This window comes from Dyella jiangningensis (assembly GCF_003264855.1).
GTDB classification, from domain to species: Bacteria; Pseudomonadota; Gammaproteobacteria; order Xanthomonadales; family Rhodanobacteraceae; genus Dyella; species Dyella jiangningensis_C.
In genome coordinates, this window is sequence record NZ_NFZS01000007.1 from 56,603 (window position 1) to 114,273 (window position 57,671).

A 57,671-nucleotide genomic window follows, 5' to 3' on the forward strand; every position below is an offset into this window, starting at 1 on the left:
TCGATGAACCCGCCATGCGCCGCATGAATGCGCAGGCGAAGCTCGAGGGCCAGCCCGAGGGGGACATCGCCGCACGTTTTCTGGGTGTGCCGGCAGGCGGCCGCGAGGACGGCTTCTGGCAGCGGCTGCTGCATCGCACCGCCGAACACGTCAGCCTCGCCGCGGCATCGCTCGCACTCGCGGTGCTGTTCGCCATTCCGCTCGGCATCGTGGCGGCGCGCTGGCGCAGGCTGGGGCAATGGGTGATCGGGCTTACCGGCATCCTGCAGACGGTGCCGTCGCTGGCGATGTTCGTGTTCATGATCCCGCTGTTCGGCATCGGTGCGTGGCCGGCGTTGGCGGCGCTGTTCCTCTACAGCCTGCTTCCCATCGTGCGCAATACGCATGCAGGCCTGCTCGATATCCCGCTGGAGCTGCGCGAATCGGCGGCCGCGCTCGGCCTGCCATGGCGCACGCGGCTCGCGAGGGTGGAACTGCCGCTGGCGACGCGATCGATCCTCGCCGGCATCAAGACCGCGTCGGTGATCAACGTCGGCACGGCCACGCTCGCCGCGCTGATCGGCGCGGGCGGCTACGGGCAACCCATCCTCACCGGCATCCGCCTCAACGATATCGGCCTGATCCTCGAAGGGGCTGTGCCCGCCGCGGTATTGGCGATGCTCGTGCAGTGGCTGTTCGAAGGCATCGAGCGATGGCTCACGCCGCGCGGCCTGCGTATCGCGGCGCGCGAGTGACGAGGTCGCAGCGCTGAGGTCATTGGACTTGCGGCGAACGCAACGTTGATCGCCGATAGGCCTTCGCAAGCACGTTGGTCGGTTCCCTTCGCGGCCTGGTGTCCGCCTCTGTCGCGAAACTGTCGTTGGGGGAGCTGCATCCTCCTTCCCCTCAACCGCGCGAACACCGGCTAAAATGCCGCTCGTTCGGGTGTCCCGGCTCGGCCGGGATGAAACGGGAAGCCGGTTGAAGTCCGGCACTGCCCCCGCAACGGTAAGCGAGTGAAACCAAGGGCGAGACGCCACTGGGCCAAGGCCCGGGAAGGCGCCCGCGGTTGCATGCGGCACGCATGGCGCTCGCGAGTCCGGAGACCGGCCCGATCAGACGGACCCGCCACCACGGCGGGTTTCAGCGCGCGGCTCGCGGTGGGCGAGGCCGGACGTCTGCATGGCCGCCTGGCCTGCCGCCGTTCCTGACTCCACCCGTGTCGTGCACCCCACAGTCGGGACGCGCGTGTGGGCGCGTCCGCAAGGAACATGCATGAAGAAGACCCTGCTGGCAGCCTCGCTGCTCTCCGCCACGATGGCCGCCCATGCGGCTGATGCGGACCAGGCGACGTCGCTGTCGTCCGTGATCGTCACCGCCACGCGCACATCCATCACCACCGACGAGGCGCTCTCCTCGGTAAGCGTGATCACCCGCGCCGATATCGAGCGGCTGCAGCCGGCGTCGGTGCGCGACTTGCTGGTGGGCCTGCCGGGCGTGGCGTTCACGCAGGCCGGCGGACAGGGCCAGTTGAGCACGCTGTTCCTGCGCGGCACCAACTCCACGCACGTGCTGGTATTGATCGATGGCGTTCGCATCGGTGCGGTGGGCGCCGGCCTGCCGGCGTTCGAACAGATTCCGGTGGACCAGATCGAGCGCATCGAGCTCGTGCGCGGTCCGCGCTCCAGCCTGTACGGCGCCGACGCGATGGGCGGCGTGATCCAGATCTTCACCCGCCACGGCGCGCAGGACGGCAAGCTCGATCCTTCGCTCAGCGTGTCTACCGGCAGCCGCAGCTATTTGGATGGCCATGCGGGCCTTTCCGGTGGCGACTCGCATGCGTGGTTCAACGCCGGCCTTGGCGGCCAGTACACCGCGGGCATCAATGCCTGCCGCGTCGGTGCGGCCGAACTGGGCGTGGCCTGCTTCGCCGACCAGCCCGACCACGACGCTTACCGCAACTGGAACGGCATGGCCAACGGCGGCTATCACTGGGACAACGGCACCGAACTCGCCGCCACCTGGCTGCGCAGCAAGAATTTCGTGGAATACGACGGCAGCCCGTATGGCGGCAACCAGGCGGTGAACCAGCAGCAGGTGGCCGGCGCGCGCCTGAGCTTCGCGCCGCTGGACGCGTGGAAGGTCACGCTCAACGCGGGCCAGAGCCGCGACGACAACGCCACCTATTTCCAGGGCGACTACAGCGACCTGTTCACCCCGCTCACGTACTACCCGCGCACGCCGGTGGGCCACACCTATTCGCGCCGCAACCAGGCGTCGTGGCAGAACGACATCACGCTCGATGCGAACCAGCTGCTCACCGCCGGCGTCGATTACCAGCAGGAACACATCGACAGCGACACCGGCTACCTCAGGAGCACGCGCGAGGACACCGGCGTGTACGCGCAGTACATGGGCACGTTCGGGCGCAACGAGGTGCAGCTGTCCGCGCGCCACGACCACAACGGCCAGTTCGGCAACCACAACACCGGTTCGGCGGCGTGGGGCTACGCGTTCGACCACGGCCTGCGCCTGTCGGCGAGCTACGGCACCGCGTTCCACGCGCCCACGTTCAACGACATCTACTATCCGTTCGGCCTGGGCAACCCCGACCTCAAGCCGGAGAAATCGCGTTCGGGCGAACTCGGCCTCAGCCAGGCGCAGGGTACGTGGAACTGGGCGGTGAACGTCTACCAGACCACCATCACCGACCTGATCACGCTGGACGAGAACTTCGTGCCGCAGAACATCAGCCAGGCGCGCATCCGCGGGCTGGAAGGCCAGTTCGGCATCAACCTGGATGGCTGGCAGGTGCAGAGCTATCTCACCCTGATGCAGCCGAAGAACCGCGAAGGCGCCTATGACGGCAACCTGCTGCCGCGCCGCCCGGAACAGACGGCGCGCGTGGATGTGGATCGCAGCTTTGGCGCCTTCGGTGTCGGCGCGACGTTCTTCGCCTCCGGCAAGGCATATGACGACCAGGCCAACCTGCATCGTCTTGGCGGCTACGCCACCACCGATCTGCGTGCGAGCTACGCGTTCCTGCCGGGCTGGCGCATCGAGGCCAAGTTGGCCAATGCCTTCGATCGGAACTATGAGACCGCGTACTACTTCAACCAGCCGGGCCGCACCTGGTTCCTCACGTTGCGGTACAGCCCGGCGGCGCGCTGAGGCTCGATCGACGAAATCTTCACCGCCGTCCCGGCGCGCGCTGGGACGACGGTGACGAGCGATCGCGTTGCGAGGCGGACTAACGGCACATCCGCGGCAACACGTTTGCAGGCATAAAGGCGCCTGAGGTCAGCCGTCCTGGTCGCGCCTCGTACCGAGGCGCGACGGGGATGCGCCGCCATCGACGGTTCTTGGAGCCCGTGAACCTTTTCGCGCCACTGATACGCCGCCCGATCGGCACTTCCGTGCTGGCGATCGGCCTCGCGCTTGCCGGCATCTGGGCTTACCTGTTGCTGGGCGTGGCCGCGCTGCCGCAGCTCGAATTTCCCGGCATGGTGGTGTACGTGGAGATGCCCGGCGCGAACGCGCAGACCATGGCATCCACCGTGGCCGCGCCGCTGGAGCGCCACCTCGGGCGCATCCCCGGCATCAAGGAGATGCACTCGGAGAGCAACGAAGGTTCCACGTCAGTTCGCATCATCTTCAATTTCGGCAACAACACCGACAAGCTGGCGCGCGACGTGCAGGCGGCGATCAACGCGAGCACCGCCGACCTGCCGATCGCGAGCATGCCGTCGCTGCCGCGCTACTTCAAATTCAACACCGCCAACATACCGGTACTGCTACTCTCGCTGACGTCGCAGACGCTGCCGCCGGACAAGCTCTACGACCTCGCCGACACGCTGATCAATCCCGCCATCGCGCAGATTCCCGGCGTGGCGCAGGTGCGCGTGATCGGCGGACGCCCGCGCGCGGTGCGCGTGGAGCTCAATACCGCCGCGCTCGCCAGCAAGGGGCTCACGGCCAACGACGTCGCCAACGCGCTGCGTGCGGCCAATGTCACCTCGCCGCAGGGCGTGCTCACCGACGGGCGCACCCAGATGACGGTGTCGGCGACCGATGCCCTGCATGATCCGGACGAGTTCGCCAGGCTGCTGATCGCCACGCGCAACGGCGCGCCCGTGCGCCTGTCGGACGTGGCGCGCGTCACCAGCGGCCAGCAGGACGAGTATCAGGCCGCCTGGTTCAACGACCAGCGCGCGGTGGCGCTGCGCATCAGCAAGCGTCCCGAGGCCAATGCGGTGGCTACCGCCGACGCAGTGCGCGCCAAGCTGCCGCAGATGCGCGCGTGGATGCCGGCGGACATCAGGATCACGCCGATCTTCGACCTTACCCAGACCACCAAGTCCGCACTGCATGAAGTGCAAGTCGCGCTGCTGCTCAGCGTGGTGATGGTGGCGGCGGTGATGCTGGTGTTCCTGCGGCGCATCGGCCCGACGCTGATCGCGATGCTGAGCGTGCCGCTGTCGCTGGCGGGCGCCTTCGTGGTGATGTGGTCGCTGGGCTATACGCTCAACACGCTGTCGCTGGTGGCGCTGGTGTTGTGCATCGGCTTCGTGGTGGACGATGCCATCGTGGTGATCGAGAACATCGTCCGCCACATGGAGCACGGTTCGCCACCGCTCGTGGCAGCGATGGATGGCGTGAAGGAGATCGGCTTCACCGTCGTCTCCATCACGCTCTCGCTGATCGCCGTGTTCGCGCCGCTGCTGTTCGGCAACAACCAGTTCACCCTGTTGCTGCGCGAATTCTCGGTAACGCTGACCGCGGCGGTGGTGATCTCGGCGTTGATCTCGCTCTCGCTTACGCCCGCGCTGTGCGGGCGCTATCTTTCCCTGGCGAATGCCGGCGGACGCGAGCCCAACCGCATGGAGCGCGCGCTCGAACGCTTCGATCGTGCGTTGCATCGCGTCTATGAGAGAGCGCTCGACTGGGCCATGCATCATCGCCGGCTGATGCGGTGGCAGCCGCTCATCCTGCTCGGCCTCACCATCGGCATGGCGATGCTGGTGGTGAAGCTGTTTGGCTTCAATTTCATGCCGCAGGAAGACATCGGCATGATCCAGGGCGACATCCGCGCCGACGCGAACATTTCGCCCACGCTGATGGCCCAGCGCGCGCAGCGCGCCGCGGCGATCATGCGCGAAGACCCCGCGGTGCTGGATGTGACCACCTTCCTTGGAAGCGACCGCGCTGGCGGCGCGGTGGGCAACCAGGCCACGATGTTCGTGGACCTGAAGCCACGCGGGCATGGCCCGGGCCAGCGGCCAGACGCGCTCAAGGACGTGATCACGCGTCTCAACAAAGCCTACGCGAAGCTGCCCGAGCTGCGCGTCTCGCTCAATGCCATCGGCTTCTTCAACGACAACAACGACAGCGACCGCGGCAGCCAGAGTTTCGAACTGGTGAGCAGCAACATGGGCGTCGACCTGCAGCCGCTCGCGCTGCAGGTGACCAAGCTGATGCGCAAGCACAAGGAATTCCACGACGTCAGCAGCGACTACGACGACATCGACAAGCAGCAGATGCTCACCGTGGACCGCGCCGCGGCAGGGCGGTTGCACCTCAACATGGGGCAGGTGGATTCGGCGCTGTACAACGCGTTTGGTCAGCGCCAGGTGTCGATCATCTATTCGAACATCAACCAGTACTGGGTGGTGCTGACGTCATCGGCGGAACGTTCGCTGAGCCCCGATACGCTGCTCAACACCTACGTGCGCGGCGACAACGGCAACATGGTGCCGCTCTCGGCGGTGGCGCACATCCAGCCGCAGGTGACGCCGTCGTTCGTGATCCACACCAACCAGCTGGAGGCGGCCAAGATCTACTACAACATCGACCCCGGCTTTCCGCAGAACAAGGCGATGGACCTGATCAACCAGATCGTCGCCGATGCGCGCCTGCCGGCCGGCGTGCAGGTCGGCTATTCCGGCAGCGCACAGAACCTGGAAGAGACGCGTTCCAACGCCAACGTGCTGTTGATCGGCTCGATCCTGGCGATGTACATCGTGCTGGGCATTCTCTATGAGAGCCTCGGCCATCCGCTGACCATCCTCTCCACGCTGCCCGCGGCCGGCGCTGGTGCCTTCCTCGCCATGCTCGCCACCGGCACGCCGATGTCGCTGATGGCGATCATCGCTATTTTGATGTTGATCGGCATCGTGAAGAAGAACGCGATCTTGATGGTGGACTTCGCCCTGGTCGCGCAGCGGGAGCGCGGCATGTCACCGCCGGATGCGATTCGCGAAGCGGCGCTGGTACGTTTCCGTCCGATCACCATGACGACGCTGGTGGCGATGGGCGCGGCGCTGCCGTTGGCGATCGGCTTCGGTGTCGGTTCGGAGATGCGTCAGCCGCTGGGTGTGGCCATCGTCGGCGGTTTGCTGGTGTCGCAGTTGCTGACGTTGCTGAGTACGCCGGCGATTTATCTGTGGAACCACGATCGCAAGATCCGCAAGGAAGCCCGTCGCGCGAAGCGTGCGGCGAAGCGGGCGTTGAAGGCGCAGACGGCGGCGGGGTGAGTCTCCTATCTCTGTAGGAGCGCACCCAGTGCGCGACCGCCTTTCGCGCCGGTCTACATGATCGTCGCCCCGGCGCAGGCCGGGGCCCAGAGCCTCGGTCTTCGGTTGTCGCCATACGGCAACCGGGCTCGCCTGCGACCGAAGGGAGTCCCTGTGGGGCGGCGGGCTTCCGAGCCACTACCGCGGCCCGGGTCACTTCTCTTTGGGTGGCCAAAGAGAAGTGACCAAGAGAAAGGCCACCCCGGTGTGGCGCTGCCTGGGCTTCGCCCAGCCAGTCCGTGAGGGGCGGCCGGGCTTTTCGACCGGGCTCCTGCCCGGACGAAAAGTGCCCGACGTCCTGTCGGGCACCCCTGCGGGGCCTGATCGTCCACCCCTCACCGCCACACAGGGGTTGGGTGACGGCTCGTGCCGCTGCACGGCACATCGCAGTGAGAAGAGCGTGGCGGTTCCGTTGTAGGAGCGCACCCAGTGCGCGACCGCGGACTGGCATGGTTGCCTCAGTGGATAGTTGTCGCGATGACGTAGGGCGAGGTACATCGCCATGCGGCGGTCGCGCACTGGGTGCGCTCCTACAGAGGTGGATAGGTGATTCCATCGCGAGCACCCGCCCCTCACCCCAACCCTCTCCCCGGAGGGGAGAGGGAGAAGGTACGCAGCCTGATGGATTCCCTCGCGAAACAACGAAGTTGCCTTAAGTCCTCTTCGCTACGGCGCGTTGCGGTGTAGCCGCTCCGTTCGAGGTAGTAACGAGCGTGCCAAGGCTGACCTCGGTCATCCAACGCTTCTATCCCACGTACTGCTAAGAGCCTTGGCTCTAAAAGGCCGTTTTCTTTGGGTTACTTTTGACGCGAAGCTAATCCCGTGGGACTTTGACTCCGGGCTGACGCCCTCCGCCCTTCCTCGCTCCTCAGAGCCGGCGCCATCCATGGCGCCTCCCCGCGTGCGGGCCGGCTTCGCCGTTCGCACGCAAAGAGCGCGTGCGTGGGCCAGCAAATGAAAAGTGACTCGAGCTTCCCACGGGACTAGCTGCGCGTCGCCCCACAGGGACTAGCTTCGCGTCGCCGGCAGGAGATCGAAACGCCCGCTGCGTCCCACAGGGACTCCCTTCGGTCGTAAGCGGCATCCTCGCCGCAGCGCAGCAACCGAAGGCAAGGGTCAAACCATTCCTCAAATGGGACATCACGCGAAAACCGCAACCTCTCCCCAGCCCTCTCCCGCAGGGAGAGGGAGCTAACGCTCGCACTGCCCAAGAGATCGACGAGCTGTCGCGCACAAGGCGCGCTCCTACAAGGATGGTCACCAAAGGGTGCACAGCACTGCGCAAAAGCGTCCAGCGACGCCAAAACCAAGCCAAGCCACACCCCCATGCCTTTCGGCACGGACCGACTTCAGGCACATTCTTCCTTCCCTCCCCCGCAGTCCAATACGAAAGCATGACGGCCCCTTGCGCCCGCCTTGCGCGGAACGTATGCCTTGGCTGCTGGTCTGCCGGGGTGGCGGGTGAGCGCGGCCCCTTACCGGTACGGAAACCTCAGTGAATATCTTCGCTCCATTGATCAAACGCCCCGTGGGCACCTCGCTGCTGGCGCTCGGATTGCTGCTGGCTGGTGTTTTTGCCTACCGGCTGCTGGGTGTGGCGGCGTTGCCGTCGCTGGAATTCCCGGGCGTTTATATCGTGGCGCAGATGCCGGGCGCGAGCGCACAGACCATGGCGTCCACCGTGCTGGCGCCGTTGGAGCGACACATCGGTCGCATTCCCGGCATCGACGACATGTACGGCAATGCCACCGAGGGCAGCGCGGCGATCCAGGTGCGTTTCACCTTCGACCGTACCGCCGACAAGGCGGCGCGTGACGTGCAGGCGGCGATCAATGCCGCGCAGGCCGACTTGCCGGTGATGCCGAGCCCGCCGCAGTACTTCAAGTTCGACACCTCGCAATTCCCGATCCTGCTGGTATCGCTGACTTCCACCGGTCTTCCGCAGGACAAGCTCTACGATCTCACCGACACGCTGCTGAAACCCGCCGTGGCACAGATCCCCGGCGTCGCGCAGGTGCAGGTGTTCGGCGGCACGCCGCATGCCGTGCGCGTGGAGCTGGATATCAACGCGCTCGCCGCGAAGGGCCTCACCGCGAACGACGTGCGCAACGCGTTGATCGCGGCCAATGTCACCTCGCCGCAGGGCATTCTCACCGACGGCCAGACGCAGATGACCGTCACGGCCAATGATGGCCTCACGGAAGCGTCCGACTTCGCCAACCTGCTTGTCGCCACCAGGAATGGCGCGCCGGTGCGCCTGTCCGATGTGGCCAAGGTCGTCAGCGGCCAACAAGACATCTACCAGGGCGCCTGGTTCAACAGCCAGAGCACGGTGGCGATGCAGATCAGCAAGCGCCCCGAGGCGAACGCGGTCGAGACGGTGGATGAAATCCGCAGGCGTCTGCCCGAACTGCGCGCGTGGATGCCGGCCGACGTGCAGATCACGCCGATCTTCGACCTCACGCAGACCACCAAGTCGGCGCTGCATGAGGTCCAGGTCGCACTGCTGATCAGTATCGTGATGGTGGTGATGGTGATGCTGGTGTTCCTGCGCCGCCTCCGCCCCACCCTGATCGCCTCGCTGAGCGTGCCACTGTCGCTGGCCGGCGCCTTCGTGGTGATGCTGGCGTTGGGCTACACGCTCAACACGCTGTCGCTGGTGGCGCTGGTGCTGTGCATTGGCTTCGTGGTCGACGACGCCATCGTGGTGATCGAAAACATCGTGCGCCACATGGAGAAGGGCGAGCCGCCGCTGCAGGCCGCGCTGATCGGCGTGCGCGAGATCGGCTTCACCGTGGTATCGATCACGCTGTCGCTGGTGGCGGTGTTCGCGCCGCTGCTGTTCGGCAACAACATGCTGATCATGCTGCTGCGCGAGTTCTCGGTGACGCTTGCGGTCGCCGTGGTGATTTCGGCCATCGTCTCGCTCACGCTCACGCCTGCGCTATGCGGCCGGCTCCTCAAGCATGAGGAGCCCGGCGAGCACGTGCCTGGGCGCATCGAGGCAGCTCTGGAACGCTTCGACCGTGGCTTCCATCGCGCCTATGAGCGTGCACTGGATTGGGCCATGCATCACCGTCGGCTGATGCGCTGGCAGCCGTTGCTGCTGTTGTTCCTCACGTTCGCGCTCGGCTGGGGCGTGGTCGCCACGGCCGGCGGCAACTTCATGCCCGAGGAAGACATCGGCATGATCGAGGGCGACATCCGCGCGGATGCGAACATTTCGCCCACCATGATGGCCACGCAGGTGCAGAGCGTCGCCAAGATCATGGAGCACGACCCGGCGGTGTTGGATGTGCTCACCATTCTCGGCGGCAACGACGGCAACGGCGCCGTGGGCAACATGGGCACCATGTTCGTCGACCTGAAGCCGCGTGGCAGTGGCCCGAACGATCGCCACGATCCGGTGAAGGTGGTGGTCGATCGGCTGTCCAAGCAGTACAACGCCATGCCCGGCGTGCGCGTTTCGCTGAGCCCCATGCAGTTCCTCGGTGGCGGCGGCAGCGGCGACAAGGGTGCGCAGTACGAGTTCCAGCTGATCGGCACCAACGGTGAAGACCTGCAGCCGTGGACGCTGAAGATGGTGCAGCAGCTGCGCAAGACGAAGGAAATGCGCGACGTCGGCAGCAACTTCGACCTGGTCGGCAAGCAGCAGATGCTGAAGGTGGACCGCGAGTCCGCCAGTCGCCTGCTGGTGAGCATGGGCGATGTCGATACCGCGCTGCTCAACTCCTTCGGCCAGCGCCAGGTGTCGATCATCTATTCGGACATCAACCAGTACTGGGTGGTGCTGACGTCCAGCTCGGCCACCTCGCTGAGCCCGGATGCGCTGCTCAACATCCGCGTGCGCAACGCGAAGGGCGAAATGATCCCGCTGTCCGCACTGGCGCACATCGAGCCGAACATGAGCCCGATGCGCATCCGCCACCATAACCAGCTGGAAGCCTCCACCATTACCTACAACCTGGCGAAGGACGTCACCCAGGATATCGGCGTCAAGCTCGTGGAGAACGCAGGCATCGCGGTCGGCCTGCCCGAAGGCGTACGCATCGAATTTACCGGCCAGAACCAGCGTCTGCAGCAGGCCAAGTCGAACGGCATGGTGCTGCTGATCGGCGCGATCGTGGCGATGTACATCGTGCTGGGCATCCTCTACGAAAGCCTCGGCCATCCGCTGACGATCCTCTCCACGCTGCCGGCCGCAGGCATGGGCGCGTTCCTCGCCATGCTGGTGACGCAGACGCAGCTCACGCTGATGGCGATCATCGCGATCTTGATGTTGATCGGCATCGTGAAGAAGAACGCGATCTTGATGGTGGATTTTGCGCTGGTGGCGCAACGCGAACGCGGGTTGTCGCCACCGGATGCGATTCGCGAGGCGGCGCTGGTTCGCTTCCGCCCGATCACCATGACCACGCTTGTAGCGATGGGTGCCGCCTTGCCGCTGGCGATCGGCTTCGGCGTCGGTTCGGAGATGCGTCAGCCGCTGGGTGTGGCCATCGTCGGTGGGTTGCTGGTCTCCCAGTTGCTGACGTTGCTGAGTACGCCGGCGATTTATCTGTGGAACCACGATCGCAAGATCCGCAAGGAAGCCCGTCGCGCGAAGCGTGCGGCGAAGCGGGCGTTGAAGGCGCAGACGGCAACGGGGTGATGCCTCAGCCCCTCCTGTAGGAGCGCACCCAGTGCGCGACCGCGGGCTGACATGACTGTCTCAGTCTGCGGTGGTCGCGACTGCGCGAGCTGAGGTCACGCAGCAACGCGGCGGTCGCGCACTGGGTGCGCTCCTACAGAGGTAGGCTGTTCTATCGCGAGCACCCGCCCCTCACCCCAGCCCTCTCCCCAGAGGGGAGAGGGAGAAAGTACGCGGCATCCATGCTTCCTCGCTGCGAAACGAAGCTGCTTTAAGTCCTCTTCGCATCGGCGCGTTGCGGTGTAGCCGCTCCGTTCGAGATAGTAACGAGCGCTTCCCGACTGACCTCGGTCGTCAGGCGCTATTCGTCATATCGCTACGAGCCGTGGCTCTAAAGGCCGTTTTCTTTGGGTTACTTTTCTTTTTGACTCCGGGCTAGCGCCCTCCGCCCTTCGGGCCGGCTTCGCCGTTCGCACGCCAAGAGCGCGTGCGTGGGCCAGCAAAAGAAAAGTTACTCGAGCGTCGGCAGACGATCGAAACGCCCGCTGCGTCCCACAGGGACTAGCTTTGCGTCGTAAGCGGCATCCTCGCCACAGCACAGCAACCGAAGGCAAAGGTCAAACCATTCCTCAAATGGGACATCACGCGAAAACCGCACCCTCTCCCCAGCCCTCTCCCGCAGGGAGAGGGAGCTAACGCTCGCACCACCTACTACCGCGCGCACTATCTAAAAGCTCGATGAGCTGTCACGCACAACGTGCGCCGCCCACAACCGCGCGCGCGACAAACCCCCTAATCCTTCGGACTCGTGCACGCCGCATACCTTCTTCCTTCCACCTGCACCACCTGCCGCCCCGCCACGCTCACACTCGCCGTGTAATGTTCCGGCGAATCGAAATCGACGCGCCCGCGCGCACCCGGCGCCGCCAGTCCGGCGCAGCTCGCAGTCCAGGAGAGTGCCGTGCTGCTGCGATGCTGGCTGCTGCGTTCGCATTGGGTATGACCCGGCACCGGAAGAGCAGCGAATTCCGCCCACGGGTCCGGCCCTTCATCCACGCAATGCCAGCGTTCCCGCGGCGCCCCAAGATGGCCGTGCTCCATCACGCGCGTCACGATCTTCCATAAACCAGTCATGGCCTGGAAATCGCCCGGATCGGCGTGGCCAGGCTCGCCTATCAGCGCGGCCACGACGAGCACCAGCAGCGCGATGGCGCGCGCCACGGCGTGACCGCGTGAGCCTGGCTGGCGAAACGGATGCATGATGGCGACGCTCCCGACGACGAAAGACCCCGCCTGCCCGTGTAGGCGGGGTCCGGACTATTCCATCAGTCCTGTGTTTCAGTCGTTGCTACGTAGCCGTGACCATGACGGTCGAAGTCGAACATGTTCATCAGGTTGCCGATGGCCGGTGCGTTGAGCGGCACATACGGGTTGTTCGGTTGCGAGACCGGATTGGGGAGGTTGTCGCGGCTGCGGTTGGAGATGGTTTCGTGCAGGCCCCAGTTCGCTTCGACGAATTTGTCGAAGGAGACGTGGTCGTAGTACGTGTGCACCACGCGGCCGCCTTCGGAGAAGCGCGACACCACCAGCAGCGGGATGCGCGTGCCGTCGCCGAAGAAGTCGACCGGCTGGATGTAACCGGAGTCGTAGTAGCCGCCGCCCTCATCGAAGGTGACCATGATGACGGTGTCGTCCCACACCTTCGGGTTGGCCTTGGCCATCTCCACGATCTTCTTCACGTAGCCTTCGAACAGGTCCAGCTTGGACGAAGCCGGATGGCCATCCAGGATGCCGTCCGGCTTGGCGATGGAAACGGCCGGCAGCGTGTCGTTCTGGATGTCGTTGTAGAGGTCGTTGATGTCCTGGTTGTTCGCGCGCAGTTTCGGATCGGTCATCACCTGCGTGGAATACAGGAACGGGTTGCAGATGTTGCAGAACGTACCGGCTTCGCCGTTCTCCTTGCCGCCCGCCCAGCCTTCGCCGTAGTACTTCCAGGTGACGTGGTGGCGCGTGAGCAGCAACGCGAGGTTGTCCTGGCGTGTCGGCGGCATGGTGAACTGGTCCGCGCCCAGCGGTGCAGGCGTACCGTCACCGAGGTAACCCGGGTTGTAGTTGTTCACCAGGTAGTACGCGTTGCGCTTGCAGTCCGTGCCGTGGAAGGTGCGATACGGCAGCGACTTCAGGTAATCCTTCACGGCGCCCACGCCCGGCTGTGAATCGTCGGCGCAGTTCACGTAGGAACCGCCGCTGTAGCCGTCCTGCACGTACCAGTTGTTGGTGCCGGCCTGCGCATCCGGGTTTTCGATCTGGTTGCTCGGCGGCGTCGCCGGATTGCCGTTGGCGTCGGCGTAGTAAACGAGATCGCCGAAGCCCAGCATGATGTGGTTGGCGCCCGTGCCGCCCATCACCGACTGGTGGAAGTTGTCGCTGAGCGTATAGGTGCGCGCCAGCTCGGCGAAGTAGGGTGCATCGCCCTGTGCCATGTTGAGGAACTGCATCGCGGTGGAGCCTTCACCGGTGGTCTGCTCGGTGAAGTTCGCCGGCTGCGGCTTGCCGTTGGTGCCCGCGCCGACGGTGGTTTCCACCCAGGGGAACAGGTCGTTGCGACAACCGCTGGGGTTCTTCGACGTGGCGGCGTGCACGTCGCAGTCCAGCTGCTGCCACATCTGGAAGAAGCGATGCACCGGGCTGTTGGCGTAGTCGTCGTAGTTGAGCGAGGCATGCATGTCGACCGGAGCATTCGCGAGGTGCGCGGGGAAGCGCGTATCAAGCACTTCGTTCGGCAATCCGGTGCCGCCGTTGGCGAGTTCGCTGTAAGCCTCGTCGGGAAGCGCCGGCTCGACCGCCTGAGCCTGTGCCGCGGAGGAGAACGGCGCCTGGGTCGGCGCGCCGCCGGTGTTCATCGCCGGCAACGTCGTATACGCCGTGGTGTGCTTGGGCGCGAGGGCAAACTTGCCCGTGCTGCTCGCCTGCCACTGCTGCGCGGCGGCGACATTCGGACCCGGCGTGCCGTCGGCGTTGACGATGCCTTCGGAAAGCAGGTTGTGCACGCTCTGGCCCTTGGGCGGCGTATAGGTGGCGTAGACGTGATCGAACGTGCGGTTTTCACCGATCAGCAGGATGACGTGCTTGATCGGCGTGGTGGTGCGATCACTGCGGTCGTCGCCGTTACCCGGCCTATGCAGCACGGTGATGCCACCGGGCAGACCCGCGCGATCACCGGTGGCCGCGGCCGGCACCTTGTCGCGGAAGTTCGCGTCCTGGTCGGCACTGGTGTTCTGTGCATTGACGACACCGGCGAGGCCGGCGGCGAGGGTGCCGATGAGTAACGGCAGGTACCGCTTGCGGACATGCGTCATGAACATGACTTCGATCTCCTGCAGTCGCCCTAGTAGGACTGCGCGAGTGATCCCCCTGCTACAGCCGCTGCACGCAACGTGTACGACGGCCGGCCGGGAGTCTGGTCCGCATGCATGACGATGCCTTGGCACTTCTGCGACAGGCATGGCGTTGAAAATGACAGTGGGGAGACGTCGAAAGAGCTTGCGCCAGGGAGGGAGCGCGAAGGTGTTGCGGCAAGAGTGGTGCGAGGTGCGTGCGGCGACGACGCGGTGATCTTGCGGCAAGAAATTGCTGTTTTTGCGGTGCGTGTGAAAGGCGAGAAGTGTGCGGTTGGGCACAGGCGAGATCGCGCACTGGGTGCGCTCCTACAGGCAGTAGGTGGTGTCACTGCGCACACCGCCTCTCACCCCGGCCCTCTGCCCCATCGCGCGAAAACCGTACCCTCTCCCCAGCCCTCTCCCGCAGGGAGAGGGAGCTACCGCTCGCACCACCTGAGAGATCGAAGAGTTGTCGCGCACAGGAACAAGCGGAGCGGCACGCGACATTACGCCGGCAACAACTGAAACGGCCTCATCATCTCGTTGTCTTCGTGCTCCAGCATGTGGCAATGCCACACATAGCGCCCTGGTTCCCCCTCGAACCTCGCGATGATGCGCGTGACAAACCCCGGATCCGCCCGCACCGTATCCTTCCATCCCATCTCATGCGCCGGCGGCAACTGCGCCGGCCCGGTGTACTTCAACGTCTTCGACGCGTTCCACGCGAACAGGTCGAACGGCCGCCGTTCCAACACCTGGAAACGGACGAGATGCAGATGGATGGGATGCACGTCGCCGGTGAGGTTCACCAGGCTCCAGATTTCCACGCTGTTCTGGCGCGGATCCTCGGTGATCGGTGCGGACCAGTGCCTGCCGCCCAGCATCATCATCATGGGATTGCCGCCGGCATCGTCCTGCTCGCCCAGCGTGAGCACGCGGTCGCGCACCGCGCTGGCCGCCGACAGGCGCTCCACCTCGCGCAGCTTCGCCGGCAAGGCGCCCGTGTCGCGGCGGCCGCGGTCATGCACGCGGAACTCCATGATCGCTTCGGACTGCTGGCGCAGCTGCACGCTCTTGCCGTCCAAGCCCGCGAAGTCGACCACCACCTCGGCACGCTCGGCCGGATAGAGCTCCACGCGCTGTCGCGGCACCGGTGCGCTCAGTAGCCCTTGGTCGCTGGCGATCTGCTGGAACGGCTGGCCGTTCGACAACGCGAGCATGTAGTGGCGCGTGTTCGCCGCGTTGATCAGGCGAAGGCGATAGCGTCGCGGCTCGACCTCCAGATAGGGATACAGCTTGCCGTTGCACAGGATGGCGTTGCCTTCGCACTCGGACACCCAGGGCGCCTGCGGATCGTCGGACACCGGGTAGTAGAGCTGGCCGTCCTTCGCGATCAGGCGGTCGCACAGGATCAGCGGCAGGTCGCAATCGCCATCGGGCAGGCCAAGCGATGCTTCCGCGTCGTCACGCACGAGATAGGCGCCGAGCAGGCCTGCGTAGATGTTGAGGCGCGTGATGCCCATCGCGTGGTCGTGGTACCACAGCGTCGCCGCATCCTGGCCGTTGGGATAGTGGGAAAGCGCGGAGTGGCCGGGCGCAAACCATGCCTCGGGATAGCCGTCGCTCTCCGCCGGCGCACGCGCGCCGTGCACGTGGGCGACGGTGCGCACTTCCGGCTTGTTGCGCTCGGCGCCGTGGATGTTGTGGTCGACCGGCAGGAAGTGTTTCTCGGGCAGCGCGTTGACCCATTCCACCAGCAACGGTTCGTCGCGACGCGCCTGCAGCGTCGGGCCGGGGAATGATCCGCCATAACCCCATAGCGGCGTCGGCGGCAGATCGCGATGCAGCGTGGCGCGGAACGCGCGCATCTCCATGCGGTAGTACGGCAGCGACTGGCCGGGATACGCCGGATGCGCGCGCCGCGCCGTCGGCTTCATCACGGCGGGTATCGGCAGCGGATCGACAAAACGGGCCAACGTCACCGGGTTCACCAGCGGCACGTTCGGCGCGGCGAGCTGGGGCATCGCCATGCGGGCCATGCCGTCGTCCGGCGAGGCCGGCGCGGACCAGGCCATCAGGCCCATGTCGGCCACAGCGGCCATTCCCGTCATGTCCATCAGGCCGCGCAGGAACTGGCGGCGCGCAAGGTTCACGCGTGTCATCCGGCCACGCTAGGTGGTGCGGATGACAGCGGCGTGGCAGCGCGGGTGGCTCAGTCCGCCGAAGCGGGCACGCCCTGGCCGGTGGTCGGTGCCTGCTGGCCGGCCGCGGCGGCCTTGTCCTCGGGCGTTTCGATGGGCTTGGACAGCATGTGCGCACGGCGCCAGCCGCCCCATTTGTAGTAGCCCATCGCCATCAGCATCGAGGCGAGCGAGCCCAGCGGAAAACTCCACCAGATCGAGTCGGCGCCCAGCGAGGGCGCCAGCGCCAGTGCGAACGGCGGGCGAATCAGCCACATCGAGATGAACAGGATCACCAGCGGCGGCAGCACCGCGCCGGTGGAGCGCACCACGCCGAACAGCACGAAGGTGACGCCGAAGAACATGAAGGACCACACCGCGATGCCGTTGAGATGCTGTGCCAGCGTCAGCGCCTCGGCATCGTTGGGCAGGAACAGGTTCAGCGCGCCGTGGTTGAACACATAGATCACCGCGATCAGCGCGCCGCTGAGCACGAAGTTGTAGAGCACGCCCACGCGGGTGATGCGGCTGACGCGATCCCACAGCCGCGCACCCACGTTCTGCGCCGCCATCGACGAGACCGCCGCGCCGATCGCCATGGCCGGCATCTGCACGTAGGTCCACAGCTGCGTCGCCGCACCGTAGGCAGCGGTGGTCTTGGAACCGTAGCTGTTGACCATGTGGATCATGATCATCGCCGAGGTGGAGATCACGATCATCTGCAGGCCCATCGGCAGTCCCTTGAAGACCAGGGCGCGCAGGATCTCCAGGTTCGGCTTGAGGAAGCCCAGCTCCGCACGCGTCAGCCGCAGGAAGTGCTTGCGCACGTACAGCGTGGCGAGCAGGGCGAACAGCGCCACCGTCTGCGCGATCAGCGTGGACGTGGCGGAGCCGGCGATGCCGAGCTTGGGGAAGGGGCCCACGCCGAAGATCAGCAGCGGGTTGAACACGATGTCCAGCAGCACCGACAGGCCCATGAAGAGGAACGGCGTGCGCGAATCGCCCGCGCCGCGCAGCGTCATCATCAGGAAGTTGTAGAAGTACATCGACGGCACGGCCACGAAGATGATGCGCAGGTACGGCACGGCAAAGGCCTGCGCATCCACCGGCGTGTTGAGCGCGGCCAGCATCCACGGCGTGGCGAAATAGCCGCCGATGGCGACCAGCACCGACACCGACACGAAGAAGGTCACGCCGGTGCCGACCACGCGCTTGGCCTCCAGCATGTTGCGCGCGCCCAGGCTCTGGCCGATCAGGATGGTGCAGGCCATGCTCAGGCCGAACACCGCGCCCAGCAGCAGGAACAGGATCAGGTTGGCGTTGCTCACCGCGGTGAGCGCGGCTTCGCCGAGATAGTGGCCGATCCACATCGCGTTGACCGAACCGTTGAGCGACTGCAGCACGGTGCTGCCCAGGATGGGCAGCGCGAACGTCAGCAGGGTCCGGGCGATCGGGCCTTCGGTGAGCATGGGTTGCCTGGCGGCAAGGGATGACATCGAGTGTTTAGTCCGCAGTAGTGAAATCGAAAATGCCGCCGTCACGCATCATGCGTCGACCGGCGCGTCATCCCAGGTCCGGTTGGCCAGATGGCGCACATGCTCGCGCACATCCGCCGGCCATGCATCCGTCAGCTCGCTGAAGCGCTCGCGTTCCTTGCGCCAGAACGCGCGCGACGCTTCTTCGTAGTGGGGCAGATCGCCCGCCATGGCGAGCATGAAGCGGTCGAGCGCTTCGCCCGCCTGGCGATGACGGTCGCACCCACCGTTGGTGCGGCGCGCTTCCTCCACCAGACGACGCAGTGTCGCCGATGCGCCGCCGGCTTGCTCGGAGAGCCAGTCCCAGTGCCGTGGCAGCAGGGTGACCTCGCGCGCGACCACGCCCAGTTTGGGCCGGCCTGGACCACGCGCAACTGGCGCTTCGGCTTCTTCCGTTGCCGGCAGGCGCGCGACCACCTCGGCGTCGCTGCCGCGGAAGTCCACATCGACCTGCCGACCGGTGCCATTGTCGAAAATGAGCACGGGGCCAGCCGCACCGCGATCGACCGCGTGCTTGGCCGCCAGCGCCACTTGGGCGAGGGTGCCGGAAGCGATCCGGCGGTGGCCATCAAAAGCGATGCAAGCCCGCTCGTTCTTCTGAGCCATGTTATTACCCGGATGAAAGCGGAGCGAATAATGCCCGGGTTAAAAAGCGCCGTCAATGCGCGCCAGGCCTTCGCTCCGTGTGAAGGCCACGACCGGGTTCTCGAATCCTTACCCCACTTTCCGCGCTGATTTCACGACGCGTGAGACATCATGACTTCAACAGGGACGTGGGGTTGCCGCCTTGAGTACTGCTTGACGCAACACAGTGTTGCGTCTATCCGACCTATTTCTAGTACCCGTCGGTGCAGTAAGTTAATAAACTATGCGGTGCATTAAAACCCCTCCCCCGAAGTCATAGAAGAAGAGCACATGCGATCCCTCGTATTACGCAGCGCTGCTGCGCTTGCCCTGATGGGCGTTTCCGCCGTCGCCTTCGCTGGTCCCCGCATCGAAGTCGAGGGCGGCCGCAGCTATTCGGACGGTTACTGGACGACAACCGCCTTCGTCGAGGCCGTATTCAACGAACACCGCATCGGCGACAGCCGGTTCAGCTGGGCCCCCGATGTGTCGGTCGGCTACATCGACGGGCGCAGCGTCGCCCGTTATGGCAACAAGGTCTCCGACAACATCTGGCTGGCCGCGGGCGGCGCCCGCTTCCGGATGGGCGGCGAAGGCGACTGGTACCACCACCTGTTCTGGACGGCGCAGGTCGCGGCACAGACCGGCCGCACGCTCGCCCTGAGCAGCGCCGGCGAGTTCGTCAATTCGGTAGGCTGGCAGGGCGATCACTGGAGCTTCCAGGTTCGCCACATTTCCAATGCCGGCCTGGATGGCTCCAACCGCGGCGAGACGATGGCGCTGGTCGGCCTGGCCTTCAATCTCTGAAGGCATTCGCCCCTACGCAGATAACACAACGGCCCCGTGCGGGGCCGTTTTTCTTTTGGACGTCTGGATGGCTGAAAACCATTTGTGCCGGTGCAGCAGGCACCCGAACCTCTCGAATTTCGCAGGCCGTCCCGTCACCTGCCAGACGGATCAGTGATCGGCGCCCGGCCCGGCCTTGGCACTGAACGGGGGACGTGCCAGCCACACCACCAGGATCAGGCTGAAGAATACCCAGCCCAACATGTGGAATACCTCGTTGAACGAGATCTGGTAACCCTGCTGCGTGATCATCTGGTCGAGCAGCGCATTGCCGGCCTGCCCCGTGACGCCCGCCGACTGCAGCGTAGCCTGGGCCGAGCTGTCGTACGGCGTGATGTGCTCGCTCAGGTGCGCATGGTGCACGATCGCGCGGTGATCCCACAGGAAGGTGGTGAGCGAGGCGGAAAAGCTCGCGCCCAGCGTACGCAGGAAGGTCGCGAGACCACCGCCCGCGGCGATCTCCTGCGGCTGCAGGTCCGACAGCAGGATGGTCGTGACCGGCATGAAGAACAGCGCCACGCCCAGGCCCTGGAACAACTGCACGCCGGCGATGTGCCAGAAATCCACCTGCAGGAAGAAGTCCGAGCGCATGAAGCAGGTGGCGCCCATCACCAGGAATGCGCACGACGCCAGCAGTCGCATGTCGGTGCGGTTGGCGTACTTGCCCACGATGAAGGTGAGCATCACCGGCAGGATGCCCAGCGGCGCCGCCGCGAAGCCGGCCCACGTCGAGGTGTAGCCCATGTTCCGCTGCAGCCACTGCGGCACCAGCAGGCCGATGGCGAAGAACGCGGCATAGGCCAGCACCAGCGCGATGGTGCCCGTGCGGAAATTGTGATGGCGCAGCAGGCGCAGGTTGACGATGGGCTCGTCGTCGGTGAGCTCCCAGATCAGGAACACCGCCAGCGCCACCGCCGACACGATGCTGGTGATGATGATGAAGCTGGAGTTGAACCAGTCCTCGTCGTTGCCCTTGTCCAGCACGATCTGCAGCGCGCCCACGCCCACGATCAGCGTGATCAGGCCCACGTAATCCATCTTCGGCCGCATGATCTTGTCGACGCGCCCGCGCATCTGGTTGCCCACCACCATGCTGGCGAAGATGCCGATCGGCACGTTGATGAAGAAGATCCACGGCCACGAATAGTTGTCGGTGATCCAGCCGCCGAGGATCGGTCCGGCGATCGGCGCCACCACGGTCACCATCGCCAGCAGCGCGAGCGCCATGCCTCGCTTGGCGGGTGGATAGATCGAGATCAGCAGGCTCTGCGTCACTGGATACATCGGGCCGGCCACCGCGCCCTGGATCGCGCGGAACAGGATCAGCATCGGCATGCTCTGCGCGATGCCGCACAGGAACGAAGCGATCGAGAACAGCAGCGTCGACCAGATGAACATCTTCACTTCGCCGAAGCGGCGCGTGAGGAAGCCAGTGAGCGGCAGCGAGATGGCCATGCTCACGGCGAAGGAGGTGATCACCCAGGTGCTCTGGTTGACGCTCACGCCCAGGTTGCCGGCGATCGTCGGCAACGACACGTTGGCGATCGTCGTGTCGAGCACCTGCATGAAGGTCGCCAACGAGAGGCCGACGGTGGTCAGCGCCAGATTGGGTGGACGAAATTCACTGCTCATCGCACGGAGTACCTGCGGGATGGGGGTTCTGGCCTCTCCGGAAACTGGCGAAGCGGCCTATGTTCTTGCCCGTCATTCCGGCGCAGGCCGGAATCCAGTGGCTTCAGTGACGACACGTGCGGGCAACATCATGCTTTGTCGCTACTGGATTCCGGCCTGCGCCGGAATGACGCTTTAGATTCATGCAGCGGTGTGCGTGGGGCGACCGATGCCTCCACGCACAAGACGTTTACTGCTTCTCGTGGCTCTCGCCAGCCATGTTGGCGTGGATGATCTCGGCGATCATGCCGTCGGCCTTGGCCAGCTGCTGCTTGTAGACGTCGGTGGTGAAGGCCGGCTGGGCGGGCGCCTGCTTGGCGAGCAGCGGGCCGCTCTGGTCGTGCAGGTTCACTTCCACCTTGGTCGAGAGACCAATGCGCAGCGGATGTTCTTCCAGCTGCTTGGCGTCGGTGAAGAACACGCGCACCGGCACGCGCTGTACGATCTTGATCCAGTTGCCGGTGGCGTTCTGCGCCGGCAGCAGCGAGAACGCGCTGCCCGTGCCCACGCCCAGGCTCTCGACCTTGCCCTTGTAGGAGACCTTGCCGCCGTACACGTCGGCGCGGATTTCCACCGGCTGGCCGATGCGCATGCTGGAGAGCTGGGTTTCCTTGAAGTTGGCGTCGATCCACACCTCATGCAGCGGCACCACGGCCATCAGCGGCGTGCCCGGCGCGACGCGCTGGCCCAGCTGCACCGAGCGCTTGGCGACGTAGCCGTCCACCGGTGCGACGATCGAGGTACGCACGTCGTCGAGGTAGGCGGCACGCAGGCGGGCGGCGGCCGTCTGGACGTCCGGATGCGAGGCGACGACGGTGTCGTCCACCAGCACCTTGTTGGTCTGCAGCTGCTGCTGCGCGGTGGTGAGGCCGCTCTGCGCGCTGGTCAGCGCGTCGAGGGCGTGCGACAGCTCTTCGGCGGAGATGGCGCCGGTCTTGGCGAGGTCACGGCGACGGTTGTAGTCGGCCTGCGCCTTATCCACGGCCACCTTGCGCACGGCCACTTCGGCCTGCGCGCCGCTCACGTTGCTGTACAGGCCGCGCACTTTGCGCACCGTGCTGGCGAGGTTGGCGCGGGCCTGCTGCAGCGCGACCTCGGCATCGGCCGGGTCGAGCTTCACCAGCACGTCGCCGGCATGCACCAGGTCGCCGTCATCGGCGCCGATGGTGACCACGGAGCCCGGCACCTGCGGGGTGATCTGCACGACGTTGCCATTGATGTAGGCGTCGTCAGTCTCTTCGTACCAGCGGCCTTCGAGGAAGTACCACAGGCCCCAGCCGAGGCCGGCGAGCACCAGCACCACGACCAGCGCACGCAGCAGGAAACCACGGCGGTTCTTGGGAGGTTGGACGGCCACGTTGTCGGCCGCGTTCGGGGTTGGGCTAGACATGGGGGAGCAGCCTTCAGAGCGAGTGTTCGGGGGAAGATTGGACGGCGACGTTGGCCGCATCGCCCTGCGGACGGAAGCCGCCGCCGAGCGCCTGGATCAATTGCACGGCGTAGTCGACCTGCTGCGCCTTGAGGTCGGCCATGCGCTGCTGCGCACCGAGCAGCTGCTGGCGCACGATCAGCGATTCGAGATAGCTGCCCACGCCCGCCTTGTAGCGCTGCTCGGACAACTGCCACGCCTGCGTGGCGGCATCCACCGCGCGCTGCTGCGCGGCGACCTGCTCCTGCGCGGACTGCACGGCGTCGTAGTCGTCGGCCACTTCGTTCACCGCGCGCACCAGCGTCTGGTTGTACTGGGCCACGGCTTCGTCGTACTGCGCGTCCTTGCCGGCGAGGTTGGAACGCAGGCGGCCGCCATCGAAGATCGGCAGGCTCAGCGACGGGCCAAAGGTGTAGAAGCGCGCCGGCAACTGCAGCGGATTGATGCTGCCGAACGCGGCCACGCCGGCCATCGCGCTGATGCTGACGTTCGGCATGAACTCGGTCTTGGCGACCTTGATCTGCTTGCCGGCCGATTCCACGCGCCAGCGCGCGGCGACCAGGTCGGCGCGATGGCCGAGCAGTTCGGTCGGCAGGTCCGCGGGCACCGCCAGCGCGGCCGGCTCCAGCGCCTGCGGGCGGGTGATGTCCATGCCGCGATCCGGGCCCTTGCCAAGCAGCACCGACAGCGACGAACGCGCCGCATCGATGGCGCGGCTGGCCGCGGCGAGACGCTGGTCGGCATTCGCCACCTCGGTCTCGCTCTGCTTCAGCTGCAGCTGGTTGTCGACGCCGGCAGCCACGCGCTGCTGGGTGAGCTGGCGGGCGGTGGTGGCGCGATCATGCTCGGCCTTGGCCACGTCCTGCTGGGCGTAGGCGTAGGCGAGCTGCACGTAGGCGCGGGCGACATTGGTGGAGAGTTCGATGCGCGCGGCCTGTTGCTCGATCTCGGCGGCATGCTGCTGGCCGACCGCGGCTTCCCACGCGGCGCGCTTGCCGCCCCACAGGTCCAGGCCCCAGCTGAGGCCGACGCGGGCGTCCTTGAACCAGGTGAAGTGGCCACCGCCCAGTTCCGGCGGTGCAGCCGTCAGCGGCAGGCGCTGGCCGACCACGTTGGCGCCGGCATTGACGCTCGGGCCACGCTCCGCGTCAGCCGCACCGGCCTCGGCCTGCGCCTGGCGGGCACGGGCGTCGGCCACGGCGAGGGTGGGGTTGTCCTTCAGCGCTTCGCCGATCAGGGCGCTGAGCTGGGGGTCGCCCAGGCCGGTCCACCAATCATTGGCGGGCCAGGCCGCGGGGGAAAGCGTGGCGCCGGACAGGCTGCGATCGCTCTTGAGCGTGGACGCATCGGTCAGCGTGCCTTCCGGGTGGAGGCCACCGCTGCTGACACAACCCGCCAGCGCGAGGGAAAGGCCGGTGGCTGCCGCAAGGATTTGCAGACGCATGGGCTTGGTTTCCAGAAAAGGTGAAACGTCAGTTCTTGTCGCGGAGCGCCGTCAAGACGCGCTCCAGGTAGTCACGCAACTGCTCGCGCTCCGTGGCATCCAGGGCCTTTTGCGCCGCCTTCAGCACGCGGTCGTTGCAAGGCGTCATCTGCTCCCAGGTCGTGCGTCCCAGCGGCGTCAGTTCGATGCGCAGCGCGCGCCGGTCCTGTTCGTGCGGCTGACGGCGCAACAGGCCGCGGCCTTCCAGCTGGTCGAGCTGGCGCGTCATGGCACCGCCATCGAGCTCCACCGACCGGGCCAGCTCACTCGCCGACATCGGGCCCATCAGGGCCAGGCGCTTGAGGATGAGGAACTGGGTGAAGCGCAGATCCACACCGGAAGCCTGCAGTTCGGCTTCCATGGCACGGACCAGTTCGCTGCGGACCAGCCCGATCAGGACGCCGATGCTGTCGTTCCGGTGGGAGAGGGAGGAGTTCGCGGGGCTCATGGTCCGCGCATTCTATTGCCGGAATAATATTTGTCAAGGCAAATATATTCAGGGACGCTTTTGTTACGGCAAAATTTCAGGCTAGACCGCCGGGGCCCCCATCTCGTCCTCCAACCAGGTCCGCAGCGCCGGGTCCCGGACCTCGAAAAGCTCGAACACGCCCAGTGCGCGCAAGGCCGGCAGCAGCGCCAGCAGGCGAGGCTCCATCGCCCTGCGCGCCGATTCCGGCGTCGCCGGGTCGAGCATCTGATGGGCACAGGCCACGAACGCCTCCAGCGGCGTGACACGGATATCGGCGCTGGGCGCCCTGGCAAAGATCGTCGACATGCTCAGCCTCTCCCTTGCGGCACACCGACGTGCCGCCGCTACTGAAAACAGGACGTACCTCGGCGTGCGGGCGTGACTGGGCCAGATCAAGGTCTCGCTCGCGGCGGAACCCGGGGATATCGATGGCGGACACACAATCGGCACGCCGAAGGCACTGGGCACCGCGAGCGACGGCAGCGGTGGGGGACGAGCACGCATGTTAGGCACCGCGGGCAAATACTGATAGCGTTATTTGGTCAAAGTTTGTCGAGAACCGGCCATGGGTCATGTCTCCGAGAAGGACGAAGACCAGTTCCACGCGTTGATCGAACGCACCGACGGTCCTTCGCTGATCGCCTACTGGACCGAAGGCGAAGTCTCCAGCGAGTACGACGAAGGCACCCGCGAGTACGGATGGCACACCCATGCGCGCGGGCAGCTCTACTGCGTCGAAAGCGGCCTGGTACATGTGCGCACCGCAAAGGGCTCCTGGCTGCTGCCTCCCCACCGCGCCGGCTGGATGCCACCGGGCGTCGAGCACACCGTGACCCTCAGCGGCCGCATGAGTGGCTGGGGCGTGTTCGTGACCCCGCCCGAATGCGGCTGCCTGCCCGCCGAACCGTGCGTCATCGGGGTCACCGAACTCATGCGCGCGCTGGTGCGCCGCGCCAGTTCGTGGGTGTGGGCGACCGAACTGGACGAAAGCCAGGAACGCATCACCGCCGTATTGATGGAAGAAATCTGCCGCGCGCAACGCGAACCGCTGCACCTGCCGATGCCGCTCGATCGCCGCGCGTTGCGCATCGCGGTCGCCTTGATCGAACGCCCCGAGGACAACCGCAGCCTGGAGGAATGGGCCACCTGGGCAGGCCTTTCGCCACGCAGCCTGAGCCGCCTTTTCCGCAGCGAAACGGCGCTGAGCTTCGCGCAATGGCGGCAGTTGGCGAGATTGTCGCGAGGCTTGGAACGGTTGGCCGATGGCGAGGCGGTCTCCGCGGTAGCGGATGCGCTGGGCTATGCCAGCGTCAGCGCGTTCGTGGCGATGTTCCGCAGGAGCTTCGGGCAGCCGCCGGCGCGGTATTTTGCGGCGCAGGCGGCGGTGTAGCCCTCACTTCTGCGCTGCGCTCTTTTTTGGGGGAGCAGCGCCCTTGTGGGCATGCACTTTTGTGGGAGCGCACTCTGTGCGCGACGGCTCATTGATTTCCTAGGTAGTGCAAGCGTTAGCTCCCTCTCCCTGCGGGAGAGGGCTGGGGAGAGGGTGCGGTTTTCGCGTGATTTGTCATTCGAGGAATGGTTCGACCTTTGCCTTCGGTTGCTGTGCTGCCGCAAGCCTGCCGCTTACGACGCAAAGCTAGTCCCTGTGGGACGACGCGAAGCTAGTCCCTGTGGGAAGCTCGAGCCACTTTTCTTTTGCTGGCCCACGCACGCGCCTTTTGCGTGCGAACGGCGAAGCCGGCCCGCACGCGGGGAGGCGCCATGGATGGCGCCGGCTTTGAGGAGCGAGGAAGGGCGGAGGGCGCTAGCCCGGAGTCAAAGTCCCACGGGATTAGCTTCGCGTCAAAAGTAACCCAAAGAAAATGGCCTTGAGAGCCAAGGCTCATAGCAGTGCGGGGGATAGAAGCGTCGGTCGACCGAGGCCAGTCCTGCTGCGCTCGTTACTACCTCGAACGGTGCCGCTACGCCGCAACGCGCCGCAGCGAAGAGGGCTTAAAGCAGCTTCGTCGGTCGGCGAGGAATGCCGAGCGCCTTCTCCCTCTCCCCTCCGGGGAGAGGGCTGGGGTGAGGGGCAGTTGCTCGCGAAGGCACTTCCTACGACCTAACCTCTGTAGGAGCGCACCCAGTGCGCGATCGCAGCGTGACGGCATACCTCATCTCGACATCCGCAGACCGAGGCAACCCTGCCAGTGCGCGGTCGCGCACTGGGTGCGCTCCTACAAATAGCGAACCGCGGCTTTTAGCTCCGCGATGCGATGTGCCGCGCAGCGGCACGAGCCTTCATCCAATCCCCTGTGTGGCGGTGAGGGGTGGACGAATAGGCCCCGCAGGGGTGCCCGACAAGGATGTCGGGCACTTTTCGTCCGGGCAGGAGCCCGGTCGAAAAGCCCGGCCGCCCCTCACAAACTGGCTGGGCGCAGCCCGGCCAGCGCCACACCGGGGTGCTCTTTCTTTTGGTTACTTTTGACGCGAAGCTAATCCCGTGGGACTTTGACTCAGGGCATCCTCCCTTCGCCCTTCCTCGCTCCTCAAAGCCGGCGCCATCCATGGCGCCTCCCCGCGTGCGGGCCGGCTTCGCCGTTCGCACGCGCTCCTGCGCGTGCGTGAGCACGCAAAGAAAAGTAACCCGGGCCGCGGCAGCGGTCCGGAAGCCCGCCGCCCCACAGGGACTCCCTTCGGTCGCAGGCGAGCCCGGTTGCCGTATAGCGACAACCGAAGACCGAGGCTCTGGGCCCCGGCCTGCGCCGGGGCGACGATCATGTAGACCGACGCGAAAGGCGATCGCGCACTGGGTGCGCTCCTACAAAAAAAAGAAGGGCGGGGCATCCAGCCCCGCCCTCCCGTACGCCCACCCTCCGCGACGCAGAGGACAACCAGCCGGCAATTACTGCTTCACCGGCTTCACATACGTATTGAACAACTCATCGATACGACGGTACTCGTCATGCCACGAATCCGGATGCACGAAGCCGTGGCGCTCCATCGGATACAGCGACATCCAGAAGTTGTTCTTGTGCAGCTCGATGAAGCGCTGATACATGCGCACGGTGTCGCTGGCCACCACGTTGTCGTCGATCAGGCCGTGCTGCATCAGCAGCGGATCCTGCAGCTTGTCGGCATACATGATCGGCGAGCTGGCCGCGTAGGCCTCGGGATCGAGCTGGGGATCGTTGAGGATGTTGGAGGTGTATTCGTGGTTGTAGCTGGTCCAGTCGGTGACCGGACGCAGCGCGGAACCCGCCGCGAATTCGCCCGGTGCACGCAGCAGGGCCATCAGCGTCATGAAGCCGCCGTAGCTGCCGCCGTAGATGCCCACGCGCCTGGGATCGACGCCACGGTTCTTCACCAGCCACGCCTTGCCGTCGAGCAGGTCTTCCAGTTCCGGATGACCCATCTGGCGATAGATCGCCGTGCGCCAGTCGCGGCCATAGCCTTCGGAGGCGCGGTAGTCTATGTCCAGCACCACGTAGCCCTGCTGCACCAGCAGGTTGTGGAACATCTGTTCGCGGAAGTAGTTGGAGTACGACAGCGTGACGTTCTGCAGATAGCCCGCACCGTGCACGAAGATCACCGCCGGACGCGAGGCAGTCGTGCCGGCATCGCTCGGGCCGTAGTACTTCGCCCAGATGGTTCCCGCGCCATGCGAGGACGCCACCGGCACGATCTGCGGCTGCAGCCATTGATGCGCGGTGAACTCCGGCTTCATGGTGTTGGTGAGTTCGCGCGGCGTGCCGCCGGCGGCGTCCTGCACGGCGAGCTGCGCCAGCACGTAGGGCGAGGAATGCAGCACGGCGAGCTTGCGGCCATCCGGCGACAGCGCGAAGTCGTCCATGCCCTGGTACTGCGTCACGCGGGCGAGCTCGCCGCCGGCTGCCGGTACGCGGTAGACGTCGTAGCTGTACGGCGCCACCTGGTTGGTGCGCACGTAGAACCACTGGCCGTCTTCGCTGAGCACCGGATGGCTCACTTCGAACTTGCCGCTGGTGAGCGCCTTCGCCTTGCCGGCGAGCGACTTGGTGTAGAGCTGCGAGTAGCCGGTCTCTTCGCTGAGATACCACAGCGTGCGGCCGTCCTTGAGCCAGCCGAAATCGTTGAAGTTCCAGTTGATCCACGCGTGGTCGGTGAGACGGTGCTGCGGCACCAGCGCGTGCTTGTCGAAGTCGACGCTGGCGATCCAGCGATCCTTGTTGTCGATGGCGCGCAGCTGGATGGCGACGTTCTGGCCGTCGTCGCTCCATGCGATGCCGCCGCCACCGCCGTCATCGGCGTTGGAAACGATGCGCACCGCGCGCAGGTCCGGCGCCTTCAGCGCCTTGGCTTCGTCGTCCTTGCCGTCCTTCTGCAGCGCGGCGATGGTCTTGGCGCGGATGTCCTTGAGCGGATCGTCCTTGATGCCTGGCAGGCCGTCGGTCTTCAGCGGATAGAACGTCGCGGCCTTCAGGTCCACCAGCACCAGCGACTGCGGCGCGGGATCGTCGCGACCCACGTAGCTGCGCGTTTCCTGCTGCTCGGCATAGCCCGATTCGGTGACGTAGTGGGTGATCTCGGGACGCTTGCCGCCCTTGGAGCCCTTGGGCTTGGTGACCACCAGCATCCAGCGACCGTCGGGCGACAGTTCGGTGTCGGCCGGTTCGCCGCTTTCGCCCAGATAGATCGGCTTGGGTGCGCGACCGGCATCGGCGGCGATCAGTTCGTCGTCGCGCGTGCGCTGGGCGTCCTTGTCCGCCTTGTTCTCGCGCAGCGACTTGAACAGGGCAAGCTGGTCACGCTCCAGGTCATTGTGCTTCTTGGCCTGCGGGTCGTCGGCGAAGCGCAGCGTCGCGGCGGGCGCCGTCGCGCCGCTGGCGAGGTTGTAGACGAACCAATTGATGCCCATGCGGAACTGCAGCGAACGGCCGTCGCTGGAGAAGCGCGGCGAGGATTCCGACTCCGGCGTCTGCGTCACCTGCACGCGCCGGCCGGTGGCGAGGTCCTGCATGAAGACATCGCCGTGGAAGATGTACGCGGCATGGCGATGCGAACGGTCGAACACCGCCGGACCTTCCGCTTGCGCCATCGCGGCCGGGTCGAGCTTCACGCTCTGGCCGGTGGCCGGGTCGACGCGGTACAGGTCGCGCACCTTGCTGCCATCGCGCTTGAGCGAGTAATACAGACTGTGCCCGTCCACGCTCCAGTAGGGCGATTCCACCGCGGCGCCGATCCAATCCGGATTGGCCATGATGGTTTCCAGGTCCAGCTGTCCGCCCGGCGCAGCTGGCGACATGGCGGCCGCGGGCAACGCGGCGAGGGCGGCAAGGCCGGCGAACAGCAGTTGGCGCATGGAAGGCTCCGCAGTCAAAAGGGCGGAGCATAGCGGCGTGGATGAGGCTGGCAAGCGCCGTTGGTATGGGTTCAAAGTAGCCGCCTAGGCAGCTAGTCTTGCTGGCTAGCCTGGCCGCCCGGCATTCGTCCCCATTCGCCGCGTGGCCCTCGCCAGAAACAGATCCTCTGTCGGCAGATGTGCGGGTAGTGCGTTGAATGAGTTTCGTGGCGTGCCGTTCGGCAGGCTCGTTGTGACCCCTTCCCCAGCAGAACCCCCACATGCCCCTTCCCACCGTCGAGATCGAAACTTCCGCCAACCCCACGCACAGCGTGATCTGGCTGCATGGCCTGGGCGCCGACGGCAACGACTTCGCGCCCATCGTGCCCGAGCTGGTCGCGCCCGCCTGGCCGGCGCTGCGCTTCGTGTTTCCCCATGCGCCGGTGCGCCCGGTCACGGTCAACGGCGGCATGCCGATGCGCGCGTGGTACGACATCGTCGGCGTGGACCTGGTGTCGCGCCAGGATGAAACCGGCATGCGCGCGTCGAACGCGAGCGTGGAAACGCTGATCGCCCGCGAGAACGAGCGCGGCGTGCCGACCGAGCGCATCCTGCTCGCCGGCTTCTCGCAGGGCGGTGCGATCGCGCTGTCGGCCGGCCTGCGCCACGCCGATCGCGTCGCCGGCATCATCGCGCTGTCCACCTACCTGCCCATGCAGGATTCCTTCGCGCTGGAGCGCTCGGCCGCCAACGCCGCGACACCGATCTTCTGGGGCCACGGCACCGGCGATCCGATCGTGCCGCTCACGCGCGGCGTGAACTCGCGCGACCTGCTGCAGTCGCTGGGCTACCAGGTCTCGTGGCACACCTACCCGATGCCGCATTCGGTCTGCGCCGAGGAAGTGGCCGACCTGCGCCACTGGATCACCGCCCGCCTGGCGGGCTGAGCGGCATCGCAGAAGCGTCCGCACCCATTGCGGCATACTCCGCCGCATGAGGGAGTCCAACGACGATCCGCAATCGCCCGGCCACCAGGGACACCACGCGCTGCCCGATTTCTGCAGCGCGCCGGTGATCTTCGCGCTGCTGGTGGTGGGCGCGATCACCGTCACCGTGATGTGGCTGGCGCCGAACAACAGCCATGGCTGGCGTGGCTACAGCGTCGGCATGCTGTTCGCCCAATGGCTGGCGCTGGTGATCGGCGTGGCGCTATGCAAGCTGAAACCACTGCTGCAACGGCTTCCCGGGCACGCGCCTTATGCGGGCGTGTGGCTGGCGATGGTCGCGATCGTCGCCTGCGGCAGCGCCGCCGTGCACTGGATGGACGGCGCGATGCAGATGCAGCTGCTCACCGACACCACCGGCGATTTCGTGCAGAACAACACCGCCATCACCGCGCTGCTCGGCGCGGCGATGCTGCGCTATTTCTACCTGCAGGCGCAGTGGCAGACGCGCCTGGCCGCGGTGACGCAGGCACAGGTCGCGGCGCTGCAGGCACGCATTCGTCCGCATTTCCTGTTCAACAGCATGAATACCGTGGCGGCCCTCGTACGCGTCGATCCGGCGGCGGCGGAACGCACGGTGGAAGACCTGTCCGAACTGTTCCGCGCGGCACTGGGCGAACACAGCACGCGCGACGGCACGCTGGGCGAGGAGCTGGGGCTGGTCGAGCGCTATCTCGACATCGAGCAGTTGCGCCTGGGCGAGCGCCTGCGCGTGCGCCGCGAGCTGCTTGACCTGCCCGCGGACTACCCGCTGCCACGCCTGCTGCTGCAACCGCTGGTGGAAAACGCCGTGCGCCACGGCATCCAGCCGCTGCGCGAAGGCGGCGAGATCATCCTGCGCGGCCACCGCGAAGGCGAGGGCATCCTGATCGAAATCGACAACCCGCTCGCGGGCACGCCGACGCCCGGCGGGCACGGCCATGGCCTGGACAACGTGCGCCAACGCGTCGCCTATCGTTATGGCGCGCGGGCGCGCGTGCAGGCTGGGCCCGTCGATGGCCGCTTCGTGGTGCGGCTGCAACTTCCCGGACAAGCTTCCCATGCGCGTACTGATCGTTGACGACGAACCGCTGGCCCGCGCGCGGCTGGCCTCGCTGCTCGCCGAATGCAGCGACGTCGAGGTGGTCGGCAGCGTCGGCGATGGCGACGCGGCGATGGCAGCGCTCGGCGACCTGCAGCCCGACGTGCTGCTGCTGGACATCAACATGCCCGGCCTCACCGGCACCGCGCTCGCGCAGCGCCTGGCCGGACGCAAGCGTCCGCTGGTGGTGTTCTGCACGGCCTACGAGAACCATGCGCTGCACGCGTTCGATCTCGGCGCGGTCGACTACCTGCTCAAGCCGGTGCGCCTCGAACGATTGAACGAAGCCCTGCAGCGCGCGGGCCAGCGGCTGCAGCAGATGCCACGCGAGACGGTCAGCTACCTGCATGGACGGCTGCGCGGCGAGCAGGTGCGCGTGGCGCTGAACGACGTGGTCAGCCTCGTGGCCGAAGAAAAATACGTGGTGGTGCAGCATCGCGGTGGCCAGCTGCTGCTGGAGGAATCGCTGCGGCAGCTGGAGGAGGCTTATCCGCAACAGCTGATCCGCCTGCATCGCAACTGCCTGGTGCCATCGCAGCGGCTGGTGGGCCTGAAGACGCTTGCCGATGGCCGCGTGCTGGCCCGCCTGAGCGGCACGGAATTCACGCCCGAGGTGAGCCGCCGCAACCTGCCCACGCTGCGCAAGCTGCTGCGCATGGGTTGAGGCGACGAGTCGTCCGGCACCGCAGCTCGGCGGATGCCTTCCGCATGGCCCGGCCTGCGACGACACGCGTCGCGTCCACTACCTGCGCCTTGACGGCAATTACGCGACAATGCCGGTCCCCGACGACGCATCGCGCCGCCTCCACCGAGAGCCCCATGACGCCATCCATCCTGCGCATCGCCACCCGCAAGAGCGCGCTAGCGCTATGGCAGGCCGAGCACGTTGCCGCCGAGCTGCGCGCGATCCATCCCGGCCTGGTGGTCGAACTGGCGCCGATGACCACGCGGGGCGACGAGATCCTGGACAAACCGCTCGCCACCATCGGCGGCAAGGGCCTGTTCCTCAAGGAGCTGGAAGTGGCGATGCTGGAAGGCCGCGCGGACCTCGCCGTGCACTCGCTCAAGGACGTGCCGGCCGAACTGGAACCGGGCTTCGCCCTGCCCGCTATCCTGCCGCGTGCGGACGCGGCCGATGCCTTCGTGAGCAATGATTACGCCGACCTCGCCGCGCTGCCACTGGGCGCGCGCGTGGGCACCTCCTCACTGCGCCGCCAGGCGCAGCTGCGCGCGGCACGGCCGGACCTGACCCTGCTCGACCTGCGCGGCAACGTGGGCACGCGCCTGTCCAAGCTGGACGCGGGCCACTACGACGCCATCCTGCTCGCCTGCGCGGGGCTGGAGCGATTGAGCTTGTCTTCCCGCATCCGCAGCCGCCTCAGCGCACCGGACTGGCTGCCGGCGCCGGGACAGGCGGCCATCGCCATCGAAGCGCGCAGCGACCAGCCGGCCGTGCTCGAACTGCTGTCGGCGCTGGACGATGCGCAGACGCGCCTGGCCGTCACCGCCGAGCGCTCGATGAACCATGCCCTGGGCGGCAGTTGCACGGTACCGGTCGGCGCCTGGTGCACCGTCACCGAACGTGGCCTGCACCTGCGCGGCATGGTGGGCGACGTGAGCAGCGGACGACTGCTGCTGGCCGAAGCGCAAGCCGAAGGCGATCAGGCCGAAGCACTGGGCAAGCGCGTGGCGGAGGCCTTGTTCGAACAGGGCGCCGGCGCACTGCTCAACGCCTAGAAAAGTTCTCTGTAGGAGCGCACCCAGTGCGCGAAAAGCCTACGGAGCGGTGAACCCGAGGCGCCGCGGTCGCGCACTGGGTGTGCTCCTACAAGTGGAGCGTCTCTGTGGCTTACTGGCCGCTGGATGATCAGGCCGGCGCCGTGTGCGAACACGACGCCAGCACACCACTCGGGTGTGCCAGTCGTCTGTGGGAGCGCACCCTGTGCGCGACAAACCCACGAAGCGAGAAGCAAACGGCTCGCGCGACAACCCAGCGCTGCGATCACGCCACCGCGCTGCGGTCGCGCACAAGGTGCGCTCCCACAGGGCGGATCGGCACGGTGCGATTTAGAAGTTGTAGACCAGGTTCGTGGTCAGCAGCGTATCGGTGTTCTCGGTGCCCGGCTGCACGTCGCTGTTGTAGCGCACCTGGTAGCCGAGCTTGAGCGCCATCTTGCGCGTCATGCTCACCGACAGGCCGATGTCGTTCTGGTAGTACTTGTTCTTCGAACCCGCTTCGAGCAGCAGCGTGTCTTCGAGCGCGGTGTTGTCGGTGAGGCGGTACTTGTAGTTGACCAGTCCGCGGCCGACCACTTCGCTCTGCGAATCCTGCTTCACCTTCACGTTTTCACCGTTCACCGTCTCCTCGGTATCGGCGGGGCGATAGCGCTTGTAACCGGGGCCGGCTTCGAACGACAGCTCGGTGCGGTCGGTCTTCAGCGCGATGTAGCCGTAGCCCACCGAGATGATGCCCTGCCACAGGTTGGCGCCGAAATCGTCGTGCTCATAACGCGCGGCAGTCACGATGTAGCTGCGCGGATCGAGCTTGTAGCCCACCGATGCGCCGGCGTCGTAGCGGTTGGCGGTGGTGGTGAGGCGGTCCACGGTGTTGCCGTTGGCGTCCTGCACTTCCACCTCGCCCTTCGAGCGCAGGCCGTTGAGGAAGAAGTTGTTCTTCCACAGGTCGTTTTCCTGGCTGAGGCCAAGCTTGGCATTGGCGTTCTCGGAGCGGGAATTGCCGTGGGCGGAGGCGAAACCGAATTCGCCCGAGCCCGTCCAGCCGCCGTTGTCGGCGGGGTTGGTGGCCGGCGCATCGTCGGCCTGCGCGCCAAAACTGACCAGCGCTGCGAGCAAGGCGCCCGCCATCAGGGTGTTCTTCATGGTATTCGTTCCATTTTCGTTAAAACAAAGCAGGCCGCCACCTTAGCGGAGCGGATTGAACTGCCAGTGAATCGGGCGCCTCTCGCGGGGCGGAAACGGCGCCACAGAGCCAGTCAGCGGCTATCGGGGAGGGCCGCCAGGGCCCCATCATACAAACTCAGCTCGGTCGCCATACCGACCATGCAACTCATGGCCGCCACGAGGGTGATCGGCATGAGCCCCCGGCCGAACGTGGCCAGCACCAGGCCCAGGCAGGGAACGGCGTAGGCCAGCAGGGCGGCCAGGTACCGCCGCGGCTGCAATTCGAAACGCGTACGCGGCCCGGGCATTCGCGGCAGCACGGCCTGCCAGCGCAGGTTCTCGATCAGCCCCCGCAGCAGGGCGAGCAGCAGCAGGCCGATGATCCACGCCATCGGATGACGGTTCACGTCCGCGCCTTGCTGCCCTGCGACGCAGGCCCACAGCCACAGGCCGCCGCCATACGTGGCCGACACCACGCGGCTCAGCGGCAATTGCGTGGCGAGCCGTTCGTCGAGCCCCGGCGCGTGGCGCCGCGCATCGCCGCGCGCGGTGATGATGATGCTCGCCAGGCTGCACAGGGCCAGCGCCACGCCGGCCAGGCGCGTCGCCCAGAAGGCGTTGTCGCCGCGCACCAGGCCGGCCACGGCCATCACCGGCAGCAGCGTCGCCAGTGCGATCAGCGCATCGCTGGTGGGCCAGCTGCCGCGGCTGATGGTCCAGCCGTGCCAGCTGGGCATCCAGGGCGAATGCAGGCCGGCGGCGACCAGGCCCGTCGCGGCCAGCAGTCCGCCCACGCCCAGCGCCACCAGCGCATCGCCGCGTCCGTCGGGAAACATGCCGACCGCCAGCGCGAGGCCGATCAACAGCCACAGGCCGAAGCCATCATGGCCGGACACCACCAGCAACGTGCTGCCCAGCCGACGAGGTCGGACGAGTGGCGAGCCTTCGCGTGAGTCGAAGACGGCGTGCTGGCTGATCGCGCGGCGCTGCTTCATGAGTTTTGTGTCTTTTGTGCGTGAAGGGCGGATCATGGATGCATCACCACGGCGTGATGCCATCCCCTTCCGCCGTTCGATGTACTTGCGGCAGTCGCCAACGGTGCGCATGCTACGCGGAGACTGCCGGCGAAAATCATTTCATGGATCGTTACGAGCGCATTCTCACCCTGCACCGATTGCTCAAATCGGCGCACTACCCGGTGCCGCTGCCGCGCCTGATGGACGAGCTGGAATGCTCGCGGGCCACGCTGTATCGCGACGTGGCGTTCCTGCGCGACGCGCTCGGCGCGCCCATCGAAAGCGCGGGTGGCGAACATGCCGCGTTCCGCTATGCCGTGGGCGAAGGCGAGCGCTTCGAACTGCCGGGCCTGTGGCTGACCTCCGACGAACTGGCCGCGCTGCTCGCATTGAACGAGCTGATCGGCCGCAGTGGTCCTGGTGTACTTGCGGGTGCGCTCGCGCCATTCAAGGCGCGCATCGAACACCTGCTGTCCGACCAGGGCAGCGGCAAGGCGCTGCCGATCGAGCGCATCCGCGTCATCGCGTGGGGCGAGCGCAAGCTCGACCAGCAGGTGTTCCGCATCGTCGCCGGCGCCGTGCTCGAGCGTAAGCAACTGCGTTTCCGCTATCGTGCGCGCACCACCAATGCCGACAGCCACCGCCACGTCTCGCCGCAGCGCCTGACCCACTATCGCGACAACTGGTACCTGGACGTGTGGGACCACGACCGCGAAGCCTTGCGCAGCTTCGCCGTGGATCGCATCGCCGATCCGCAGGCACTGGAAGAACCCGCACGCGACGTGGCCGAGCAGGAGCTCAACGACGCGCTGGCTTCGAGCTACGGCATCTTCGCCGGCAAGCCGAAGGCGTGGGCCACCATCCGCTTCTCGCAGCATGCCGCGCGTTGGGTCGCCGACGAGCACTGGCACTCGCAGCAGAAGGGCGAATGGCTGTCCGACGGACGCTACGAACTGCAGGTGCCGTATTCCAATTCCAAGGAACTGCTGATGGACGTGCTCAAGTACGGTCCGGATGCGGAAGTGGTGGCACCGCTCTCGCTGCGCGAGGAAATGAAGATCCAGTTGCAGCTGGCGCTGACCGGTTACCAGCAGGCGCCACGCTGAATCCACGCCACGGCGGCGAGGCGCGCAGTCGCCCGCAGGCAGGCCACGACGATGTCCCATGCTCCCGTGCGCTTCGCGGCGCGCGCGAACACTTGCCATCGCGCCACGGCCGCGTGAGGCTAGCGGCATCGACCGCCGCCACGCCGCGCGTTTCATGAAGCCCACCGACATCGCCGAATCCTCAGCTCTTCCGCCCGACAACGCTGCCATCCGAAAACCGACCGTCGCGCTGGCACTTGGTTCCGGTGGCGCGAAAGGCTTGGCGCATATCGGCGCGATCGAGGAGATCGTGGCGCAGGGCTACGACATCGTCGCCATCGCCGGCACCTCGATGGGTGCGCTGATCGGCGGCATCTACGCGATGGGCAAGCTGGACGTCTATCGCGACTGGGTGTCGGCGCTGGCCAAGATGGACGTGCTCAAGCTGGTCGACTGGACCTTCTCCGGCGGCGGCCTGATCAAGGGCGAGCGCATCATCGAGACACTGCGCGAGCTGATCGGCGATGCGCGCATCGAAGAATTGCCGCTCGCCTTCACCGCCGTGGCCACCGACCTCGACCGCGAGCGCGAAGTGTGGCTCACGCGCGGCCCGTTGTTCGATGCGATCCGCGCTTCCATCGCCATTCCCACGGTATTCCGCCCGCATACGCTGTCGGAGCGTCGCCTGGTCGATGGCGGCCTGCTCAATCCGGTGCCGGTGACACCCTTGATCCGCGAGACGGCCGATTACCTGTTTGCCGTCAGCGTCGACGGTCCGCCCGATGTCGTCTCGCCGGAGGAGATGCCGGCGACGCCCAGCGAGGCCGCGGAAAGCTATCGATCACGCATCAGCGATTTCATCGGCAAACTGATGCCGACCAGCGACAGGCCACGCGAGCCTGGCATGCTGGAACTGCTCACGCAGTCGATGGACCTGATGCAGGCCAATCTTTCGCGGCTGCGCCTGGCCGCCTACGAGCCGGACCTGCTGATCCGCCTGCCGCGCAACGTCGCGAACGTCTACGAGTTCTACCGCGCCCGCGAACTGATCGAGCAGGGTCGGCGGCAAGCGCGCACGGCGCTGGAGGCCTGGCAACCGAATCGCCGCATCAATGGGGCCCGTGTGCCTTGAGCCAGGCGTCGAGGTAGCTCTTCAGCGCGACCGCATTGTTGTGGTCTTCGTCGCGGGCGCCGTACAGCAGCGTGATGCGCCGCCGCGAGGCCTTGCTGGCCAGCGGCTGCCAGTATTCCGCGGCATGGTCCAGCTCTGAGGCGTAGCGATGGCGGAAGCCTTCCCAACGCGCCGGATCGTGCCCGAACCATTTGCGCAATGAGGGAGAGGGCGCCAGTTCCTTGCTCCACGCATCCAGCGCGGCGTCTTCCTTCTTGAGCCCTCGTGGCCACAGCCGATCGACCAGCACACGATAACCGTCGCTCTTGGCGGCGGGCTCATAGACGCGCTTGACGGCAATACTCATGGGCGGACGGTCTCCCAAAGGGAAGATCTTCAGCATACGCCCATGAAAAATGCGCCGATACTCGGCGGCTGCAGCAGGCGGGAGCGTTCGCCGGCAAGGCGCGCCCCGCGCGACGGACCGGCAGCGAGCGGCGCCGCGTTCTTGATCGCGCACTACGCGCGCTCCCGCAAAGGAGCGCGGGTCCATCGCATCAGATCTCTTCGACCTGGGTGACCTTGCCACGGCGCATCAGCCACGCCACGCCACGCAGATCGGCGATGCCGACCCACAGGCGATCGAGCATGCCGTACTTGGACGTGCCCGCCGTGCGCGGACGATGGCCGACCGGCACGCTGGTGCTCTGGAAACCCGCGCGCTTCACGAGAGCTGGCAGATAGCGATGCATGTGGTCGAAGTAGGGCAGGCGCAGGAACACCTCGCGATCGAACAGCTTCAGGCCGCACCCGGTATCGGGCGTGGAATCCTTGAGCATGCGCGAACGCACCGCGTTGGCGATCTTCGACGAAATGCGCTTGTTGAAGCTGTCGCGGCGCGTGGTACGCCAGCCGGCGAACAGGCGCACGTTGGCCTGTGCCTTGTCGCGCTCGGCGAGCAGCTTGGGGATGTCGGCCGGATCGTTCTGGCCGTCGCCGTCCAGCGTGGCGATCCACGGCGAACGCGCCGCACGCACCCCATTCCACACGGCCGTGCTCTGACCGCTGCGGGTGAGGTGGCGCACGATGCGCAGCTCGGGATACTTCGCCTTCTCGGCTGCCAGCACCGCCACGCTGTCGTCGCTGGAATCGTCATCCACGTACACGATCTCGAAATCGGCCTTGCCGCGCAGGGCAGCAGCGATCTCGGCGAGCAGCGGCGGGATGTTGTCGCGCTCGTTGAACACCGGCACGACGACGGACAGCTGGGGCATGGGGAAGGCCTTGTCTGAAATTTGGGGGCGCTGGGCGCCAGGGCGCCATTCTAGTGGGTGGAAGGCTTGGCGTCAGGGGGCGGGGTTTTGGGCATTGGGAGTGAGCCCTGGCGATGTCCTCCGTTGTAGGGGCGCACCCTATGCGCGAGGCCTTTCGCCTCGGTCTTCATCGCTCGTCGTTCCGGCGCAGGCCGGAACCCAGTTTCGTCAGTCTCCGGTTTTGCGATATCGCGAGCTTGCCGCTTACGACGCAAAGCTAGTCCCCGTGGGACGCAGCGGGCGTTTCGATCGTCTGCCGACGACGCGCAGCTAGTCCCTGTGGGACGCTTGAGTCACTTTTCTTTTGCTGACCCACGCACGCGGTCTTTGCGTGCGAACGGCGAAGCCGGCCCGCACGCGGGGAGGCGCCATGGATGGCGCCGGCTCTGAGGAGCGAGGAAGGGCGGAGGGCGTCAGCCCGGAGTCAAAGTCCCACGGGATTAGCTTCGCGTCAAAAGTAACCCAAAGAAAATGGCCTTGAGAGCCAAGGCTCTTAGCAGGGCGTGGGATACAAACGCCGGATGACTGGCGCAAGCCGAATGACGGAAGTTCTACCTCGCGCGGCGCCGCCACCCCGCAACGCGCCATAGCCAAGAGGGCTTAAGGCCACTTCGTTCTTCGCCTCATTCCTCCACTTCTCCCTCTCCGCTGTGGGGAGAGGGCCGAAGTGAGGGGCGGGTGCTCGCGGCAAGATCACCTATCGCCCCTTTTGTAGGAGCGCACCCAGTGCGCCCCCACAACGACGAGCAATGCGATGTGCCGCGCAGCGGCACGAGCCGTCACCGGGGCCCCTGTGGGGCGGTGAGGGGTGCTCTTTCTTTTGGTTATTTTTCTTTTGAGCACGCAAAGAAAAGTGACCGGGCCGCGGCAGCGGCTCGGAAGCCCGCCGCAGGCGAGCCAGCTCGCGTGAGGCGACAACCGAAGACCGAGGCTCTGGATCCCGGCCTACGCCGGGATGACGAGCAAGATGAAGACCGGGGCAAAAGGCCATCGCGCACTGGGTGCGCTCCTACAGGGATCGGGCCATATGCGGGAAGGCGGCTTCCTCACACCCACTTCAAAAGAAAAACCTCAGCGCCACCCATCCCTCAGCGGATCTTCCCCAGAATCCCATCCAGCTCGTCATTGCTGTGATAGTGGATCACCAGCTTGCCCTTGCCGCCGCGGCCGTGGGCCACTTCGACGCGGGTGGCGAAGCGTTCGGCCAGTTCGCGCTCGAGCGCGTCGATGTTGGGATCGCGGGCAGGTGCAGTCTTGGCCTTGCCCTTGGGCTCGGTCTGCGCGCGGCGTGCGGCTTCTTCGAGTTCGCGCACGCTCCAGCCATGGCGCGAGGCTTCGAGGGCGAGGCCTTCGGCCATGCCTTCGGGCAGCGTGATCAGGCAGCGGGCGTGGCCCATTTCCAGCTTGCCTTCATCGAGCAGGCGCTTGATCGAAACCGGCAGTTCGGTCAGGCGAAGCAGGTTGGAAACCGAAGCGCGCGAACGGCCGACCGCGTCGGCGGCCTGTTGATGCGTGAGATCGAAGTCGTCGATCAGGCGCTTGAGCGCGTCGGCTTCTTCCAGCGGGGTAAGGTCCTGGCGCTGGATGTTCTCGATCAGCGCCATCGCCGGCACGGCCACTTCCGGCACGTCCTTCACCAGCACCGGCAGCTCATGCAGCTGCGCGCGCTGGGCGGCGCGCCAGCGGCGTTCGCCGGCGATCAGTTCGTACTGGTTCTTGCCGATCGCACGCACGACGACCGGCTGGATCAGGCCCTGCGCGCGAATCGAAGCGGCCAGTTCGTCCAGCGCTTCATCGTTCCAATGACGGCGCGGCTGGTACTTGCCGGGCTGGATCTGCTGGATCGGCAGCGTGCGCAGCTCGCCTTCCTGTTCCAGCACGGAGGGCTTGCCGGGTTCTTCGGTGGCACCCAGCAGGACGTCGAGCCCGCGCCCCAGGCCCCGTTTTTTCGCAGCGGACATGCTTACTCCTGATGGATGTCGACGACGTCGTCGAGCGTCGCGTCTGAGTCATCGTGCAGCATCGGCGTCACCACCTCGCTCGCGTCAGCCGCGGCGTTGAGCCCGCGCTCGCGACGGATCATCTCGCCGGCAAGGCCGATGTAGGCGATGGCCCCGCGCGAGCTGCGGTCGTACAGGTGGATCGGCTGGCCGTGGCTGGGCGCCTCGGCAAGACGCACGTTGCGCGGGATGATCGAGCGCAGCACCTTGTCGCCGAAATGCTGGGTGAGCTGCGCCGACACTTCGTTGCCGAGGTTGTTGCGCACGTCGTACATGGTGCGCAACAGGCCGTCGATTTCCAGCGAGGGGTTCAGCCGCTGGCGCACGGCCTTCACCGTGTCGAGCAGGCTGGAAAGGCCTTCCAGCGCGAAGTATTCGCACTGCACCGGAATCAGCAGGCCGTTCGCCGCCGCCAGCGCGTTGAGCGTCAGCAGGTGCAGCGAGGGCGGGCAGTCGATGAGGATGGTGTCGTAGCGGTCGGCGATCTTCTCGAGCTGCTCCTTGAGCCGGCTCTCGCGCGCGATCGCGTCCATCAGCTTCAACTCGGCGGCGGTGAGGTCGCCATTGCCGGGAAGCAGGTCGTAATTCGCCTCGGTGCGAACGATGGCCTGGTCGATCGATGCTTCATCCAGCAGCACTTCGCAGCCGTTGGGCTTGGCTTCGTGCTTGTCCACGCCGGACGCCATCGTCGCGTTGCCCTGCGGGTCGAGATCGACCAGCAGCACCTTGCGCTTGGCGGCAGCCAGCGCAGCGGCGAGATTGACGGCGGTGGTGGTCTTGCCCACGCCGCCCTTCTGGTTGGCGACAGCGATGATCCGAGCCATGTGTCGTCGTTACCGTGGACGATGGAAAAGGGGGCTAGATTAGCAGCCTGTTCGGCCAAGCACGACGAGATGCCGCTCGCCGCCGACATCGGGCACGTGGAGTTCGTGGATGGCGCGAACCTCGTAACCATCCGGCACGCCAGCCAGTTCGTCCTCGGGATGCTTGCCCTTCATGGCCAGCCAGATGCCGCTCTTGGTCAAAAGATGACCACCCCAGGCCAGCATGTCGGCGAGGCTGGCGAAGGCGCGCGCGGTGACGCAGTCGAACTGGCCTTCCACCTCTTCCACGCGGGACTGCACGGCGCGCACGTTCTCCAGTTTCAGCGAACGGATCGCCTCGCGCAGGAAGCGGACCTTCTTGCCGTTGGAATCGACCAGCAGCACCTCGCGCTCGGGCGTGGCGATGGCGATGGGAATACCGGGCAGGCCGGGGCCGGTGCCAAGGTCCGCCAGCGTGGCGCCCTGCACGTAAGGCAGGATGGCCAATGAATCGACCAGATGCCGGCTCACCATCTCGCCCGGATCGCGGATCGCGGTGAGATTGTAGGTGGCGTTCCAGCGCGCCAACAGCGCCTGATAGTCGAGCAGACGCTCCACCGCGCCGGCCGGCAGCTGCAGGCCCAGCGCGGCGATGCCGCGTTCCAGCCGGGTTTGCAGGTCGTGTCGGGTGGTCATGCTGGCGCACCTTGGAGAAACGGGGTCGCAAGTATCCGGGCGCGCCGCCCCTGACGCCAGCGCGGGCAAAGAAAAACCCGCCGAAGCGGGTTCTGAAGGGTCTCCCCTGGGCGGGTCGCTCTTGGGCTGCCTCGCCGTTGGCCTGCCGGCTTGCTGTCCGGTCAGGCGAATTCCAGTTCCACGCGGGTCACCATCATGCCGCGCTCGCGCAGGGCGCTATTCATCACCTGCTTGAGACGCGAACCCAGGTCACGGCGATCGGCGCTGAACGCCTCGGGCTCGTCGCGCAGGGCAGCCAGCGCGCCGCCACGGATCAGCTGGTCGGCCTGCTCGATCACCGAATCGGCCCGCTCGGGCTCCAGCACCTGCCAGTAGACCGTACCGCGCACGTCATGCGCGTTGGGCAGCGGCTCCTGGAAACGCAGCACCTGGCCACTGAGGTTGATGTGGTGCTCCACGTGGTCGACCAGCGGCAACGTCATGTGCACGCCGGGCTGAAGCAGTCGAAAAGGCTTGCCGCGCCGATAAAGACTGTGCACCTGGTCGGCCGGCACACGCTTGATCGCGGTGGCGAACATCGCGATCAAGGCCAGGACAACGAGAGTAATGAGTGCATTCATGGCAGTAGCAAAAACAACGAGTTATATGTTGATCTTCCGCAAAAACTGTAGATTGATACTACAGCCAATTGCGTCCCCTTGGATTAATCTCAATTTAACGACAACCTAAGGCCTTATAACAACAGCACTTTTGGTCTATGTGCCTGATTTTGTGAACCAAGTGGCAGGCGGGAAGGGTATGCATCGACCGGGCCAAGTGGCGTTTTTTTCGCCAACTTCGGCCTACGAAAGGTTAACGGCCAGGCAAAAGACCGCTTGAGTGTTAAGCCGGGGCGCAAAGAAAAGCCGCCCCGGCGGACCGGGGCGGCTTCAAGCCACCCGTCGATCGAAGCGGCCTCAGCGGGCCACTACGGGCGGATCAGAACTTGCCCGCGCGGAAGTCCGCGATCGCCTGGTGGATCTCCTCGGGCGTATTCATCACGAACGGCCCATAGCGGGTGACGGCCTCGTTGAGCGGATGACCGGCCACCAGCAGCACGCGCGTCGCGGTGTCGCGACCCGCGATGTGCAGCTCGCCGCTGCGCGAGAGCACGGCCAGTTCGCTGCGGGCCAGCGGCTCGCCGGCCACGTCCGCGTCCTTGCCGTCGAACACATAGGCGAAGCCTGCGTGGCCTTCCGGCAGCGGAATGGTGACCGACGCGCCCGGCTGCAACGCGATGTCGAGGTAGATCGGCTGCGTGACGATTTCCGCCACCGGGCCGGTCACGCCGTCGAACTCGCCGGCGATCACCTTCACTTCGATGCCTTCGGACGGACGCGCGACCGGAATGCGCTCCGGACCGATGTCCTGGTAGCGCGGCGCGATCATCTTGTCCTTCGCCGGCAGGTTCACCCACAGCTGGAAGCCCCACATCAGGCCGTCTTCCTGCTCTGGCATTTCCGAATGCAGGATGCCGCGGCCCGCGGTCATCCACTGCACGCTGCCGGGCACGAGGTCGCCGCTGTTGCCGTGGTTGTCGTGGTGCTTCATGTGACCCGCGAGCATGTAGGTCACGGTCTCGAAGCCGCGATGCGGGTGCTCGGGAAAACCGGCGATGTAATCGCCCGCCTGGTCGGAACGGAACTCGTCCAGCAACAGGAACGGATCGAGCATGTCCAGGCCTGGCTGGCCGATCACGCGCTTGAGCTTCACGCCCGCACCATCGGACGTGTCGATGCCGCGGATGCGGCGAACAATGCTGCGTTCGGTCATGGCTGGTCTCCAAAGGTTTGGACTGCCCACCATGATGATGCTGCGTACGCGCGCACCCAAGACCTGAAACGGGAACGGATTGTTCGCGGCAACGACGGAAACAATCAGCGTGCAGCGGTCGCTTCGCGCAATTGGTAGACCCAGTCCAGCTCCGGCGCCGCGAAACCCATGCTGGTCAGCGCCGCGCTGAGCTGGCCACGATGATGGGTGCCATGGTTGAACACGTGGCCCAGCGTGGGTGCGAATGGCACCTCGACCGGGATGCCCTGGTTGCGCGTGTACGCCAACGCGCCGTCGAAGCGTGCCGGCGCGAGCGTATCGATCCAGCGACCCCAGCGATCGACGGCGGCGAGCAGGGCTTCGCACAATTCGCCGCGATCGGCATGCAGTTCGGTATCGAGCGGCAACTGCAGCGAACGCTGCTCCGCGAAGCGTCCGTACCAGATGTGCTCAGCCACCAGCAGGTGGTTGAGCGTGCCGTGCACCGATCGGAAGAACAGGCCGGCATCGCGGCGCCACTGCTCGTCGCTCAGGCCGGCCAGGTGAGCGTCGAGCAGGCGCCGTGTGGCCCACGCGTGGTAGTCGGCCAGGCGACGGAAGTAGGTCTTCAGGTCCACGCGACGACCACCGGCGTGCGGCGCCTCAGTGCACCCAGTGGCCGCTGCGCTGGCGCGGCGGCGGCGTGTGCGGTTCCTGCTCGGCGGTGCGCACGGCGGCCTCGACTTCCGCCTCGGTGACGGGATGGGCCTGCCAGTACCGGTTCACCGAACCCAGCACGGTCGGCACCTGCGACAGGCATTCGTCGTATTCCTCGTCGCTGAGCTTTTCGAACTCGGCGTCGGCGTTGAGGATGCCTTCGTCCACGGCCAGCGCCATCACGGGGCCAAGCATGTCCATCAATTGCGGGTCGTCGGCCAGGCGCTTTTCCCACAGGCCCGCGCGCAGGTCGATGCCGCGGCTGAAGCCTTCGCACCAGCCGGCGGCGGACAGCACGGGACCGGTTTCGGTCTCCACTTCGCCGAGGATGGGTTCGTACGCATCGACGTCGAGTTCGGCGTTGATGGAATCGTTGAGCTTGGCCAGCAAGGCGAGCACGCGATTGCCTTCGCTCTCGTCCGCGAACGGCTCGTGCAGCACTTCAGGCAGCCACTCTTCGGGCAGCACCTGCAGCGGACCTACCGCCAGCGCCGACAGCAACCCGTGCACGCCGTCGAGCAGCAGGTCGCCTTCGCCGACATGGGCGCGCAGGTATTGGTCCAGTTCCTCAAGCTCGTTGTCGTCCAGCGAACTAGGCCACTCGGTCTTGGGTGTGTTCATCAGCTACCCGTGTGTTTCCTGCTAGATATCCAGATCAACCGTTACCGGCGTGTGATCGGAGGGTCGCTCCCAGGTCCGCGGCGTGCGATCGATCGTGGCGGCCTTCGCGGCGGATTTCAGGGCGTCTGCGATCAGGATCAGGTCGATGCGCAAACCCATGTTGCGCCGGAACGCCGCCTGACGATAGTCCCACCAGCTGAAGTGTTCACCCGCCGGTTCGAACAGCCGGAAACTGTCGTGCAAGCCCAGGTCGGTGATGCGCTTGAGCGCGTCGCGTTCGGGTGGCGAGCACAGGATGTCTTCGCCCCACGTCGCCGGGTCGTATACGTCGCGGTCGTCAGGCGCGATGTTGAAATCGCCCAGCACGACCAGCTTCGGATGACGTTCCAGTTCGCCCGCGAGGAACTCGCGCATCTTGGCCAGCCAATCGAGCTTGTAGGCATATTTTTCATCGCCCACTGCCTTGCCGTTGACCACGTACAGGTCCACCACGCGCACGCCGCCGATGGTGGCGGCGAGGATGCGCCGCTGCGGATCCTGCAGCTGCGGGATGTCGGTGACGACATCTTCGAAGCCGCCGTCGATGCCGGCGCGGGCGAGCAGCGCCACGCCGTTGTAGGTCTTCTGGCCGGAGAACACCGCGCGGTAACCCGCAGCGGCCAGTTCATCGACCGGAAACTTCGCGTCTTCCAGCTTGGTTTCCTGCAGGGCCACCACGTCGGGCTGCGCTTCGGCCAGCCACTGGGTGAGGTGCGGCAGGCGCACCTTCAGCGAGTTCACGTTCCACGAGGCGATTTTCATCCGCGCATTGTAAGCGATGCTCGCGCCTGCTCCGCCTTCCCTGGCGGAGGGCGGCGGCGATCACGCCAGGCCGTGGCTCCTGAGCAGCGCCTCGGGCTCCGGTGCGCGGCCGCGGAAGGCGACGAAGCTTTCCATGGCGGGGCGGCTGGCGCCGACGGAGAGGATCTCGCGGCGGAAGCGGTCACCGGTGGCGCGATCAATCACGCCGTGCTCCTCGAACTCGCCGAAGGCGTCGGCGCTCAGCAGCTCGGCCCACAGGTAGCTGTAGTAGCCGGCCGCGTAGCCGCCCGCGAAGATGTGCGAGAACGCATGCGGAAAGCGCTGCCATGCCGGGGGATGCAGCACGGCCACGTCGTGGCGTACTTCCTCCAGCACTTCCATCGCGCGCGCGCCCTTGGCCGGGTCGTATTCCAGGTGCAGCAGGAAATCGAACATGGCGAATTCCAGCTGTCGCACCAGGAACAGGCCGGCATGGAAATGCCGCGCCGCCAGCATGCGCTGGAACAGTTCGTCGGGCAGGGGCTCGCCGGTTTCGTAGTGGCGCGCGAACAGGTCCAGCGCCTCGCGGTTCCAGCCGAAGTTCTCCATGAACTGGCTGGGCAGTTCCACCGCGTCCCATTCCACGCCGTCGATGCCGCCGATGGACGGCAGCGCGATCTCGGTGAGCAGGTGGTGCAGGCCGTGGCCGAATTCGTGGAACAGCGTGAGCACGTCGTCGTGCGTGAGCAGCGCCGGCTTGCCCTCGGTCGGCGGCGCGAAGTTGCAGGTGAGGAAGGCCACCGGCAACTGTTCTTCGTCGCCATCGCGGAAGCGGGCGCGGCATACGTCCATCCATGCGCCGCCGCGCTTGCCGTTGCGCGCATAGAGATCCACGTAGGCGCCGGCGAACACGCGACCGTCGGCATCGCGCACGTCGTAGTAGCGGACATCCGGATGCCAGGTGTCGACGTCCTCGCGCACGCTCAGCGACATGCCATAGAGGCGCTGGGTAAGGCCGAACAGGCCGTCGATCACCGCCGGCAGCGGGAAGTAGGGCTTGAGCTGTTCCTCGTCGAGGTCGTACTGCTGCTGGCGCAGCTTCTCCGAGGCGTAGCCCACATCCCAGGACTCGAGGTTGTCGAGTTTCAGTTCGGTGGTGGCGAACTCGCGCAGCTTGGTGAGTTCGGCGCGCGCCACCGGCTTGGCGCGTTCGGCGAGATCGTGCAGGAACTCCATCACCTGCGCGGGCGAGGCGGCCATCTTGGTGGCCAGCGATTCCTCCGCCGCGTTGGCGAAGCCGAGCAGTTGGGCCGCCTCGTAGCGCAAGGCCATGATGCGATCGATGCGCGCGCTGTTGTCGAACTTGCCGGCATGCGGGCCCTGATCGGAGGCACGCGTCTGATAGGCCCAGTACACGCGCTCGCGCAGGCCGCGGTTGTCGGCATAGGTGAGCACGGCCTGCACGCTGGGCTGCTTGAGCGTGACGAGGTAACCCTCGAGCTTCTGCTCCTTGGCGTACTGGCGCAGCACCGCGCGGCCGGATTCGGGAATGCCGGCGAGGTCGCGCTCATCGGTGATGTGCTCGTGCCACGCGTCGGTGGCGTCGAGCACGGCATTGGAAAATTCGGTGGAAAGCCGGCTCAGCTCCACGCCGATCTCGCGGAAGCGCGTGCGCGCCGGTTCCTCCAGCGCCACGCCGGACAGGCGGAAATCGCGCAGCGCATGTTCCACCAGCGCGCGCTCGGGGCGCGGCAGGCCGGCGAAATCCGGTGCATCGGCCAAGGCCTGCACGGCTTGATAGAGCGCGCGGTTCTGGCCGAGCTCGATCGAATGTTCGGTGAGTTTTTCTTCCGCGGGTCCGTAGACCTCGCGCAACGCCTCGCTGTCGGCCACCGAATGCAGGTGGCTCACCGGCGACCAGGCGCGGGCGAGCCGCTGCTCGAGGCGCTCTTGCGTGAGCATCACGCTGGCGAAGTCGTGCGGCGCGCCAGGAGCGGTCAACGCATCAATGCCTGCGCGGTAGTCGGCCAGGATGGTGTCGATCGCCGGCGTGACGTGCTCGGGACGGATCTGCGAAAACGCCGGCAACGTGTCGTCGGCCAGCAGCGGATTGTGTTGTTCCATGAATTCCTCCAGTCACGCCAGCGTGGCGACCCGTCCTGGTGAAATCAAGCGCACCTCCGGCGCCCAGCCAGCCCGCGCTCACGATTTGTCACATCCCCTGCCTACGCTACCTGCATGCCCATGCCTGATTTCTCCGCCCTGCTGCGTCGAAGCGACGTGTTCGGGCACCTGGGGGAGGAGGCGCTCGCCGCGCTGGCCCCTGAACTCCAATGGTTTTCACTGCCCGGTGGCCGCACGCTGTTCCACCGGGACGACCCTGCCGATGCCTTGTACCTGGTGGTACGCGGCAGCCTGGGCGTGTTCGACGGGCCCACCGAACGGGTCCGCCTGGTGGCAGCTGGCGACAGCGTGGGCGAGGTCGGGCTGATCACCGGTGAAGGCCGCCAGCACACCGCACGTGCATTGCGCGATACCGAGCTGCTGCGGCTGGACCGCGACGCCTTCGAAGCCCTCGTGCGCGAACACCCGCATGCCATGCTGGGCGTCGCACGCATGGCCATCACGCGACTGCAGGAACGCATGCGCGGCGACCAGCCTCCCGATGCGCCTCGCACCTTTGCCCTGCTTCCCGCCAGTGCCGATGTGCCAGCGCGCTCGCTGGCCATGCAGCTGGCGATGGAGCTGGAGCAGTGGGGCAGCTGCCTCGTGATCGACGCCGAGCACGGCGCGGGACGAGGCAGCGACTGGTTCGCCGAGAAGGAATCGCAGGTACGCTTCCTGATCTATCTGGACAGCACCGGTGACAGCCACTGGCGGCAGCGGTGCCTGCGCCAGGCTGACGTGCTGCTGCTTCCCGCCATGGCCGCGCAACCCGAACAGCCGTGGCCGGAAGCCATGCCGCGCGATCCTGCCCTGGCCGGCCATCGTGCGCGCCACCTGATCCTGCTCCATGCCGGGCGCCAGCCCAGCCTGGGCGCGGCGCAGCGCTGGCGCAGCCAGTTCAGCGGCGAGCTGCAGCACCACCATGTCGGAGGCCGCGGCGATATCGCGCGGCTGGCGCGATGGGTCAGCGGCCACGCACGCGGGCTGGTGCTCGCCGGTGGCGGTGCGCGCGGCGTCGCGCACTTCGGCGCGTTGCGTGCCCTGCGCGAAGCCGGACACACGTTCGATGCCGTGGGCGGCACCAGCATCGGCGCCATCATCGGCGCGGGCGTGGCGGCCGGCTGGGAGCTGGACGAGATGGTGGAAGACTTCCGTCGCCACTTCGTCGAAGGCCGGCCGCTGTCGGACTGGACCGTGCCGGTGGTGGCGCTGACCCGTGGCCGCCGTGCCGCCGGCATGTTGCGGCGCTCGTTCGGCGCGCTGGCGATCGAGGATCTGTCGCTGCCGTTCTTCTGCGTGTCCACCTGCCTGTCGGGCGAAGGCATGGTGGTGCATCGGCGCGGGCCGCTATGGCTGTGGCTGCGTGCATCGAGCGCGATTCCCGGCGTGCTGCCGCCGGTATTGAACCAGGGGCGCGTCTACGTCGATGGTGCGCTGGTCAACAACCTGCCCACCGACGTGATGGCCGACGACGGCATCGCACACGTCACGGCCATCGACATCCGCGCGGAGATCTCGCTGCTAACCACGGCCGAGGAATTCGCCACGCCGCCCTGGTGGCAGCTGCTGTGGCGCAACCAGGACGTGCGACGACCGGGCCTGGTGTCGACCTTGGTGCGCGCCGCCATGGTCAACAGCGAAGGTCCGAGCGAGCACCGCCGCGAACGCGCCGACCTGCTGATCACGCCGCCGCTGGAGCACATCGGCATGCTCGACTGGAAGGATTGGCAGCGCGCGATCGATGCGGGTTACGAGCACACCATGAAAGTGCTCGAAAAACCGTAGGAGCGCACCCAGTGCCGACCGCGGCGCGGTGTCGTCACCACAGTTTCAGGTTGTCGCGACATGGCCCTCACGATGACGTCGCTTCGTCGGCTGATCGCGCACTGGGTGCGCTCCTACAAATAGCGGCGTGATGCGGCGACGGGGTTACCATAGGCGCATGGACCCTCTACGCAAATACAAGGGCATATGGCCCACCCTGCACCAGCGCGTGTACGTCGACCCGATGGCCAGCGTGATAGGCGATGTCGAACTCGCCGATGACGTGTCGATCTGGCCCGGCGCCGTGCTGCGCGGCGACGTCAACTTCATCCGCATCGGCGCGCGCACCAGCATCCAGGACGGCGCCATCGTGCACGTCACGCACGATGGTCCGTACACGCCGGGCGGCATGCCGACCATCGTTGGCGAAGGCGTGACCGTGGGCCACGCCGCCGTGCTGCATGCCTGCACCATCGAGGACTACTGCCTGATCGGCATGCACGCCGTCGTGCTCGACGGCGCGGTGGTGAAGAAGCACGGTTTCGTCGGCGCCGGTAGCGTCATCCCGCCGGGCAAGGTGGTGGGCGAGGGCGAGCTGTGGTTGGGCAACCCGGCCAAGCGCGTGCGCATGCTCACCGACACGCAGATCGAGCAGCTGCATTATTCGGCCGACCACTACGTGCGGCTGAAAGACGAATACCTCGCCGCGCAATGACGCCACGCCGCGTGTTGTTCCTGTGCAGCCGTCATCGGCTGCGCAGCCCCACGGCCGCCGCGGTCTTCGCGGACTGGCCCGGTATCGAGGTGGACTCCGCCGGGCTGGCCGACGATGCGGAAACGGTGCTGTCGTCCGATCAGCTGGACTGGGCCGAACTCATCGTGGTGATGGAAAGCGCGCACCGCCGACGCCTGCAGTCGCGCCATGGCGCGCACCTGCGCGACAAGCGCGTGGTGTGCCTGGATATCCCCGACCGCTACACCTACATGCAGCCCGAACTGGTCGAGCTGCTGCTGCGCAAGGCCGGGCCGCTGCTGCGCTGAGCGCGCCTACTGCGCCGGACCGCCCGCGGACTGCTGCGCCTGGATGACGGCGGCACGGGCTTCATCCTGTCGGATCTGGATCTGCCGCTGCGCGTCGAGCTTGCCGCCCAGTAGCGAGAGGATGTAATTGGTGCTGTCGAATTCGCGCAGCAGCGAAAGCTCGCGTTGCGCTTCGTCCAGGCTGTTGTCGTTGATGGAACGCTCGACGTCGGCCGATGCGGCCGGGAACGATTCGTGCAGCTGTTCCTGCGCCGCCTTGTTCTGCGGATCGAGCTGCAGCACCGAGAGATAGAACTCGTAGGCGTTGCTGCCCGCCGGCGCGACCAGGCGCTTTTCCTTCACCGCGGTCTGCGCCAGGTCCAACAGGATGGATACGCCGCTGTCGTCCTTGCTGTCCGCCTGGCTGCCCACCGCGGCGGATGCGGTCGCCTTGCCTCCATGCAGCCACCAGAACACGCCGCCCACCACGGCGATCGCCGCGACGAGAGAAGCAACGACAAGCACGCGCCGGTTGGGCGCCGAAGACACAGTACTGGACATGACACCGCTGCAGTGGAGTCCCGCACACAGGGTCGACTGGTCCTCAGTTCCCCGGCGGAACTGTCACATTAGCGACGCCACATGTCAGCGGTGTGACTCGTCTGGACGTCCAAACGCGCCGCGGTCAGCTGAAGTGGCCGCCGGTGATGCGGCCGTCCTTGTCCAGCTCGGGGTAGTAGCGGCTATTGTTGTAGCGCATCTCCATGGTGGAGATGCTGCCCGGCAACAGCAGTTGCACGTCGGGATAGCGCGCGCGGAACTGCTCCGGTGTCGGGCGCGTCGCGATGAACGCGTCGAAGGCCTTCATGTCGGTCACGTAGCCGTGCACGACGACCGGCGCAGGTTGCGCCATGTCGTGACAACCACCCAGGGCGCAGGCCGCGATGATGGCGGCGATGATCAGCGAACGACGCATGGCGTGTCTCCGTGACGGGCCTGCACCGATTATGCGCCGTGGCCGCTCACAGACGGAACTCGATGCGCTGGCGCACCTGCGAAGCCACTGCCTTGCCGTCCTGCGTTCCTGGCGTGAACTGCCAGCGCCCCACGGCGGTGAGCGCGGCGCGATCGAACACGTAGCGCGGATCGGCGTCGGCGACGGAGGCACCGGTGACCGAGCCGTCCGGCTGCACGGTGAACACCACGTCGACCCAGCCTTGCCGGCGCGTGCGGCGGGCTTCGGCCGGATACACCGGCTCGACACGGCGCGTGAGCGCTGGCGCCACCGTGCCTGCCGCATCGCCAGGCGCGGTGCGTGCGCGCACTACCTGGCGCGGCGCGGCTTCGACCGCGGTCGATTCGACGTGCAGCTGGGCCAAGGCCTGCTCGGCCGGCGTGGGCGCGGTCGACGGCTTGGTCGCGGAAGCGGCTGGCGGGCCGGGTACGGGCACGGCGGGCGCGGGCATCACGCTCTTGCTGGCGGTGGCGACGTTGCTTGCCTGCACCTCGCGTCTGGCTTGTTGCTGGGCCACCTGCTGCGCTTCCTGTGCGGCGGCGTCGCGACGCGCCTGCAGCTTCGATTGCAGCAGGGTCAGCGTGTAGTTCTGCGGGTCGGCCTTGGCAAGCAGGGAGATCTGCCGCTGCGCTTCGTCGAGGTTGCCTTCATCGATGGTCTGCTCGGCGGCGCGCGAGGCGAACGGGAAGATTTCGCGCAAGGCATCCTGCGCCACGCGATTGCCGGGCTCGCGCCTGAGCACGGCCAGGTACAGCTCGAAGGCGTTGCTGCCGGCCGGCGCCAGCAGGCGCTGCTCGGCCATCGCCTGGCGCGCGTGCTGCAGCAGTTCGTCGATGCCGGCGCCTTCACGCACGATCGGGCCTGTCGCGGCCGTCACCTGTTGCGCCGGTTCATCGGCGTTGGCGCGGTACTTCAGTTCCCAGAAGATCACCGCGGCCGCGGCAACGATGAGGACGATGACGATCAATAGCCCATGGCGGACGACGCCATGGTGACGACGGTGCGACGAAACGAAGGACATGGCGGCACGCAGTGGGGAACGGGGACACCGGCGCACCAGCACGCCGACGGGCGCGCCACTCTAGTGAGGTCATGTTGCGAAGATGTTGCCTGTCTTCGCCCGCTGTGACGCGGCGCACACGCGACGGATGCCGCGTGCGCGCCGCCGCCGCTCAATGGCCCGGCAGCAGGCTGCTGTCCGGCGAGCCATCGGGGTGGGCGAACCACGACACGTGGTTATGCCCGCCCATGCAGCCCTTTCCTTCGTCATAGCTGGCCAGTGCACCCGCCTTGGTGGTCAGCGAGGTGCGATAGCAGCCGCCCAGCGAATCGCGGAAGTCGAACGTCTGCGCGCTCTGCTGTCCGCTGTGGCTGGCCAGGGCGCCGCTGGCGTCGAAGACCAGGGTGTCGGCGCTGTCGACGGTGTTCTGCATCTTCGCATCGTAGAGCTTGATGCCGAGCAGCCGCTTGGCGACGTGCTGCAGGTATCCCTGGTGCACCGTCGACGCCGCGCTGATGCTGCCGTCGCTGCCGGTCTGCTGGTTGTAGTCGAGCGTGAAGGGATAACTGACGTGCTGGCTGTGCTGCGCCGTCAACAGCTTGCCGAGGCGGCTCTCGCTCACGCTGTCGGACCACGTGCTCTGCCAGGTCTGCTGGCGATATGTGGTGGCGTTGATGGTGAACGTCTGGCGATCGTCGAAGCCCACCTGCTGCGTCACCGTGCTGGTCACGCGACCATGCGACGTGTTCGCGTAGCCCTCGATCACGAAGTGACGGTCCAGTGCCGTGGTGATGTCGCCGGCGGTATTGCCGCTGCTGTCAGTGGCCAACGTGCTGCCGATGGTCGGCGTGGGTGCCTGGCCGACCAGCGTGTTGCGCGTGATCCTGCCGGTGACCTGCTGCGCGTGCGCATCGCGGTAGATCAGCAACGTGGCGGTGGCGGAGAAGTAACCGTGCGCACCGGCGACCTGCAACGCCACTTCATGCGGGTTGCCATCGCTGAGCTGGCCGGCGAAGGGCGTGAGGTCCACCCTGTACGGCATGAAGTTCAGCGCCTGCACGCCCGGTGTCGGCCGCCACAGGTAAGGGTCGATGCCGCCGGTATAGACCCACGGATACACCGGCGCCACGCCGGCCGGCTGGCCATCGATGCTGATCTCCGCTTCGCGGAAGTTGCCGCCGCCGCATTCTTCCGCCTGCGCGGCGTACTGATCGGGCACGCAGGTGTACCAGAACTCATCGCCGCTCTGGCTCTGCGTGAACACGTCGAGATAGGCGCGCTCCACGTTGGTCGGCAAGGTGAGCGTCCGCGCCAGCTTGTCGCTCGGCATGTTCAACGTGGCGGTGCTCCCGACCGGATCGGCACCGAGCGGATAGACCGCATCCGGCGTGTCGGCCGCGCGCGCCACCGGCGTGGCCGGATAGAACAGCAGGCGCGCACTGCCATGGATCACGCCGGTATAGGTGCTGTTGACCAGGTTGCCGATCACGGCCTGTCCCTGGCCGGCGTTGCGCAGCAGCGCCGAGTAGTCGGTGAGATCGCGTTCCACGTGCCATGCCGGCGACACCGTCGCCGACGGCTCCTGCGTCGTGCCGAAATAGAGGTTCACGCCCGCCAGCCAGAGCGTCGCCGTGCGGTCGTACTGGCGACCCGCGGTCACCGAGAAATCCGCTTCGAGCACCACCTTGGACCACGCGCCGCTGCATGCGGTGGGCGGGGCATAGCTGTAAGGCCTTGCGCTGAAATCGTCGAAACTTACGTCGGTGAACAGCGTCACCACGCACGGCTGTCCCGGTGGCCGTGGCACCGATGGATCGGCGACTGCGACATTGTTCGAGCCGATCACCGGATCCGCGCTGCTCTGCGCCGACACCCCACCCAGCAAGACCAGCAACGCGGCCATCGCGAAACGACGGCGGACAAACCCCCAAGGCACCATGACGTTCTCCCCACGACGTGCCCCCTGCCGCGCGCACGCTAGCACAGCGGCGTATGGGCGGCGTGATGGTTACGGACGTCCAAATGAAAGAAGGGGAATCCCGGTGAGAAATCGTGAGAAAAGTCGTGAAATTGCCGTGGTGGCGTGCCGATCACGCTTGCAACGGGCTTAATTTCGGCACGTTGCTTGACGCGGGCGGAGAAGAGAAACGAGAGTGTGCGCCTTTCGACCATCGCAGCACGGCAACACCGCATGACCGAGCGAACCGCACCGACCCAACCGCCGACACCAGCGCGCGCATGGCGCCTTGGCGTACTCGAGGATGATGCGCAGCTGCGTGAAGGCATCATTCTTCCAGGTCTTCGCTACTTCGGTTTCGAAGTAACGGGCGCGGGCACGGCTGCCGAGCTCTACCGTCACATGTTGCGCCAGAGTTTCGACATGGTCGTGCTGGACATCGGCCTTCCCGACGAAGACGGACTGAGCGTGGTGAAGCACCTGCGGGAGATTTCCAATCTCGGCATCGTCATGCTCACTGCCAACACCGGCAGCGACGACCACATCCAGGCACTCACGCGCGGCGCCGATGCTTTCCTCAACAAGCCGGTGAACATCGAAGTACTGGCCGCGACGCTGCACAGCGTCGCTCGACGACTCGGCGGTACGCAGGCGCAAGCAGGCACAGGCCGCTGGCGCCTGGACACGGATGACTGGTGCCTGGTCACGCCCGCCGGCCAGGCGCTGCCACTCACGGCGCCGGAGCGCTGCCTGATGCGCCAGCTGGTGGCATCGCGCGGCGAGCCGGTACCGCGCGAAACCCTGATCGCGGCATTGGCGACGGACGTCTACGACTTCGACCCGCACCGGCTGGAGATGATGGTCCATCGCCTGCGCCGCAAGGCGCAGGACTCGGCCGGCCAACCCCTGCCGCTGCTCACCTCGCGTGGCCAGGGCTATCTGTTCGCCGGCGATGCCTGAAGAGCCGCGGGCGCCAGCTGCGGCGCCGATGGCTCATCGTGATGAAGCGGGAGTTGGATGCGGAACCGCGTCCCCTGGTCGGGTTGGCTGACGACCTCGATCGTTCCGCCCGCGGCATGCACGAGACTGGCGACGACTGACAGACCCAGCCCCGTGCCGCGACCGAACGGTTTGGTGGTATAGAACGGCTCGAACACCTTCGCCTGCACGTCCGCGCTCATGCCGGTACCGGTATCGGCCAGGATGAGTTCCAGGCATGCCGGTGATGCGCCCGGCGCCAACGCGACGGAAAAACGACCACCATCGGGCATGGCGTCGCGCGCATTGGCGGCGATGTTGAGCACCATCAACTCGAACTGGCCCCGGTCCAGCAGTACCGGCAAGGGCTGCGCACAGGCATCGCATTCGAGCTGGATATAGCGGCCCAGCAGCTGGCGCAGCATCGGCTCCAGTTCCGCCAGGGCGCGCGCCGCATCGAACACCTGCGTGCCGTCCACGTCCTGCCGGCTGAAGTTGAGCAGTTTGCGACTGATGGCCAATCCACGCAGCGCTGCCAGCTCCACGCCTTCCAGCGCGTTGATCAAGGCGGGCGTGCCCAGATCGGCCAGCTGTTCGCGCTGCGTGGCATAGCCCAGCACCACGTTCAGCACGTTGCCGAAATCATGCGCCACGCCGCTCGCCGCGCGGCCCACGGCATCCATCTTCTGCGAATGGATCAGCTGGTTGCGCGTGCGCTCGCGTTCTTCGATCTCCTGCGCGATCCGCCGGTTGGC

45 protein-coding genes and 1 riboswitch (2 of these 46 running past the window's edge) are annotated in these 57,671 nt (G+C 66.3%); of the genes, 16 read left to right on the forward strand and 29 right to left on the reverse strand.

Annotated elements, in window-relative coordinates:
- The 4 genes from CA260_RS20485 to CA260_RS20500 form a co-directional block, all read left to right on the forward strand.
- A protein-coding gene (locus CA260_RS20485; RefSeq protein ID WP_111984929.1) for a glycine betaine ABC transporter substrate-binding protein crosses the window boundary here: on the forward strand, positions 1–734 show its end. It extends 742 nt beyond the left edge of the window; only the last 734 of its 1,476 coding nucleotides appear in the window; its start codon lies beyond the left edge, outside the window; its stop codon occupies positions 732–734.
- 171 nt (positions 735–905) lie between these two features.
- Positions 906–1,108, forward strand: a riboswitch (cobalamin riboswitch).
- A gap of 146 nt (positions 1,109–1,254) precedes the next feature.
- Entirely contained in the window at positions 1,255–3,150 is a 1,896-nt protein-coding gene (gene btuB / locus CA260_RS20490) for a TonB-dependent vitamin B12 receptor (protein WP_111984930.1), read from the forward strand.
- A gap of 200 nt (positions 3,151–3,350) precedes the next feature.
- Entirely contained in the window at positions 3,351–6,512 is a 3,162-nt protein-coding gene (locus CA260_RS20495; protein WP_111984995.1) for an efflux RND transporter permease subunit, read from the forward strand.
- A 1,534-nt stretch (positions 6,513–8,046) separates the two neighbouring features.
- A complete protein-coding gene (locus CA260_RS20500; protein WP_111984931.1) occupies positions 8,047–11,202 on the forward strand; it encodes an efflux RND transporter permease subunit in 3,156 nt (1,051 codons plus the stop codon).
- Positions 11,203–11,973: 771 nt separating this feature from the next.
- Here the strand turns inward: CA260_RS20500 and CA260_RS20505 are convergent.
- The 5 genes from CA260_RS20505 to CA260_RS20525 all read right to left on the reverse strand — a co-directional run bounded on the left by CA260_RS20505 (position 11,974) and on the right by CA260_RS20525 (position 18,882).
- The gene (locus tag CA260_RS20505; protein ID WP_111984932.1) at positions 11,974–12,441 is read right to left on the reverse strand and encodes a DUF3617 domain-containing protein; all 468 of its coding nucleotides are present in this window, start codon (positions 12,439–12,441) and stop codon (positions 11,974–11,976) included.
- 65 nt (positions 12,442–12,506) lie between these two features.
- Positions 12,507–14,546: an alkaline phosphatase family protein gene (locus CA260_RS20510; protein ID WP_238149860.1), complete on the reverse strand. Its 2,040-nt coding sequence runs from the start codon at positions 14,544–14,546 to the stop codon at positions 12,507–12,509.
- 521 nt (positions 14,547–15,067) lie between these two features.
- Positions 15,068–16,714 (reverse strand): multicopper oxidase family protein, encoded by a 1,647-nt coding sequence (locus CA260_RS20515; RefSeq protein ID WP_111984933.1) that lies wholly within the window; start codon positions 16,712–16,714, stop codon positions 15,068–15,070.
- A 59-nt stretch (positions 16,715–16,773) separates the two neighbouring features.
- Complete coding sequence (locus CA260_RS20520) at positions 16,774–18,237, reverse strand: MATE family efflux transporter (protein WP_111984934.1); 1,464 nt, start codon at positions 18,235–18,237, stop codon at positions 16,774–16,776.
- A 48-nt stretch (positions 18,238–18,285) separates the two neighbouring features.
- Positions 18,286–18,882 (reverse strand): DUF2239 family protein, encoded by a 597-nt coding sequence (locus tag CA260_RS20525; protein ID WP_111984935.1) that lies wholly within the window; start codon positions 18,880–18,882, stop codon positions 18,286–18,288.
- A 309-nt stretch (positions 18,883–19,191) separates the two neighbouring features.
- On the opposite strand from CA260_RS20525, the gene CA260_RS20530 reads away from it, so the two are divergent.
- A complete protein-coding gene (locus tag CA260_RS20530) occupies positions 19,192–19,707 on the forward strand; it encodes a lipid A 3-O-deacylase (RefSeq protein ID WP_111984936.1) in 516 nt (171 codons plus the stop codon).
- A gap of 150 nt (positions 19,708–19,857) precedes the next feature.
- On the opposite strand, the gene CA260_RS20535 is transcribed toward CA260_RS20530, so the two are convergent.
- The 5 genes from CA260_RS20535 to CA260_RS20555 form a co-directional block, all read right to left on the reverse strand.
- Positions 19,858–21,378, reverse strand: coding sequence for a DHA2 family efflux MFS transporter permease subunit (locus CA260_RS20535; RefSeq protein ID WP_111984937.1), 1,521 nt, complete (start codon positions 21,376–21,378; stop codon positions 19,858–19,860).
- Positions 21,379–21,607: 229 nt separating this feature from the next.
- The gene (locus tag CA260_RS20540; protein ID WP_111984938.1) at positions 21,608–22,807 is read right to left on the reverse strand and encodes an efflux RND transporter periplasmic adaptor subunit; all 1,200 of its coding nucleotides are present in this window, start codon (positions 22,805–22,807) and stop codon (positions 21,608–21,610) included.
- Positions 22,808–22,820: 13 nt separating this feature from the next.
- Positions 22,821–24,290, reverse strand: coding sequence for an efflux transporter outer membrane subunit (locus CA260_RS20545; protein ID WP_111984939.1), 1,470 nt, complete (start codon positions 24,288–24,290; stop codon positions 22,821–22,823).
- A 28-nt stretch (positions 24,291–24,318) separates the two neighbouring features.
- The gene (locus CA260_RS20550) at positions 24,319–24,690 is read right to left on the reverse strand and encodes a MarR family winged helix-turn-helix transcriptional regulator (protein WP_111984997.1); all 372 of its coding nucleotides are present in this window, start codon (positions 24,688–24,690) and stop codon (positions 24,319–24,321) included.
- A gap of 168 nt (positions 24,691–24,858) precedes the next feature.
- The gene (locus CA260_RS20555; protein WP_111984940.1) at positions 24,859–25,104 is read right to left on the reverse strand and encodes a hypothetical protein; all 246 of its coding nucleotides are present in this window, start codon (positions 25,102–25,104) and stop codon (positions 24,859–24,861) included.
- A 259-nt stretch (positions 25,105–25,363) separates the two neighbouring features.
- Between CA260_RS20555 and CA260_RS20560 the strand changes: the two genes are divergently transcribed.
- Positions 25,364–26,188, forward strand: coding sequence for an AraC family transcriptional regulator (locus CA260_RS20560; RefSeq protein WP_111984941.1), 825 nt, complete (start codon positions 25,364–25,366; stop codon positions 26,186–26,188).
- Positions 26,189–27,682: 1,494 nt separating this feature from the next.
- Here CA260_RS20560 and CA260_RS20565 read toward each other — a convergent pair.
- Positions 27,683–30,118, reverse strand: a complete 2,436-nt coding sequence (locus tag CA260_RS20565; protein WP_111984942.1) for a S9 family peptidase — start codon at positions 30,116–30,118, stop codon at positions 27,683–27,685.
- Positions 30,119–30,378: 260 nt separating this feature from the next.
- Here CA260_RS20565 and CA260_RS20570 point away from each other — a divergent pair, with 260 nt between their 5' ends.
- The 4 genes from CA260_RS20570 to hemC all read left to right on the forward strand — a co-directional run bounded on the left by CA260_RS20570 (position 30,379) and on the right by hemC (position 33,919).
- Entirely contained in the window at positions 30,379–31,044 is a 666-nt protein-coding gene (locus tag CA260_RS20570; RefSeq protein ID WP_111984943.1) for an alpha/beta hydrolase, read from the forward strand.
- 46 nt (positions 31,045–31,090) lie between these two features.
- Positions 31,091–32,161, forward strand: a complete 1,071-nt coding sequence (locus CA260_RS20575) for a sensor histidine kinase (protein WP_111984944.1) — start codon at positions 31,091–31,093, stop codon at positions 32,159–32,161.
- Complete coding sequence (locus tag CA260_RS20580) at positions 32,142–32,846, forward strand: LytR/AlgR family response regulator transcription factor (RefSeq protein ID WP_111984945.1); 705 nt, start codon at positions 32,142–32,144, stop codon at positions 32,844–32,846. The genes CA260_RS20575 and CA260_RS20580 overlap by 20 nt, the downstream gene beginning before the upstream one ends.
- A 155-nt stretch (positions 32,847–33,001) precedes the next feature.
- Positions 33,002–33,919: a hydroxymethylbilane synthase gene (gene hemC / locus CA260_RS20585; protein ID WP_111984946.1), complete on the forward strand. Its 918-nt coding sequence runs from the start codon at positions 33,002–33,004 to the stop codon at positions 33,917–33,919.
- 330 nt (positions 33,920–34,249) lie between these two features.
- Here the strand turns inward: hemC and CA260_RS20590 are convergent, their stop codons facing one another.
- A complete protein-coding gene (locus CA260_RS20590; protein ID WP_111984947.1) occupies positions 34,250–35,062 on the reverse strand; it encodes a DUF481 domain-containing protein in 813 nt (270 codons plus the stop codon).
- Positions 35,063–35,175: 113 nt separating this feature from the next.
- Positions 35,176–36,078 carry a hypothetical protein gene (locus CA260_RS20595; RefSeq protein WP_111984948.1) on the reverse strand — a complete coding sequence of 301 codons (903 nt, stop codon included), beginning with the start codon at positions 36,076–36,078 and terminating at the stop codon, positions 35,176–35,178.
- A 143-nt stretch (positions 36,079–36,221) separates the two neighbouring features.
- Here CA260_RS20595 and CA260_RS20600 point away from each other — a divergent pair, with 143 nt between their 5' ends.
- Together CA260_RS20600 and CA260_RS20605 are read left to right on the forward strand one after the other, a co-directional pair.
- Positions 36,222–37,205 (forward strand): helix-turn-helix transcriptional regulator, encoded by a 984-nt coding sequence (locus CA260_RS20600; RefSeq protein WP_038622647.1) that lies wholly within the window; start codon positions 36,222–36,224, stop codon positions 37,203–37,205.
- Positions 37,206–37,359: 154 nt separating this feature from the next.
- Positions 37,360–38,316: a patatin-like phospholipase family protein gene (locus CA260_RS20605; RefSeq protein ID WP_111984998.1), complete on the forward strand. Its 957-nt coding sequence runs from the start codon at positions 37,360–37,362 to the stop codon at positions 38,314–38,316.
- On the opposite strand, the gene CA260_RS20610 is transcribed toward CA260_RS20605, so the two are convergent.
- From CA260_RS20610 to CA260_RS20660, 11 genes are all read right to left on the reverse strand, one after another.
- Complete coding sequence (locus tag CA260_RS20610; protein WP_111984949.1) at positions 38,294–38,662, reverse strand: DUF488 domain-containing protein; 369 nt, start codon at positions 38,660–38,662, stop codon at positions 38,294–38,296. The two genes, CA260_RS20605 and CA260_RS20610, sit on opposite strands and share 23 nt — an antisense overlap.
- Before the next feature lie 190 nt (positions 38,663–38,852).
- Positions 38,853–39,569, reverse strand: a complete 717-nt coding sequence (locus tag CA260_RS20615) for a glycosyltransferase (RefSeq protein WP_111984950.1) — start codon at positions 39,567–39,569, stop codon at positions 38,853–38,855.
- Positions 39,570–40,696: 1,127 nt separating this feature from the next.
- Positions 40,697–41,569, reverse strand: coding sequence for a ParB/RepB/Spo0J family partition protein (locus CA260_RS20620; RefSeq protein ID WP_172461942.1), 873 nt, complete (start codon positions 41,567–41,569; stop codon positions 40,697–40,699).
- Between the two features lie 2 nt (positions 41,570–41,571).
- Positions 41,572–42,432: a ParA family protein gene (locus tag CA260_RS20625; RefSeq protein ID WP_111984951.1), complete on the reverse strand. Its 861-nt coding sequence runs from the start codon at positions 42,430–42,432 to the stop codon at positions 41,572–41,574.
- 39 nt (positions 42,433–42,471) lie between these two features.
- Entirely contained in the window at positions 42,472–43,107 is a 636-nt protein-coding gene (gene rsmG, locus CA260_RS20630) for a 16S rRNA (guanine(527)-N(7))-methyltransferase RsmG (RefSeq protein ID WP_111984952.1), read from the reverse strand.
- A gap of 161 nt (positions 43,108–43,268) precedes the next feature.
- Entirely contained in the window at positions 43,269–43,727 is a 459-nt protein-coding gene (locus CA260_RS20635) for an SPFH domain-containing protein (RefSeq protein ID WP_111984953.1), read from the reverse strand.
- 358 nt (positions 43,728–44,085) lie between these two features.
- Positions 44,086–44,919, reverse strand: a complete 834-nt coding sequence (locus CA260_RS20640) for a pirin family protein (RefSeq protein ID WP_111984954.1) — start codon at positions 44,917–44,919, stop codon at positions 44,086–44,088.
- Between the two features lie 104 nt (positions 44,920–45,023).
- Positions 45,024–45,536: a DinB family protein gene (locus tag CA260_RS20645; RefSeq protein ID WP_111984955.1), complete on the reverse strand. Its 513-nt coding sequence runs from the start codon at positions 45,534–45,536 to the stop codon at positions 45,024–45,026.
- A 25-nt stretch (positions 45,537–45,561) separates the two neighbouring features.
- Entirely contained in the window at positions 45,562–46,236 is a 675-nt protein-coding gene (locus CA260_RS20650) for a YecA family protein (RefSeq protein ID WP_111984956.1), read from the reverse strand.
- A gap of 21 nt (positions 46,237–46,257) precedes the next feature.
- A complete protein-coding gene (xth, locus tag CA260_RS20655) occupies positions 46,258–47,037 on the reverse strand; it encodes an exodeoxyribonuclease III (protein ID WP_111984957.1) in 780 nt (259 codons plus the stop codon).
- A 60-nt stretch (positions 47,038–47,097) separates the two neighbouring features.
- Positions 47,098–49,140: a M3 family metallopeptidase gene (locus CA260_RS20660; RefSeq protein ID WP_111984958.1), complete on the reverse strand. Its 2,043-nt coding sequence runs from the start codon at positions 49,138–49,140 to the stop codon at positions 47,098–47,100.
- A gap of 114 nt (positions 49,141–49,254) precedes the next feature.
- On the opposite strand from CA260_RS20660, the gene CA260_RS20665 reads away from it, so the two are divergent.
- From CA260_RS20665 to CA260_RS20675, 3 genes are all read left to right on the forward strand, one after another.
- Entirely contained in the window at positions 49,255–50,967 is a 1,713-nt protein-coding gene (locus CA260_RS20665) for a patatin-like phospholipase family protein (RefSeq protein ID WP_111984959.1), read from the forward strand.
- 157 nt (positions 50,968–51,124) lie between these two features.
- Entirely contained in the window at positions 51,125–51,661 is a 537-nt protein-coding gene (locus CA260_RS20670; protein WP_111984960.1) for a gamma carbonic anhydrase family protein, read from the forward strand.
- Positions 51,658–51,987 carry a low molecular weight protein tyrosine phosphatase family protein gene (locus CA260_RS20675; protein ID WP_111984961.1) on the forward strand — a complete coding sequence of 110 codons (330 nt, stop codon included), beginning with the start codon at positions 51,658–51,660 and terminating at the stop codon, positions 51,985–51,987. The genes CA260_RS20670 and CA260_RS20675 overlap by 4 nt, the downstream gene beginning before the upstream one ends.
- A gap of 6 nt (positions 51,988–51,993) precedes the next feature.
- Here the strand turns inward: CA260_RS20675 and CA260_RS20680 are convergent, their stop codons facing one another.
- The 4 genes from CA260_RS20680 to CA260_RS20695 all read right to left on the reverse strand — a co-directional run bounded on the left by CA260_RS20680 (position 51,994) and on the right by CA260_RS20695 (position 55,920).
- On the reverse strand, positions 51,994–52,527 hold the full coding sequence (locus CA260_RS20680; RefSeq protein WP_111984962.1) for a hypothetical protein: 534 nt from the start codon (positions 52,525–52,527) through the stop codon (positions 51,994–51,996).
- A 124-nt stretch (positions 52,528–52,651) separates the two neighbouring features.
- Positions 52,652–52,942, reverse strand: a complete 291-nt coding sequence (locus CA260_RS20685) for a hypothetical protein (RefSeq protein WP_111984963.1) — start codon at positions 52,940–52,942, stop codon at positions 52,652–52,654.
- Between the two features lie 46 nt (positions 52,943–52,988).
- Entirely contained in the window at positions 52,989–54,002 is a 1,014-nt protein-coding gene (locus CA260_RS20690; RefSeq protein WP_111984964.1) for a TonB family protein, read from the reverse strand.
- 151 nt (positions 54,003–54,153) lie between these two features.
- Positions 54,154–55,920 (reverse strand): peptide-N4-asparagine amidase, encoded by a 1,767-nt coding sequence (locus CA260_RS20695; RefSeq protein WP_111984965.1) that lies wholly within the window; start codon positions 55,918–55,920, stop codon positions 54,154–54,156.
- Positions 55,921–56,172: 252 nt separating this feature from the next.
- On the opposite strand from CA260_RS20695, the gene CA260_RS20700 reads away from it, so the two are divergent.
- The gene (locus tag CA260_RS20700; protein ID WP_111984966.1) at positions 56,173–56,898 is read left to right on the forward strand and encodes a response regulator transcription factor; all 726 of its coding nucleotides are present in this window, start codon (positions 56,173–56,175) and stop codon (positions 56,896–56,898) included.
- Here CA260_RS20700 and CA260_RS20705 read toward each other — a convergent pair.
- A protein-coding gene (locus CA260_RS20705; protein WP_111984967.1) for a sensor histidine kinase crosses the window boundary here: on the reverse strand, positions 56,874–57,671 show its 3' portion. 639 nt of this gene lie beyond the right edge of the window; only the last 798 of its 1,437 coding nucleotides appear in the window; its start codon lies beyond the right edge, outside the window; it ends in the stop codon at positions 56,874–56,876. The two genes, CA260_RS20700 and CA260_RS20705, sit on opposite strands and share 25 nt — an antisense overlap.

What these genes read in the sequence shown, in the direction of transcription:
- CA260_RS20610 (WP_111984949.1), bottom strand. Translation starts at nt 38,662, where the DNA reads ATGAGTATTGCCGTCAAGCGCGTCTATGAGCCCGCCGCCAAGAGCGAC.
- CA260_RS20635 (WP_111984953.1), bottom strand. Translation starts at nt 43,727, where the DNA reads ATGAATGCACTCATTACTCTCGTTGTCCTGGCCTTGATCGCGATGTTC.
- CA260_RS20575 (WP_111984944.1), top strand. Translation starts at nt 31,091, where the DNA reads ATGAGGGAGTCCAACGACGATCCGCAATCGCCCGGCCACCAGGGACAC.
- btuB (WP_111984930.1), top strand. Translation starts at nt 1,255, where the DNA reads ATGAAGAAGACCCTGCTGGCAGCCTCGCTGCTCTCCGCCACGATGGCC.
- CA260_RS20565 (WP_111984942.1), bottom strand. Translation starts at nt 30,118, where the DNA reads ATGCGCCAACTGCTGTTCGCCGGCCTTGCCGCCCTCGCCGCGTTGCCC.
- CA260_RS20625 (WP_111984951.1), bottom strand. Translation starts at nt 42,432, where the DNA reads ATGGCTCGGATCATCGCTGTCGCCAACCAGAAGGGCGGCGTGGGCAAG.
- CA260_RS20695 (WP_111984965.1), bottom strand. Translation starts at nt 55,920, where the DNA reads ATGGTGCCTTGGGGGTTTGTCCGCCGTCGTTTCGCGATGGCCGCGTTG.
- CA260_RS20665 (WP_111984959.1), top strand. Translation starts at nt 49,255, where the DNA reads ATGCCCATGCCTGATTTCTCCGCCCTGCTGCGTCGAAGCGACGTGTTC.
- CA260_RS20570 (WP_111984943.1), top strand. Translation starts at nt 30,379, where the DNA reads ATGCCCCTTCCCACCGTCGAGATCGAAACTTCCGCCAACCCCACGCAC.
- xth (WP_111984957.1), bottom strand. Translation starts at nt 47,037, where the DNA reads ATGAAAATCGCCTCGTGGAACGTGAACTCGCTGAAGGTGCGCCTGCCG.
- CA260_RS20545 (WP_111984939.1), bottom strand. Translation starts at nt 24,290, where the DNA reads ATGCGTCTGCAAATCCTTGCGGCAGCCACCGGCCTTTCCCTCGCGCTG.
- CA260_RS20680 (WP_111984962.1), bottom strand. Translation starts at nt 52,527, where the DNA reads ATGTCCAGTACTGTGTCTTCGGCGCCCAACCGGCGCGTGCTTGTCGTT.
- CA260_RS20520 (WP_111984934.1), bottom strand. Translation starts at nt 18,237, where the DNA reads ATGTCATCCCTTGCCGCCAGGCAACCCATGCTCACCGAAGGCCCGATC.
- CA260_RS20540 (WP_111984938.1), bottom strand. Translation starts at nt 22,807, where the DNA reads ATGTCTAGCCCAACCCCGAACGCGGCCGACAACGTGGCCGTCCAACCT.
- CA260_RS20535 (WP_111984937.1), bottom strand. Translation starts at nt 21,378, where the DNA reads ATGAGCAGTGAATTTCGTCCACCCAATCTGGCGCTGACCACCGTCGGC.
- CA260_RS20640 (WP_111984954.1), bottom strand. Translation starts at nt 44,919, where the DNA reads ATGACCGAACGCAGCATTGTTCGCCGCATCCGCGGCATCGACACGTCC.
- rsmG (WP_111984952.1), bottom strand. Translation starts at nt 43,107, where the DNA reads ATGACCACCCGACACGACCTGCAAACCCGGCTGGAACGCGGCATCGCC.
- CA260_RS20670 (WP_111984960.1), top strand. Translation starts at nt 51,125, where the DNA reads ATGGACCCTCTACGCAAATACAAGGGCATATGGCCCACCCTGCACCAG.
- CA260_RS20530 (WP_111984936.1), top strand. Translation starts at nt 19,192, where the DNA reads ATGCGATCCCTCGTATTACGCAGCGCTGCTGCGCTTGCCCTGATGGGC.
- CA260_RS20660 (WP_111984958.1), bottom strand. Translation starts at nt 49,140, where the DNA reads ATGGAACAACACAATCCGCTGCTGGCCGACGACACGTTGCCGGCGTTT.
- CA260_RS20510 (WP_238149860.1), bottom strand. Translation starts at nt 14,546, where the DNA reads ATGTTCATGACGCATGTCCGCAAGCGGTACCTGCCGTTACTCATCGGC.
- CA260_RS20560 (WP_111984941.1), top strand. Translation starts at nt 25,364, where the DNA reads ATGGGTCATGTCTCCGAGAAGGACGAAGACCAGTTCCACGCGTTGATC.
- CA260_RS20525 (WP_111984935.1), bottom strand. Translation starts at nt 18,882, where the DNA reads ATGGCTCAGAAGAACGAGCGGGCTTGCATCGCTTTTGATGGCCACCGC.
- CA260_RS20675 (WP_111984961.1), top strand. Translation starts at nt 51,658, where the DNA reads ATGACGCCACGCCGCGTGTTGTTCCTGTGCAGCCGTCATCGGCTGCGC.
- CA260_RS20650 (WP_111984956.1), bottom strand. Translation starts at nt 46,236, where the DNA reads ATGAACACACCCAAGACCGAGTGGCCTAGTTCGCTGGACGACAACGAG.
- CA260_RS20615 (WP_111984950.1), bottom strand. Translation starts at nt 39,569, where the DNA reads ATGCCCCAGCTGTCCGTCGTCGTGCCGGTGTTCAACGAGCGCGACAAC.
- CA260_RS20690 (WP_111984964.1), bottom strand. Translation starts at nt 54,002, where the DNA reads ATGTCCTTCGTTTCGTCGCACCGTCGTCACCATGGCGTCGTCCGCCAT.
- hemC (WP_111984946.1), top strand. Translation starts at nt 33,002, where the DNA reads ATGACGCCATCCATCCTGCGCATCGCCACCCGCAAGAGCGCGCTAGCG.
- CA260_RS20700 (WP_111984966.1), top strand. Translation starts at nt 56,173, where the DNA reads ATGACCGAGCGAACCGCACCGACCCAACCGCCGACACCAGCGCGCGCA.
- CA260_RS20590 (WP_111984947.1), bottom strand. Translation starts at nt 35,062, where the DNA reads ATGAAGAACACCCTGATGGCGGGCGCCTTGCTCGCAGCGCTGGTCAGT.
- CA260_RS20580 (WP_111984945.1), top strand. Translation starts at nt 32,142, where the DNA reads ATGCGCGTACTGATCGTTGACGACGAACCGCTGGCCCGCGCGCGGCTG.
- CA260_RS20600 (WP_038622647.1), top strand. Translation starts at nt 36,222, where the DNA reads ATGGATCGTTACGAGCGCATTCTCACCCTGCACCGATTGCTCAAATCG.
- CA260_RS20595 (WP_111984948.1), bottom strand. Translation starts at nt 36,078, where the DNA reads ATGAAGCAGCGCCGCGCGATCAGCCAGCACGCCGTCTTCGACTCACGC.
- CA260_RS20605 (WP_111984998.1), top strand. Translation starts at nt 37,360, where the DNA reads ATGAAGCCCACCGACATCGCCGAATCCTCAGCTCTTCCGCCCGACAAC.
- CA260_RS20550 (WP_111984997.1), bottom strand. Translation starts at nt 24,690, where the DNA reads ATGGAAGCCGAACTGCAGGCTTCCGGTGTGGATCTGCGCTTCACCCAG.
- CA260_RS20620 (WP_172461942.1), bottom strand. Translation starts at nt 41,569, where the DNA reads ATGTCCGCTGCGAAAAAACGGGGCCTGGGGCGCGGGCTCGACGTCCTG.
- CA260_RS20685 (WP_111984963.1), bottom strand. Translation starts at nt 52,942, where the DNA reads ATGCGTCGTTCGCTGATCATCGCCGCCATCATCGCGGCCTGCGCCCTG.
- CA260_RS20505 (WP_111984932.1), bottom strand. Translation starts at nt 12,441, where the DNA reads ATGCATCCGTTTCGCCAGCCAGGCTCACGCGGTCACGCCGTGGCGCGC.
- CA260_RS20555 (WP_111984940.1), bottom strand. Translation starts at nt 25,104, where the DNA reads ATGTCGACGATCTTTGCCAGGGCGCCCAGCGCCGATATCCGTGTCACG.